This is a genomic window from Siminovitchia fortis, assembly GCF_007681465.1.
Classification (GTDB): Bacteria; Bacillota; Bacilli; order Bacillales; family Bacillaceae_C; genus Siminovitchia; species Siminovitchia fortis.
In genome coordinates this window covers 1-52,206 of the sequence record NZ_VEKZ01000019.1, presented here as the reverse complement: position 1 = coordinate 52,206, position 52,206 = coordinate 1, and the positions used below count along the sequence as shown (strand labels likewise).

Here is a 52,206-nt window from a genome sequence, read left to right as displayed (position 1 = left end):
TTTCTTTATCCGCGGGTATTTTTCTTTATCCGCGGGTATTTTTCTTTATCCGCGGGTATTTTTCTTTATCCGCGGGTATTTTTATCGGGAGTGCCGGTCCGGCACTCCCGATAAAAAATAAAAAGCACCCAGAATCAATCGATTCCAAGCGCCTTTTACGTCATTACTTTTCCAACAACCATACGTGCTGGCGATCCCTTGTTTTTTCTTCACCTTTATGAGTGATTGTAACAGTATAAGGTTTAAGCTCTGGCAATGCTTCACCTTGTTCAACCTGAACGCGCTGGCCGCCTTTCACTTTGCCGCCGCCGTGCCCCGCTTCAACATAAGTGCCTGCAACTGGAGCTGCTTCGCCTGATTTAACAAAATTGCTCATATGAAATATCTCTCCTTAAGTAAATTACAAATACACAAAAATCATTATAACAAAAAAACACCCTGTGTGGGACATTACAGCAAAAAAAACTAATGTTTTTCACAGGCAGCCCGCATACAACCCCGCTTTCCAAAAAATAAAAGACCTTCTTGCCCACCCATTGGATAGTAAAATTATGCTTTCACCCAATTACTCTCGACTTTGATTCCGGCATCTGCCAAAAGGTTAAGAACAGGGCATCTTCTTTCCACTTCTTCTTTCAGCGCATCGACTCTTTCTTTGCTTTCCTCCGTAGCGAAAATTACATCGAATGTGACTGATTGGAAATGCGGCGACACGCCTTCCACTCCCTGAAGGCCCCTTAAATCAAGCGTACCTTCATTTTTAAACTTCACATCCGTGTAGGAAAAATCCTGTTCCTTGGCTATCAATGCGATCATAACGGATGCACAGCTTGACAGACCAGCCAAAACCAATTCAACCGGATTCGGGCCTTTGTCTGTCCCGCCAAGTGATTTGGGTTCATCTACAATAATCGGTCCAAATTCCCTGATATTTATAGAAGTCTGCAATCCCTTTTCCCATTTTCCTTCTGTAGCTACTTTAATTAGTTGAGCTGTTGTCATTGCTAATCACTCCATTTTATTATTGGAATTCACTGTACCTGGTTCCATTTCGATCAATCAATTTCAATAACTCAAATTCCTGATCCGTAATAGGCGGGAATTCGGTATACTCTTCGTGTTTTTCTACTTCAAATCCCGTATTATCCGCAATCTCCTCTACCGAGCTATTTGGAAACACTGCATAAAGACGCAAGCGCCCATCATTCTCCCCCCTCTTAAAAACACCAAGCGGGGTGATAACAAATTCCGTATTCCCAGCAGCTGTAATGATATCAAGCTTTTCTACAAGACTGCGCCTGTCATGACTTGTTTTCCATAAAATCCCTCTTTTAACAGTAGGGAGCAATGCTGCACTTCCAGCACCGCCCGGCAAGCGAACCTTCGGTTTGTCATAAGCCCCGATTGCACTTAGGTTCAGCCGTCCATATTTGTCAATCTGGGCTCCGCTTAAAAATGCTACATCAAGAGCTCCACGGGCAGATAAGTCAAAGATTTCTGATAGTGGAAAATCAGAGATCGAACCTTCTCTCAAAGCTGGATCAGCGCTGGAATAGCCGGAAAATGAAGTTGGCTCCGCATCTACACCACCCGGTATGCTTAAATAGACGGCATTTTTTGCATGAAGCTTTTTTGCCAATTGAATAGCCACGGCAGGCATCGGGGAGGCAACACCGTGAAAGACCCGCTCGCCGTCCTGAATGAGGCGGGCCATTGCCACCGTAATATAATCAGCCGCTTGTGTGTTGGACATGTACCCCAGCCTCCCTTACTTCCTCTAAATATTCTTCCGGGTTTTTCAAATAATCCAATAGCGCCTTTTTATCGATAGAGTAGAACGGTGCACAGCTTCCCGGAGATGCACCTTGTTCAGCCAAAACCACACTTTCCACCAGAAAACCCGGTACTTGAGGCCTGACGGCCCAGCTCTCGGATGAGATCACTTTTTCAGCGGTCACAATGACTTTTTCTGCTGCTCTTGCCATGATCAGATCCTCAAACACCGCACCCTCAATATAGGCATTTCCCTTCTCATCGGCAATATTTACATGGATGACGGTGTAATCTGGACGAAGTGCGGGAACGACAGCTGTCCTTTTCCCTGTAAAAGGGCATTCCACATATTTTACTTGTCCAGTCAGTTCAGGCAGCTCACTGCCCTGGAATCCGTTGATTGGCTGAAAGGGAACTCCGTAAATGCTCGCCCGCAAGCCGGCAATGACACTGGCGCATGCATGTTCATGGGCAACAATCTCTTGTTTCTGTACCCCTTTTCGGTAATTTTGGGCCAAACCAAACATTTCAAAGCCGATATAGCCTCCGTATACAGAATCAAGAGAGTTGGCAGCTGCCAACAGATCGACGTCCAATGCACCAGCAGTTTTAATGACGGACAAATTCTTCTTCCCTTGGCGAATCAGCTCATGTACAAAAGCGATTGGCGAGCGGTGAAGCGCATTTCCTCCAAGTGCCAGCAAGGCTCCGTCTGAAACGTTGGAAGCGGCTTCCCGCAAATTAAATTGTTTTGACAACAGTCGTCTCCTCCTTTGTTACGCTATAACCACACCATCCGGATCAAGTGAACGCAAGGTTTCCAACTCTTCCGCAGAAGGCGGCTCAATATAGGACCAATCCTCGGAAACCGCGATTGGGAAGCTGCTGTTTGCTTGAACATCTTCCAATGTGTACCCTTCAAACAGATGAAGCAACGTCATTTTCCGTGTTTCTTCATCAAATCCGTATACTCCGATCTGAGTAATGACACGATAAGGCCCCGTATTAGCAGGGAGTCCTGCTTTCGCCCGTCCTTCCGGCCCATCGAAATATCCGGGACTTGTTAAAAAGTCGAGCCTCTCAACGAATTTCCTTTTATCCTGTCCCATGATGATGATTGTCCGTTCACAAAAAGAAGCGATATCCGCTCCTCCGCCGGATCCGGGAAGTCTCACCTTCGGTTTCTCCCAATCCCCGATGACAGTCGTATTCAGGTTCCCATATTGATCAATTTGGGCGCCGCCAAGGAAGCCATACTGGATCCATCCCGCCTGTGCCAAACTCATGACATAATCCATAGAGCCCACCGTTACGCCGTTTTCATAGGTCAACGATTCACTGACCTGAATAGGAAGCCGCCCTGTCGGCTTCCCGCCAACACCGCCGCCTTCATAGACAAGCAGCAAGCCTGGTGCATGTATGTTCAATGCAAGCACAGAAGCGAGCAGCGGCATTCCTGTTCCAACGTAAACAGCAGTATCTTGGGGCAACAGCCTTGAAGCAGTAATAATCATTTTTTCCGTATCGTTTGCCATGTTTTACCCTCTCCTTCTGGCCACTTTTGGATATGGCGCCAATTTATTTTCTATTTTTTCCAATTGCTTCAGGACACGGACGCCGCCGATTTTTTCAAGGTAGTGATAATGATCCTTACTTCCATACACATACTCCTGCAGGTACTCTTTCACACCATCTTCGCTGACAGAGGCATCCAGCCAAATTTGCCAATGATCCTCATCAAAGGAATACAGGGTGGGTACTTGATTTGGATGAGAACCGTACGGCACTTCTACAACTGCATCGACAACAAAATAAGGAATCTTTGTCAGGTCCGGACGGCTTGTGAATACCTCATCATGGACAATTTCTTCGGCGGTGACCAACACAAACTTTGCTGCATGGGCCAGCTCGACATCTTCGGCGATATTCCCGTCAATCTGGCAGTTGCCGTATTTGTCTGCCCGATGAACATGAATGATGGCTACATCCGGATAACAAGCAGGCAGCAGCTCAACTGGTTCATTTGTAAACGGATCGATGATTGTTTTGGATCCGCTGTAATGCAGCGTATCCGTTCCAAGGGAAGACCTTGTCGGGTAGAAAGAAAGACCCTTCATCGCCGCAGTAAAACGCCATTGGAATCCTGCATTGGTTGTTTCGGATAAAACTTTCAGACGGCCTGATTCAACCGCCCTTCTTGTGGGAAGCGACAGTCCGCGAACTTCATCTGCAAAACCATAGGAGACTTCCGCCTTTGTGATGTTCCCGGCGGCTGCAAGCAACTGCCAGTCGTGCTGGGAACCTTTTGTTCCAATGGTGAGATCTCCTGTTTTTTGGCGGATGATTTCATGAACAGCAGCAATCGGGTTCCGCACAGAACCCATTCCGCCAAAGACAATATAGTCGCCTTCTTTGACACCACGGGATACCGCTTCTTTTAACGTGGTTCGTTTATCTTTTTTAGCAAAGGATTTATTTTCTCCTCGAAATTCCCTGATTTTGTCCGGGTGTTCCCATCCGTAAAGCTTGGAAGATACCTCTTCTTTTATAATCGTTTGAGACATTTCATTTTCCTCCTCAACAGTTCCTCTTATCTTTTATCCACGGCCCTGGCCGCACGGTCTCCGGCAAATTGGATCAACTGGACAAGTATGACCAAAATGATAACCGTAGCGATCATGACATCATTTTGGAAACGGTAATATCCGAAGCGGATGGCCAAGTCTCCTATTCCTCCGCCTCCAACGATTCCAGCCATGGCCGAGTAGCTTAATAGACTGATAACAGTGACAGTGAGCCCTGCAATCATTCCGGATCTTGCCTCTGGCAAAAGAACATCTTTTATGATCAGCCATGGTGAAGCGCCGCATGATTCGGCCGCTTCGATTACACCTTTGTCGATCTCCCTTAAGGATGTTTCAACCAGCCTTGCATAAAAAGGGATGGCAGCTACAGTAAGCGAAACACTGGCTGCAGCCGGGCCCATCGTTGTGCCAAGAATCAGTTTTGTCAATGGTATAAGGACAACAAGCAATATAATGAAGGGAATGGAACGGATGATATTAATAATGGTTCCTGCCACATTTTGCATGAAGCGGTTTTGCCAAAACATCCCTTCGCTTGTGACAAAGAGTGCTATCCCTAAAGGGACTCCGATGACCACCGCAAAAGCGACGGCAATCCCCATCATCCAGGACGTTTCCACGAACGCTTTTCCAAACTCATTTATCATCTCAGGCAACACCGGCAAGCACCTCCAATTGGTTAGTCCGTTTCGTAATGTAGTCAATCGCCTGCTGGACATCTGTATGAGATCCGATCATTTCAATGATCAGCGTTCCAAGGGGACGGTCCTGGATATAGGAAATTTGTCCATGAAGGATATTGGCACTCACGTTGAATTGTTTCAATGTCCCGGAGATGACTGCTTCCTCGGCAGATTCCCCCTGGAAAGTGATTTGTACAATTGGGCCTTTCCTTCCCGCCAATAGTCTTTCAGGCAGCTCCAGCGAATGGACGGTTCGGACAAATTGTTTGGCCAATGGGGTTTTGGGAGCAGCAAAAATGTCATACACCTCGCCAAGCTCAACAACTTTTCCATTTTCCATGACAGCCACCCGGTGGCAAACGTCCTGCACGACTTCCATTTCATGGGTGATCAGCACAACGGTAATTCCAAGGTTCTCATTGATTTTTTTCAACAGCTGTAAAATTGACTTTGTTGTCGTCGGATCCAGAGCCGATGTCGCTTCATCGCATAGGAGGACCTTCGGGTCGTTGGCAAGTGCCCTGGCAATGCCGACCCGCTGTTTCTGTCCTCCGGAAAGCTGGGCTGGATAGTGCCTGCTCCGATCGGAAAGCCCGACCATTTCCAAAAGCTCCGGCACCCGTTTTTGAATTTCCTCTTTCGTTTTTCCGGCTGCTTTTAAAGAAAAGGCCACATTATCAAAAACCGTCTTGGAACTGACTAAATGAAAATGTTGAAAAATCATTCCTATTTTTTGGCGCTCTTTACGCACTTCTTTGTCCGAAAGAGAAGTTAAATCTTTTCCATCAATGAGGATCTTCCCTTCTGTCGGCCTTTCCAGCAAATTCAAGCATCGGAGCAACGTACTTTTACCTGCGCCGCTGTAGCCGATAATGCCGAAAATCTCTCCTTGGCAGATGGTGAAGTTCACATCATCCACCGCTGTCACATCTTCGTACCGCTTTGTGACATGCTGAATGTCGATCATTTATTTGCCCTCCTTCCCCAATTGATATGGAGGTTTCACATACCCTTTAGCATTCTTGTTCGTGTAGTCCAAAAATTCGTCGGACCTATAGGCCTTTTCTAAGGCTTTTGCGAATGGTTTATCTACATCTTCTTTTCTCAACGTTACATAAATTAAATAGCTCTCAGGTGTTTTTTCAATTTCTACGGCTTCATCCAATTTCAACCCCGAAGCCAGTGCATAGTTTCCGTTAATGAAGGCAAAGTCGGTATCTCCCAATGAACGCGGCGTTTGTGCCGGATCAACCGGTTTGATTTTTAAATTAAGCTTATTATCGATAATATCTTTCTCTGAGACCGTTGTTGGCTCGGCATCTTCATTTATTTTAATCAGCCCAAAATCCTCAAGCATGTTAAGCGATCTTGCCAGGTTGGTCGGATCATTCGGCGTAGCAATTGTCGTACCTTCTTTGATATCATCCAGGGATGTATGCTTTTCAGAATAAAGACCAATTGGTGCAGTTGGCACTGCATATGGGGCCACTAAGTCCATATCGTGGTCTTTATTGAACTGCTTCAGGTAATTTCTATTTTGGAATAGGTTGGCATCAATTTCGCCTTCGTTTAGAGCAATGTTTGGTTGAATGTAATCGTTGAACTCGACGATTTTCACTTTGTAGCCCTCTTTTTCAAGGATGGGAATGACCCCTTCTTTTAACTGGTCACTGTATGGTCCCGCTGTTGCACCAATTGTAATTTCTTTCTTTTCCCCACTTGCCGACGAAGTGCCTCCGCAGGCCCCCAAAACGAATAAGCTAAGAATTAAAGTGATATATAGCAATGTTTTCTTCATGTCTTCATTCTCCCTTTTTAACGATGTGTTTTTTCTTTCCAATATTTTCGGATGAAAGGTGCTCTCCCCGATTCTTCTTTAAAGGCTGCATAAGCATCCGGATTTTTCTTGTAATAATTCTGATGCTCCTCTTCCGCTGGGAAGAATGGAGCCGCGGGCAGAATCTTAGTGACAATCGGACGATTGAATTTCCCGCTTGCTTCCAACCTCCTTTTTGACTCTTCCGCAAGGTGTCTTTGTTTTTCCGTATGATAAAAAATGGCAGTTTGATAGGAAGGTCCCCTGCTTCTGAATTGGCCTCCGGCATCTGTAGGATCAATCTGCTGCCAATATAAATCTAATAACTTTTCATATGGAAATAATCGGGAATCAAACAAAATTTGTACTGCTTCCACGTGGCCGGTTGTTCCGGTGCAAACCTCTTCGTACGTCGGGTTCACAATCGTCCCGCCGGTATAGCCGGAAATGACTTGCTCAATTCCAGGCTGTGAGTCAAATGGTTCGATCATGCACCAGAAGCAGCCTCCCGCAAATGTCGCACATTCAAGTTTTGACATGTTCACTTCTCCTCCAATAAAAAAGGCCCCTTGATCAACGCATAAATGCCTGAACCAACTAGCAAAGTTGCGTTGAAATCAAGAGGCCTCCGGTTGTCCGGTCAGCTTCCGTATATAAGATTTTTTTAAGTGACGTATGGCATCCAGCGCTAAAGGACCGTGTTGACTTTTCTTATGTCTCATGCCGGAAACCGCTGTTTTTCAATCCGATTGATCTGAACGATCTTCCCTTCATGCACTGTAATCTGCAATTCACCGAAACGCAAATTGCTCAGTGCTTCCACAATCACTTTCAGCTTCTCATTGTCCACTTTTTCCTTGACACCCATTCCCCTCATCTCCTTTGAAAGTAGTTCCGATATACAAGAAAAAGACCCCTTAACAATAAGAGGTCTCCGCTTTTTAAGAATATAAATCAAGCTTTGCCTCTTATATATCAGATTTGTAAAAAAATCTGCTGGAATTGGCACCGTTTGAATATGAAAAAATATTCAATGGTTGCCGAGGCTTCACTGGGCCAGTCCCTCCACCTCTCTGCATAAGAGTTATGAAAATATGAATTTGTAAATGTAAAATCTATTCTATTCGGAATGGAATGAATTGTCAACCGTATTTTGGTGATTTCTCAAATCAGGACATTGGTCATGCATCCATCAGGGATGATCGTCAAAATTTCCTATCAGATTCTCCGTAATATCCCCCACAACCGGAAGCTTTATCCGTTCCCGCTGATAAGCTTTGATCATAAGCACAATCCACAAGATGAATGTTGTCAAAGAAATAAGCGACTTCAATAGCCAGCCGACAAACGGAACATAGCCGACTCCCAAACCAAGAATCCACAGCGAGACAAAAAGGACAATTGACTGCATTGCATGGAATTTTACAAAAGGACTTTTCTTTTCCAATACAAAGAAAATGATGCCTGTGACAAACGTTCCGAGGTAGCATAGCAGCCCTGCAATATTCTCATCCAGGCCAGTGGATGATTTTGGCGGCACTTCGTTTCCACTGGATTCGATTTCATGTTTATCGTCCAAATTCCTTCCTCCTTTCATAGCTTCATTTGCTTTGAGTATAACAAATCGGACGATCGAAAACTAAGAAAAGTCAGACTTAAATTTCTAATTGCTTCCCCCTTTGCGAAAAATGGCAGGTGGCTGACAAAAACCATTGAAATAAGAATCAAAAAGAAAGCTTTCATAAAAAGGGGCAATTGTCTCAATAATTTTCCATAAACAAAGACGGAGAACGATTGATTATGTTATAATCTATGAAATTATTTTTATTGCAAGGGGTTGCTGGAAAATGGAGTCATGGATCAATATAAAAGACGGTGTGGTCCCTTCCGTATGTTCTTTGGACTGTCCCGATCAGTGCGGGCTGCTTGTCCATAAAAAGGACGGAAAAATTGTAAAAATCGACGGAGATCCGGATCACCCTGTGACAAAAGGGAGCATTTGCAACAAGGTTCGGAATATGGCTGAACGCCTGTATGATTCAAGCCGTTTGAAGACACCGTTAAAACGAGTAGGCCCCAAAGGGGAAGGCAAATTCGAACCAATCAGCTGGGACGAAGCGATTGAAACGATTGCAGGCCGCTGGAAACAATTGATTTCCGCAGAAGGGGCAGAGTCCATTCTTCCATACAGCTTTTATGGGAACATGGGCAGGATCCAATCAGAAGGTATGGACAGGCGTTTCTTCAACCGCCTCGGCGCCAGCCAGCTTGAGCAGACGATCTGCTCTTCGGCAGGAAGCGTCGGTTACAACTACACAATGGGCGGCGGCTTTGGTACCGACCCTGAGGATATGACGGAAACAAAGCTTTTCATTTTCTGGGGAATCAATGCAGCCAGCACAAACATGCACCAGGTAATGATTGCCCAAAAAGCTCGGAAAACAGGAGCAAAGCTCGTTGTCATTGATGTTCATAAAAATCAGACCGGGCGCATGGCGGATTGGTTCATTCCAATCCTTCCGGGAACAGACAGCGCTCTTGCACTCGGAATTATGCATATTTTATTTGAAGAAAACTTGGTGGACCGTGAATTTTTAAAGGAATATACAGTCGGTTATGAGGAACTTGAAAATCATGTGAAATCTTATGACCCAAAAACAGTGTCGGAAATTACTGGAGTACCCGTTGATGATATTTATAAACTCGCACGCATGTATGGCGAAATTTCCCCTTCCATGATCCGGATTGGGAACGGGCTGCAGCATCATGACAACGGCGGAATGATTGTCCGGACCATCTCCTGCCTCCCTGCCCTTACAGGGCAATGGCCGCTAAAAGGCGGCGGTGCCGTCAAATCAAACAGCGGATATTTGGCCTTTAATACAAGGGCGCTGCAACGGCCCGAACTTCGAAAAAAACAGGCTCGGACCATCAATATGATTCAATTGGCTGAAGCCCTGCACGAATCGGAGCAGCCGATCCGTTCGCTCTTCGTATATTGCAGCAACCCTGCCGTCGTTGCTCCAAATGCCGGAAAAGTTCGCAAAGGCCTGGTACGGGAAGATCTTTTTACAGTTGTACACGACCTGTTTCTGACAGAAACCGCAAAATATGCGGATATTGTATTGCCGGCAACTTCATCCTATGAAAATACTGATTTTTATACATCTTATTGGCATCAATATCTCCACTTGCAGGAGCCGGTCATTCCTCCCTATGGGGAAAGCAAGTCAAATTCCGATGTTTTCAGGCTGCTTGCGGAGGCAATGGGTTTTGAGGATCCTGAACTTAAGGTTAGCGATGAAGAACTGATCGAGCAGGCTATAAGTGATGTGGCAAACCCACACTTCCCTGATACCGATCTTGACCAATTGAAGAAAGAGCGATTTGTTAAGGCAAAGAATAAAGACGGCTACTGGAAAAATTTAAACACACCAAGCGGAAAAATTGAATTATATTCGAAGCAAATGGAACTGGCCGGATACCCGGCCCTTCCAACACACATACCGCTTGTAGAAGATAATGATTGCCCATTTTTGTTTGTCCCTGGGCCGAACCATAACTTTTTGAACTCGACATTTTCAAATAACGAAAAGCATGCAAAGCTCGAAAAGGCTCCCCAATTGTTCATGAACCGATTGGATGCTGAAAAACTCGGAATCGAAAACGGCTCGTCCGTCCGCATATGGAACGGCCGGGGCGAATGTGAAATGGCCGCTTCTGTCGGAGAGCATGTCCTGCCGGGTGTTGTTGTCAGCCAAGGGCTCTGGTCCGATCAATTTGGAAACAAGCACCTCGTCAATTCACTTACCCCTGACAGGGTGGCAGATATGGGAGGCGGAGCAGTATTTTTCTCAGGAAGGGTAAATGTGGAGCTGGCAAAGAAAACTTCTTTGGAAGCCGGGAAGGAAACTGCTACAATCAAATAAAATGGTTAAGCGGAGACTTATGTAACCTCATGGGTCTCCGCTTTTTCACTGCCCTATTCTTCGTGGCTGAACTGCCAGCCAATGCCGAACTTGTCCGTCAGTTTACCGTAGCATTTGCTGAAGAACGTTTCCTGAAGCTCCAATTCTACAGTCCCGCCTTCACTCAGTTTATGAAAAGCGGACTTTACATCATCCATATTCTTACTGACAAAAGCAAGTGTGATATTGCTCCCATTTTCTACCTCATTCCCCGGGAAAGTATCCGAAAACATTACATTGCTCCCTTCAATGTTCAAGCGTGCATGAATAACTCTGTCTTTGGCTTCTTCGGGAACAGGGTGCTCCGGATTCGATGGAGCGTCTCCGAATGTCATAATATGCGGTGTTTCGGTTTGAAATGCCTCAGCATAAAATTCCACAGCATCCCTGCAATTTCCATTAAACATAAGATAAACATCAACAGCCACGTGAACCACTCCTTTTCATTTGTTATTCAAATTATAAACAATTCATCTCCATTGCACAAAAAAGAACCTGTCCAAAACGGACACAAAAAAGCGAAAGAAAACAATTTGTTTCCTTTCGCCTGGATTTCAGCACTTATTTATTTCCCTTTCTCATGAAGCCTTTCCTGTTCCTGTTTTCCGTACGTATATTGTTTCGGGTCTACAGGGGTCCAGTCTTTGTTAGGTGTATAGAACCTCAATAAGTCTCCGTACATCACCTTATCGGATAACTGAAGGTCACGGATGACGGACTCATTGACTTCCAGCATTTCTTTCGTTGGTTCTTCGATCTTTTCTTTCGTCGAGTTGTCGTAATATACACCATCGATTTTGCTGAACTTCTCAGTCATGAAGTCGCCGTTTCTAAACGGTACATACGCTTTATGATCTTTTGAAAAAAGGTCAGTACCCATTTGGATATAATCCTGTGCTTTGATGCCTTGCAAGTGCAGCAATGTCGGCATGACGTCGACTTGTCCTGCGTACTCATGGTTCACGCCTTGGCCTTTTACACCAGGCACTCTGATCATCAATGGTACACGCTGCAATTCAGCATGTTTTAACGGAGTGATTTCCTCTCCGACCAGTTCCTTCATTGCCCGGTTGTGGTTATCAGAAATTCCGTAGTGATCGCCATAAATCAAGATGACAGAATCATCATATAAACCTTCTGCCTTCAAATCGTTTATGAACTGTTCCAAAGCTTCATCCAGGTAGCGGGCTGTCTGGAAATATCTGTCCACTGATGCATCACCCGTTTCGGCAGGTGCAATGGTTGCATCCTCATCATCAATCAAATATGGATGGTGATGGGTCACCGAAATGAGATGGGCATAAAACGGCTGTTTCAAAGATTTCAGCATCGGGATGGACTCTTCAAAGAACGGTTTATCTTTCAAGCCGTAGCCGATGACATTTTCTTCGGACATATTATAATAGCTGGCGTCGAAGAATTCGTCTACGCCAAACTCTTTATAAATTTCATCACGGTTCCAGAATGATTTATAATCGCCATGCAGCACCGCGCTTGTATATCCATGCTGATGCAAAATCGCAGGCAATGCCTGGTACGTATTATTCCCTTTCATGACAAACGCGGATCCTTGCGGCAATCCATATAATGAATTGTCCATAATCAATTCCGCATCAGCTGTTTTACCCTGCTCGGTTTGATGGAAAAAGTTATCAAAATACGTATAGTCAGGATCGCGCACCAAAGAATTCAGAAAAGGAGTGACCTCTTCCCCGTGAAGCTTATAATCTATTAAGAACGTTTGGAAAGACTCCAAATGTATTTTAATGATATTTTTCCCTTTCGCTTTGCCGAAGTATTCGGGATTTGGCTGGGCATACTTGCTCTTCGTGTAATTTTCAACTTCCGTCACATCATCACTTGATGCCATTACCCGCTGTTTCGAAGATTTAAAGCTTTGGACAGCATCATAAATGGTAAAGTTGTAGGCTCCAAGATATTTGACAATATAATTTCGGTCAAAAGTCCGCTGCAATAACTGCGGACGGTCAATTTCGGCAATTCCAAGGTTCACAACAAACAATATAACGCCTGATGTCAAAACCATCAAAGGCTTGCGAAGTTTGATGCGATCTTGTGACCAATTTCCTTTTGCTTTTACAAAAAAGACGATCATGATGATAATATCCAACGCATAAAAAATATCGTGCCATGCTACCAGATTAGCAATGCTTCCTCCGAGACTTCCAAAATTGCTTGTCTGGGTCAAGGTCGGAATCGTTATAAAGTCACTGTTAAAGCGGTAGAAAACTACATTGGCATATAATAGGAAACTTAGCGCAGTATATATCGAAATCAACCATACGCCCATCCGTTTTCCTTTTGCAAACAAGGCCAAGCCAAGAAAAATCAGTGCGGAATTCAGCGGGTTAAAGAACAGCAGGAAATGCTGGATTCCATTTTTGACTCCAAGGTTAAATTCAGTTTGATAGATAATATACGTTTTAATCCAGAAGAAAAGTACCATCACTGTAAAAAAGCCCGTTTTTGTACTCAAGAATTTCTTCATCATTCTCACCTCAAATATTCTAGGGCTGTCAATTTACAAAAAATAACCCAAAACAGAGATATCGAACATTCTGCCTTGGAGTTGTTAACTGGTTCACTTTACTTTATATGAAACTCGTTAATGAAAATTGATACTTAATTATTAAACCACATGTTTGCCTAACAGTAAACCCAAAAGGTGAAATGGAAACGTTCCCATGTAAAATAAAATTGTGGAAATGTGAAGAAAGAACGCGGAAGCTGGGATGCGGCCGCCAATTAAACCCCCAATCATCAATGCTTGGACCATATAAAGCGATTGTCGAATTTTTTTCAAATTGAAACAAAGGCGCAAGCGCCTGATTATCGACGTACAGACTGGAGCGCTTCTGACGAGATAAAGGAAACACGCGCAGCGCAGCGGAGCGATGTTGACTTATCGTAGGAAGAAGCGTGAAGTCTGCTAGTCGATAGGCGCTGGAGCCGGACGTAGCACAAAAAGATAATGAGTTATCAACAACTTAAGCGCTTTATAATACGCTAAACAACAAGAAAAGCGAAAGGAGCTCCCTTACGCTTTTTCAATTTTAAAAATATCTATCAAGTCCACTTGGAAACCATCGAAAAGCTTGGAGGTGATGGGACCAGTATCTCTCTGGTTATCATGCTGCTCATACATTCCTTTTTCATTCAAAGTATAGACCGTTATTGTATCAAGCATAGGGTTCGCAATCCAATATTCTTTTACCCCATAATCCATGTAGAGTTTAAGCTTTGTGACTAGATCATGTGACTGGTTAGAGGGACTAAGAATTTCCACAATCAAATCTGGAACACCTACATATCTTGCATCTGTAAAACCACCTGGATCGCAAATAACCGTGATATCCGGAATCACAACTCTTGTGCCTTCCATTTTTTCAGTATTTAATTCAATATCATAAGGAGCATAAAATAACTCGCATGTTTTTCCATCGAGAAATTCCTCAAATGCTCTCCCTAGCTTGCGTGAAACCCTTTGATGTTTGGTCGAAGGCGATGGAGACATGTATATAAATCCATCGATATACTCCAATAACGAGTCATTGTTTTCGCGAATTTGCCAGTACTGTTCTAATGAGTGAATTCCTTTTAGATATAAATGCATGATCAAATTCCCCCCCCGAACTCTTTACTATAGTATACCATTTATCCAGACCCTTCCCTTAAATCCACCCTCCCTCTTTAACTACAAAAAAAGACATGATCGAAGCAAATGCTTTGACCATGCCTACAAATTGATGCTCAATTCTTTTTTATAGTAATCGTCCACGCTGCTTCGCCAAGCTGTTCGAAATTGGTGACTTCGTACCCGGATTCAGCAGCCCAGCGCGGAATGCTTTCTGTCGCCTGCGTGCAGTCAAAATTGATGATCAACTCGTCGCCTGCGGAAATTTTCTCGATGGCGTCTTTTGCTTCCACTAACGGAAATGGGCAAACCTGCCCCATTACATCCAATGTTGTAGTCATTTTAACGTCCTCCTATGCTGTTACAGTTGTATCGGAGACAACTGTATTCTTTTTGGTTTTTGGGCGGACAAAGACAAAGTACGATGCTGTCCACGTTCCTAAAATGATGAATAATAGAGAGACCCAGCCCTGCCATGTCATCATGGCTGTCATGACAAGTCCGTTTCCAATGGAGCATCCGCCCGCAAGGCTTGCGCCGAATCCCATCAAGTTGCCGCCGATAAAGCTGGATATCCCTGTTTTTACGTCAGGCATTCTGAAACGGAATTCCTTGCTTCCTTTGGCCGCAGTAAAAGAGCCCAAAAAGATCCCCAGAACAAGGAACACGCCCCAGTTAATATATTGCTTGTCACCACTCACAAGAAATTGAAGAATATTCGCGGACGGCGTTGTGATTCCCAAGCCGGACATTCTTCCGGTCGCTTCGCTGAGCGGCCATGCCAAAATGGCAATTCCCCCGATGAGAAGGGCTGTGAAAAATGGATGCCAGCGTTTTTCAAAAAGCAAATGGCTCAATCCTGTCCTTTTAGGCTTCATTGTCGGAATGGCAATTTTAGTTTTTTTCAACTCCCTTATAATGAGCCAAAGGACAATTGCAGTAAATATAGCGATATAAACCCAAACGGAAATTCCAGTCGACTCTGCAATAGAGTTCGTCTTTGTTTGAACAGACTTCATCGATTGATCGACGGGAACCAAGACCCCTGACTTCATCACAGCGCTCATGAACATATAACCGAACAAAGCGATCCAGCTGCCAAGCAGCCCCTCTCCCGCACGGTACCACGTTCCTGTCGCACAGCCTCCTGCAAGCACAATCCCGATTCCAAAAATGAAAGATCCGATAATGGTGGCTATCCAGGAAAATCCTCCTGCCGTAAACTCAATAGCCCCGAACTGGATCAATGTATAGACGCCGATGCTTTGGACAGCAATGGCGATCAACAACGCATAGAACATGCGGTAATCTTTCGCAATATACATATCACGGAATCCGCCGGTTAAACAAAAGCGGCCTCTCTGCATGACAAAACCGAGCAGCGCTCCGCATAAAAGACCCGTGACGATCATTTGAAACATTCCTTTATCCACTCCTTTTAAAGCACAGTAAACTCATTGGTTTTATAAACTTATTTTAAATGTTTCATATACCGTCGTCAAGGGGGGAATGTTCTGGTATAAAATAATTAAGTTAAGATTTTTCATAAATTTAAGTTTTATTTAATGAAAAGCGGAAAAAGGAATAATAACAACATGAAAGGAGGCGCTGAAATTGAGCAATATTTTCGTTAAAGCAAGGGAATTATTTAAACGGGACGCCGTAAAAAGGGAAATAACAAATGCCTCCAACCGATTCAAAAAAACAAAAAAGAAATAACATTTAAAAACGAGTGCAGCGGATATCCCGCTGCACTCGTTGTATTGCAAAGTCATTTTTTTCACACTGAAGAGCTATGCTTTCGCCCTTAAATTCTTTAAAACATTGTACCCAAAACAGAAAACACCCAAGACTGTAACGACTCCGCCCAGCGTTGCAATCGGGAAGAACACAGGACTGACCTCTAAAATGGCGAGTGCAATACTGATCATCATAATGGGCAGGCCGATATTATGAAGCCAAAAATGGGCCTTTGCGGCGGATGTCAATGGTAAATGGGGAAATAACAAATATAAAATACCGGCAATTGCAAGCGACACCCAGCCAAGCAAGTTCATGTGCACATGAACAGTCGACAAAACAAACTTATGCGTAACCGACATATACAGACCAAGGGAGATGCCAATCAGGAAATACACGACTGCTATTTTGATCAGTTTAATCCCCATAAAAACCCCCCTCTTTTCGTTAATAAATATATGAGGGGCGCATGTCATGTATACGTTGGGCAAAAAATAAATTTTCTTGCTAACTCCTGAAGATCCGAACCCTGTCCCTGATTTTTGCTTTAGATTTTTCAAGAAAAAAATAAAAATTGATGGGCCTTTTTTTCTTTGGCCGATAGACCTTCACAAAAATCCGCTGTCCTCTTGCGCATATTTTCAGGTCTGCAGTTCGCCCTACTACCTTGGCACATGCCGGCATCGGTTGGACAAATTGATGGAAATTCAAACAGGAAACGCTCAATTTCACATCCCAGCAGCCTTTATAGAGCCTTGAAACATCAGAGAACCTGCCCTTAAATATTAAGGAGTTTGGACTTTCCCATCTGATTGACAGCGGAGCATATACATCCTCCATCTCCTTTCGTCTGCGCAGCTGTAAAAAAAGAACAATCCTGTGCCGGAAAGCCGGCTCCATTTTTTTAAATGAGACCCTGCCTTCTACTCTAACGCCTGCTTTCCCATCTAATGCCATATTGGTAATATCCGCTAAGATGCCTTCAAGATGAACCCTTTGCCTGCTTTGTTTTCTTGCCTCCTCAAAAATGGCCTTCCACCTTTCCTCCAACTTTTTATCCCCGAACACTTCAATAATCTTTTTTGCTTCCTTGCTTAAAGCCCGCCGCTTCTCTTTATCCGAGAAAAGATCAGTCATCGCATCGGCCAAAGCTTTTATATCCCCTGGTTCAATGAGGAGCCCATTTTTTTCGTGTGTGATGATATCAGTCGGTCCATATTTGCAGGCATAGCAAATTACAGGCGTCCCAACACTCATGCTTTCAATAATGGACATGCCGAAAGCTTCGGATTTGGATGTAATCAATGAAAAGGCGGCCCTCCGGAAAGTATTTTCAACGTCATGGGTAAATCCTTTTATAAAAACATGATTTTCAATCCTTAACCGCTTGATAAGCCTTCTGTACCGCTCTTCTTCCCTTCCAAATCCCCAAATCTCCAGCTTGGCTTCCGGCACTTTTTTAACCACTCTTTTAAATGCTTTGATTGCATGAGGGATTTGCTTGATTCCTTCATACCTTACAAGCATGACAGCGGTGTACGGGTCATGTTCTTCCGCACTTTCGCCCGGTTTAAAAGCCGGATGGCCAACGGTATGAATTGTGGACCTGCGGCCAAAGCGGCTGGCGATATCTTTCGCCTGGCTCTCCGTTAAAGTAACGACTGCGTCAAGCTGGTTCATTCGATCAAATAATAATTCATTTCTTTTTACAAGCGTACTGCCGTATTCATACGGCGACTGCAGGTGATTGCTATGTAAAACAGCGATTTTAACTGCCTGTTCGTTCTTGATTCCCATAAGTATTTTGTCTGTAAAGCGGCTGTCGGACAACAAAATTGCTTCCCTGTTCTCAATAAGAGATTGAATAAAATGCCGGCGGTAGGCTTTCACTGTTTTAAACGATTTGGCCATATTGCCACTTCGGTCCAGCAGATTGTACTTGCCCGTCTGGAAGCACCTTTCAAAAAAGCACTTCCCTTCTTTCGTAAGCAATAGCTCTTTTATTGGTTTCCCATTCTTTTGATCATACTGCGTCACTTTTCTTGGCCGGCCTTCGAGGTCAAAGTGAATATGCTGATGGAGGAAGTCATCGTGATAGAAGGGGGGGATGGATTCATCCGTTTTCTCGGTTTCCTGTTGATTCATCAGAAATTCATATACATTAAAATGCTTGATTTTATCACTCCAAAGCCCTGTCCCTTGATAATGTTTTATCACATGATCGTAATCCGGATTAAAATCAAAGGTGATCAAACCAATATCATGATAAAGCCGACTTAACATGTCGGCCCGCTGTATCGCTGCCCGCGTCAACCCGCCCCTTGCTTTTTCAATAGAATGCAGCATGAAATAGACCGCGTAATCATTCAAAGCAGTTCACCCTTTTGGTTTCTTTCTTTTATAGGGTTGGCCAATTTCGAATGAAATTAACCGCGAAAGTACGAAGAGCTATCTATTTCTTCGCTATGCTATGGAAGTAGCGCAGGCTTATTATAAGGAAAAATATGTTAAACAGTTTTCGCTCGTCATGTCTGAAGTGATCGGGCACTTGGATTATTTGGAGGAGAGGGGGGAGGGTTGGGAAAGACAATAAAAACGGAGTTTGGCAATATGAATCAAAATAAACACTCAAAAAGCCATCCATTTTTAGGATGACTGTTGGTAAGTCTTTATTTGTTTAACAAGTACCGGGCTATTCAACCACCAGATCGCATAATTCGCTCAATTTGCGTATGTCGCTGCTTATTCAACTTTTATTAACTCAAGTTTCGGACATGGGTCTATAATTCATCTCTGAAAATATTTTTAAGATCAATGGACAAATCATCAAAAATATTGACTTTAACAGCTTCATCGTTCGCATACGCGCCACCATGTTTGTAAAATCCATTTTCTAATAAATAAACATCTATTATTTCGTGGGATGGGTCGACAATCCAATACTCCTTTACACCTGCTCTTTGATATCGGTTAAATTTAATCATTTTGTCCGTTTTTGCAGTAGATTTTGATAATATTTCAACAATTAAGTCTGGGGAGCCTGCAATATAATTTTTTGCATTTTATCTATATCACATATAATCACAATATTTGGTTTCAACCAATCATTCACTTTAGCGGCATCTTTTTCCTCACTAAAACAAACATCAATCTCAGCCAGAACTCTATAGGATTTATTTCGTAAATATATGTTAAACTCAGTTAAAAGGTCCGTGGCAATTGATTGATGTTTTACACTGGGGGGGATGGGGACATATTATAAATTTGACCATCAATCACCTCATACTGAACATCGTCATCTAATTTCAAGTATTCAGCATATGTTAAAGAATTGTTTTCTTCTGACAATGCTATTGCTTTCCTCCCCCTTGCCTGTTTTCGATTGGGACTCCAGCAAACAACCGGTCTATTTCCGGTCTTATTGTATTCATTATATAACATCTTATTGAAACCACAGATCAATAAACAAGTCTTTTTGAGATGCCCCCAGATCATCATTCCTTCACCACTTATCTTTCAATTCTTTTCTTTTTGCCATTTAATGAATTCAATTAAAGTTCTATATTCCCCAATTTGCTCCTTGTCAATTCCTGTTTCTTTCAGCTCACTGACAAATTCCTGCCACTCTTTTTCCGGACACTCCTCAGCTTCTCTCTCTGCTCCGATAAGCGTAGTTATATTCACTTCCAATATCTCCGCTATTCTATTGATCACCTGAATGGACGGGTTTTCGTTAATACTTCTTTCAAGTCCGCTTATATATGACTTTGAAACATTTGCCCTTTCTGCCAGTTCGGACAGCGACATTCCTCTTTTTCTTCGTATTTCGGCAATTTTTTTTCCTATCATAGATTAATACCTCAATGTTCTATAAATTTTGGGGAGACTTTGCTTAAATCACCATGACATGGTCATACTTTACCATGGTCGTTCCTTCTGCATAGTCACCTCCGGCAGCATTCGTAGCTCCCTGGATATTATTAATGATGTTTTTTACGAAATTCTGACCCATTTCATGTGCGTGCAAGTATCCTCCCCCAAATCTTGGGTTAATTTCCGATACCGCATAGCCGTTTTCCGTTTTAAAGCAGTCAATATCAATTGGCCCCAAAGGATTTAATGCACCAATTAATTTTTCGACGACCTGTTTGAACATTGGATCTTTTACAGCGATGGATTTATCCGTTTCACCTGCCCTCATTTTTACTTTTCTTTTTAGAAAAATATTTATAGTCTCCTTCGAAATTACATCTATATAACAATCAGCACCATACTCCTCGCAATCCATATAAGGCTGGATAATATAATCTTGGTATCCTGCCTTAAACGGTTCCAGCTCTTTTAAATTATTCACTTTATTGATTCCCATACTTGCACTGCCGTTTCTCGGCTTTATGATCAGAGGGAATTTCAGCTGGTTTTTATTCAGGTCCATCAGTGCCGCGTCCATATCAATATAGGTAGGAACTGACGGTATGTTATTGGCCTGAAGGAATGCATATGTTGAATATTTGTCAAAACAGATATCGACCACGTTTTTATCACTTACAATGACCATGATGCCATCCTTTTTAAACTCTTCCTTGACGCCGGTCAGCAGCGATAATTCAGGATCAATCAAAGACAAAACGCCTTTGATGCTGTATTTTTCACACAATTTTTTTATATATGGAATGTAGTCAGGATGGTCTATACGAGGCGCCACCTCGTACATATCTGCGTGGTAAAGGGCTGCTGCTGTCTCATCGCAGTCTGCCGCGATGACTTTTCCTCCAACTTTATGAAGTTCCTCTTTAAAATATTGGATCAGCTTAACCCTGCGTCCGACACTGCAAATTAATATGTTCATAAACATCTCCTTCTATAAAATTCTTAAAAAACATAAATCTCTTCGTTGAAAAACTGCCGGATCGTCTCTTTTTTCCGGGCTGCAGTAAATTCCATATGATCCATGGCTACAATGCCGGGGCGTTCTTTAATGAACGGCGGATTAAAAACGATTGTATAGGCGCCGACATTTTCAAAAATAATATAGTCGTCTTTCATGGGCAGCCTGCCTTTTATTTCAGAGGCCAGGTAATCCTTCTCCATACATGTATATCCAACGATATGAAAAGCTTGCTTTTCTCCGCTTGGATCATGTTTTTGTCTCACAATCTTCATCGGCAGATTGTTTTTGTGCATGGTCGGTTTTACATTATGAACACTTCCGTCAACCAATACAAAATAGTCATTCCTGATTCTTTTACTTTCAATGACTTTTGCTACAAATAAAAAAACATTGGCAACCATTGCTACTCCCGGTTCCAATATCAATAGCGGCTTTTTGTGAAAATCTCCGAATTCTGTATTCATGATTCCGCATATCGTTTCCGCATAGTCGTCAAATGCCGGAACGAACATATCATAAGGTTTCGGCAATTCTCCGTATATTCCGCCGCCGATGTCAATGTACTCCAGACTGTCCAAAATATTTTCTTTAGCCAGCGTACAAAGATTTTGGGTAATGATTTTATACGATTCCAAACTTCTATTTTTCGTTGAAAAGTGTCCGTGCAATCCTACAATCCGTATATTCTTCATTGACCTTAATTCCGTTAAAGCGTGTTCCAGGTTCCCATTGTTGACACATATCCCAAATCTGCTGTATTTATAGCCTTCCTGGAGAGCGCTGACACCATTGTGGGAGATATCAAAGTTCACTCTTAACCCTACAGGCACTTCAACTTCCGGGTTTTTTGAAGCAAATCTTTTGACAAATTCTATTTCATACAGTGAATCAATATTGAGAATGCTATTATTTGTTAATGCCAAATTGATATCATCCATCGTTTTTAAAGGGCCGTTAAATATGATTCTTGTAGGGTCTTCTCCTATTTTCAGGGCCAAATCATATTCCAGGCGTGACACGACTTCAGCGTATGCCCCCAGGTTTGATAATTCCTTGCATAAATAGGGAAGATAATTCGTTTTATAGGAGTAACCGATAATAAAATTTTCATACCTGCTTTTAAAAGCCGTATTAATTTTTCTGTAATTTTCCCTTAATTTGTTGACATCCAATATATAAAAAGAAGAGCCATATTCAACCTCCAGCCGCTGAATTTGATCGTGTTTCAAAAGTACATGTTCCAAGCCCGGGGCATCTGTGACTGTACATGCATTTAAACTTTCCACAAAATTACCTCCAATTATTTTAACCGTTACAACACCGGGGCACCCAAGCAGATTGCTTGTCAGGAAATTCGTCTATTCTGATGGGAGATGGACAATGTTTCAAAAGTAAAGGCGTATTCATATCTGCGCCTCCACTTATAATAAAAGTGTAAAAGCAGCAAGAAGAGCTTTCCGACAGTTCCATTGGCTTTGTACACCCTTAGATCATAACCGCTGATCGATCCGAATGATTTTTTATACTGATTGACATTTTTGCCTTTTTCATCAACTTCTTCAAATATCTTTCCACCAAAGTTATACCAGCTGCATCCCTTGCTTTTGGCACTTTGGATATTTCTCCAATCAAGATACTTATTTGCTCTGCCTATTGTCTGACCGTCAATTGGATCACCCTTTTTATGACTCAACACCGAATAAATACCATATGCCTGTCTGGTGTTCATTAAGTAGGCATGAGCACAGAGAACTTGATTATTTTGATTCGTTATATACGAAATTACTAATGCTCCTTTATCCCTTATCGCTTTCAACTTTCTGACATTGCATTTTTTTATATTGATTTCCCTTGCAAATTCATCATAAAGCTCGCTAAATTTAATGATTTGCTCATTTGTCGGGTTCTCAAGCTCGATAAAATTGAAATGATCTTGGTTCATTGCTTTCCTTATATTTCTTCTTGTACTTCGGCTAATATTTTTAAATATTTGTTCTTCCGTCTGCCTTAAATCAATGATGTAATTGGGCATCAATAGACAAACTGAATTCTTTGGCTTTACAAATTCAGCTACGTCATCTTCAGTTGTAAAAAGCCTCATATCCAACGAAACATGCGTTTCGGGCTCCATAAAATGGGAAGAACCTGCTTTTCCAACCCGCTCAGTAACGTTAAAAAGGCCTACTTTATAAGTAAAAGTTAACATTTTTCCTCCTGAATGGATTATTTCAAGGCAACGAGCTACCCGGGCACTTCATCCTTTTTGCACAACATTGATTTTTCAAAACTAACTCTATCGGTAAAATAATCTATTACTTTCAGGTCTATATCTTGATCAAATTTCCTGGCAAAATACTGTCCCGATGCCTCGATTGCTTTTATGTCATTTACTTCCAAATACAGGGGGGAATTGCGCGTTTGGAGCGTTTTTCCCCAATTTACAAACATAAAATTATTATTGACTACCTCCTCCTTATATTTGGAATTCATAATGAGGGTGTGAAAAAACCATTCATCCGGGCAAAGAGTATTTTCAAAGTATTTGTAGTACCAAGGATTAGTATCAATGAAGTCTATAATATACCAGGCAACTTCCAGCGGTATGGAAAACCATTGCGCTCCGTTAAATAGGGAATACTCCTCAGGCCAATCGTTTTTATTGGGAAATACATTAATTCCTTTACGGTAAAAGCTTTGAACAACGCTTCTATAAACTCTGACAGGATGAAAAGAGGTGTATCTTCTGCGTGTAATTTTGGGCCAATTTACTTCCATCAAACCAGCATTTCTTTTGTCCACTTTCCGCAAAGTGATATAAATATTCCTCTGATTTTTTACTAATACATCTTTAAACCCATTTCTGACCAACAGGTCCTGACCGCTCCTTAAACAAATAAAATCATAATTTTCTTTTGCGGCCAAAGCCTCTCTCAGCAATAGAATAGTCGTATCAACCTGGCTGATATCCCCCCACTCACAGACGATTGCTTTATCTAAAACTTTTACATTTTCATTTTTTATTAGTTTACTGTGAATTTGTTCGTAATTTCTTTTGTCTATATGGACATAAACATCAGCCTGACCGCCTGAAATCAGCTGCTTAATGAATTTGTTTACTTGTTCTGGATTTTTGTGTATTTGTAAGATGTAGGCCGTCTTTTGTTTGGAGTTCACTTCCATTTCCCCTTTTTGCTGTTAGAATCGATCCCGATGAAAGAATCCATCAAATATATCCAGATTCAATCTGTCTAATGATTTCATTGATTAAGTCCCTCAACACTAAATCCTCTGATTGATTAACTTTTTTATATGTGTCCAGCAAGAGCCGGTAAAGCTCATCCTGCGTCATCAGTTTCATATTATTACGCCCGAATAATTTTTCCTTTTGCTGCAGAATGACAAAATACTATTGATCACCTTAAACAGCTGTCCCATAGTCATACCCGAGCCGGACGGAAGGCAAATGCCCTTTTCGAATAATTCCTCTCCCACATGCTCATTTTCTCCATGGGAATAATAAGGAGCATTTTTAAACAGAGGCTGCGTATGAAGCGGCTTCCAAACATGCCTCGCCTCAATATTTAAATCAGATAAGAAATCCAATAATGCCTGTTTTGAAACCCCTCCCCCTTTTTCATCTATCAATAATGCTGTCAACCACCGATTCGAGCGCGTGTTTTCCAATTCTTCCATGAATGCAACCCCGGGCAAACCTGATAAATACTCTTTATATTGATTGAAAATAAGCCTCCTTAATCGGACTCTGTCATCCAACACTTCCAATTGGGCCCTGCCAATGCCAGCAAGTAAATTGCTCATCCGATAATTAAATCCGATTTCACTGTGCTTATAAAAAGGAGCAGTGTCTCTTGCCTGGGCAGCCAGAAAGCGGGCTTTTTCCATTGCTTGCTGATTATTTGAAACAAGCATTCCCCCTCCTGATGTTGTAATGATTTTATTCCCGTTAAATGAATAGATCCCAAAGTCTCCCATTGTACCGCTTGCTTTTCCTCTATAACTGGAACCGAGAGATTCCGCCGCATCTTCGATAATTGGAACATCGTACTTGTTGCATATATCCATTATTTCGTCCATTTTGGCACTTTGGCCATATAGATGGACAACAATCACTGCTTTCGGAAGAACCCCTGCAGACTCGGCTTCCTTCAATGCCCGTTCTAATGCCTGTGGGGACATATTCCAGGTGTCAGGTTCAGAATCAATAAATACCGGCTTGGCCCCTTGATATAAAATGGGATTTGCGGTTGCAACGAATGTCAGTGTTGAACAAAATACAATATCCCCAGGATGAACATTGAGCAGCCGTAAAGCCAAGTGAATTGCTGCTGTCCCCGAACTGACCGCGACAGCATCTTTTACCCCGACCAAAGAGGCAATTTCCCTCTCAAATTGCTCCACATTGGGCCCCAGCGGCGCAATCCAATTCGATTCAAAGGCATCGTTTATATATTTAAGTTCATTTCCGCTCATATGCGGCGGTGAAAGATAAATTTTCTCCTTTAGATCAATCACTTTTCTCACCTCTTATAACTGCTGCCTAAAATAAAAAATCTACCGGAAATTCACCTCTTCCCGATAGTTCTTACTGCCTCTATAAATTAATAGATGTATGTTTTTGTTTTCCGGGTTCTCCTTCAAAGTCAGGCATCGTGACATGAGCACCATTATTAATTCCTTCTGATGCCAAAACCTTTTTAATGGTCAGTAAAAGTATTTTTAAATCCAATAAAAAATTTTGATTTTCAACATACCAAATATCCAGCTTGAATTTTTCTTCCCATGTAATTGCATTCCTTCCATTTACCTGGGCCCAACCTGTCATGCCAGGTTTTACCAAGTGGCGCTTTGCCTGTTCTTCGGTATACAGCGGAAGATATTTCATCAATAATGGCCTGGGGCCAATTAAACTCATGTCCCCTTTCACGATATTGATCAGCTGTGGAAATTCATCCAGGCTTAATTTTCTGACTGTCGCTCCAAATGAAGTTAATCGGATATGTTCCGGCAATAAATCTCCATTCTCATCTCTTTCCTCCGTCATAGTCCGAAACTTATACAGCATAAAAGGTCTTCCATGCAGGCCAGGACGCATCTGCTTGAAAATAACCGGGCTTCCCAGCTTAATTCTGATTAATACAGCTGTAATTAATATCAACGGTGCAAAAAAAGTCAAACATCCAATTGAGATAAATAAGTCAAAGGCTCTCTTCATAATTCACCACCGTCTGAGCATTAGTAATGTAATGAATATGGTTTGAATCATATCCTTGCGGATTATTTGACTGCCATCTCCAGGTATCTTTACACATTTCATTGATTCCTTTTTCAGCAATCCAACCTAATTCTCTTTGTGCTTTGAGCGGATTCGCATAACTGATCCCGACATCTCCGGCACGCCTGCCTGAAATGCGGAAAGGAATTTTCCTTCCGGATGCCTGTTCAAACGCATCAACCATTTCCAACACACTATATCCCCTGCCCGTTCCAAGATTATATGTCTCAACACCTGTTGTAACCATGACTTTTTCAAGTGCCTTTACATGCCCGCAAGCCAGATCAGCGACATGGATGTAATCCCTTACGCCTGTTCCATCCTTTGTTGGATAATCTTTATTTTGATAGTAGGAAAGCGGGAAGCTCACTGATTCGCCAACGGCTTTCAGCCCTGCAAAATGGATTACAGCTTCAATTTCATTGGCGGTGAAAATTTCATGTAATGCAGCTCTGTCCAATATATCAGCCCTATAAAAGGACAAAGGCTTCCCCGTAATTTGGCGAACCCGGTTCAATGATTCCGGCTTACTGTTCGATAAATTATCCATTACAATAACTTCATATCCGGCATTCAGCAATTCCACGCAAGTATGGCTGCCAATATAGCCTGCTCCGCCTGTAACTAGTATTTTCATGGGTCACATCCTCACGTAAAAAGCGCCTCAAACCTTGTTCGAAGCGCGCTAATTAATTCTATTCTCTTTTACCGAGCGTAATAAAGAATCAGGGACTCTAATTTCATTTACCTCATTGTCTATTAAGAAGTTCCCACTTATGGTTATATTTTTTACTTTACCGGAATCACTATAAAATTCGATAGCAGCACCAGTTGAATGGCCATCCGGCACACCGGTCGTCTCCGATATTTCATTGTCTGAAATGACTACATGGGCAAGCAGGCCTTTGCCGATCTCACTTTGATATATTCCCTTGCTGCCACCGGTGATCACATTGTCTTTAACTGAAACTTTATTTATTGACATGCGTGGTTCAATTAAAAAATATACGCCCGAAGTACGAGTGATATGATTGCTTTCCATTTTTACATTCGAGCCCTCTCCCTGAAGTGACAATGCATATCCATTGTTATCTATAAATCTGTTGTGGGACACCGTAAGTCCTTTCACCTCTTCATTCTTCACACTTGAAGTTTTAACACCATCCCGAAAGTTTGAAAATACATTGTCTGTCACTGTTGTATCAACAATAGAATTGGAAGCAAATAGGGCAATTCCGGATCCCTTTTTCATTCCACTGATTTTATTATTGGTAATGGTGGTGTTTTTCGCTCCAGCTGCTACGTTGATGCCGTCAACGAAGGAGTGGATTGTATTTTGATATATGATCGTTCCAAAGGAAACCAAATGGCCATTTTCCCCTCCTTCCATGCGAACTCCATTCTCCCCTTCAATATAGTTGTTATGAATGGAGAGGTTTTTGTTTCTTCTCCAAACAAATATGTCGGAAATCAACAGTTTATTGTTGTAAATCTCCGCATCCGATGTATCCATAACGAGCAATGAGCATTCAGGCCCCTCGACGGTGTTGTGTGAAAACTCGATTCCATGATAAAAAAAGCCCGGATGGCTCTTTTTAGCCAGCCCTGAATCTGATCCTGCCAACAGAACGCAATATTCCTTTGAGTTGGTGATAATATTATTGTTTGTAATAACAGCGTCAAAAAATTGAATTTCTTCCCATGGTTCAAAATGTATACCCGGACGGCCTGTTTTTGATGTAATTGTATTATTGAATATAAATAGATGGTTCGCCTGCTCAACAACCAGTTGCGATCGCTGGTTTTCAAGAATCATGTTATTGGAAACGGTGACATAGCGGCTGGTTTTCCTTGAACCCGAAATAGAAATTCCGTCTCCAACCGCATTCATTAATCGATTGTTCTTGATCACCAGATTATTTTTATCAAAAGCAAATATGCAATGCATATGCTCTGTACCATTTGGATGGTTTTGATAGTTGCCATCACAAGTAATTGATTCAACTTTCGTATTGTTGTCCATCGTGATCAAACGGGTGTAACCGTCTTGTGCTTCATCCGCCAACTTTAAAATGACCTGATCACGGTTTTGCCCGACAAGTGCAATATTCGGCTTTAGGAAAATAGGCTGTAAAATGTATGTTCCCGAAGGAATAAAGATATCCCCCCCGCCATTGTCGGCCAGGTCATCAATTGCCTGATGAAAGGAATTTGTATCATCATGGATTCCATCACCGTAGGCTCCGTAATCTTTCACGTTTATCGTCAGTTTTTTTTCAGAGACGGACACCGAAACTGTCTCAGTTAAGCCCTCATAAATAACGGTAATTTCAGCGGTACCTGAACCAACCCCTGTAATGACGCCGCTGGAATCCACTGCAGCAATGTTCGGGTTTGAGGTGGAATACGTGCTGAATTTCGATATATTTTTTTTGAAACCATTGGAATATAGAGCTGATGCAAAGGTTTTTTCACTTTCTTCCACATTCAAGTTATAACTTGTTTTATTCAGGGCGATTGAATGAAGAGCAACCTTCCCTTTTCCTTCCTGTTCCCTGACAATATCGGTCATCAAAACAAAAATAGCAGCTGACACCAATATGATTATCACGCTGCACTTCATAATTAAAAATACGTTTTCACAATGTTTCACCATTCTTCCAATTCGAGATTCATACCTCCACTAAAAAGTTTTTGCATCCGGAAGCCTTCTTTTTTTTAAGACTGTCTTTCTTATGATTTCAATGGTTAATTCCCTGAAATACTGAAATTCATCGGACTTCCTGAATAGAAAGTAAAATAACAAGTTAGTTACTGCAGTTGAAATGAATATTTTGGCGGCTAAAATAAAAAATGTCGTTTCTGGAAGAAGTGCACAAATCCCATAACTTAGCGACGCAGCCAAAACGACAGATGATAAATATTTGGAATAAGCAATAAAATACGATTTGGAACTGGACTTAAATCCATACTTATAAAGGATGTACGGCTCAATCCAAAAACCTGTAGTCAATATACTAAGGATAGTACCAAGAAAAATACCGCCTATTCCCATAATTTTCAACAATATGATAGACGCAGCCAAATTTATTAAAGCTTCTGCTACAGGTTTGTAGCGATCATACCAATACAGTCCCATAGCATCTCTAAATGTCAGGGATGCCCTCCTCATCCCCTCGAGAAAAAAGTGTATGATAATCAGCAAAACAATTTCCATCGAAAAAACGAACTTTTTTCCCAGCCAAAGCTCTATCAAGGGATTCAGATTGCAAAGGATTCCGACAGAAGCAAAGCCATAGAGCCAAAAATTCATAAAATATATTTTGTTGAATACCTCCCTGGTCCTGGCTTTGCTTTCCAGTACGCTTAAATTGCCAACACTCGACTTGGCAGCTTCAAAAAATTGCATCAGTACAATATTTAATGCCGTTAAAATTAATCGGTAATTAGAGTACAGGCCAACTGCAAGAAGTCCTACAAAACTTGAAATTAAAATATTGTCCGTTGACAATACTACAACCGACCCCATTCTATGCATAGCCATGGCCTTCACATTTTTATAAATGCCTTTAATGACTTCCTTGTTCAACGGTGCAACATTTTTGCTCTTCAAAAAAGGGTATAGCTTATCTGCAGTCCTTGATGCCAGGATGTTTTCCACTATATTGAATATCAGTTGACAAATAACGAAAAATATAAAGTTTTTCCAAATAATAAGGACTGTACACTGGACAATATTAAGCAAAATAAAACCGCCATAGCGGTAGGTTGCATCAATATATTTTCTTTGGTCTGCAATGATCAACGATCTTTTGTAAGAATAAAAATAAGTGACCGCTGCATTTAACACAAACAGCACAAAGATAAAGTGAATATGTGGCATGTCAGGCATATCTTTAATCAAGTAATGGATGAATGGTGCAACGATGATCCCAAACAGAATAATCAGGGATCCAATGATTAAATATGCCCTTTGATACAGCTTCAGCAACGACTTGATCAATTCAATATTCTTTTCGGCTATCGGTTTGTACAGGCTGAAAACTAAAGCGGGTCCGATCCCCAATTCCACTAATGACAAGACCGTGATAATATTTGTAAAAAGGCCATCCAAACCTAGATATTCTGCAGACAGCGTTCTGACAAATATAATCCTGGCGATGATGCTTACAATAATTCCCAGTACTTGGCCGACCATTACATAGCTTAGGTTTTTTAGAGTCGATTGGGTCCTTGCCTGGTTATTCATCATGATCTTTGTTCCTTCATACATAAAAAATAAAACATGATGAAGTAAAACCAAAGTACTGTTCTCCGTAAATCATTGATTCCAAAACCATACATAATCAATGATAAAACAGCACACAGTATAAAAATATTCACATGGGTGACTTTGATCAGCCTGGATATTAATGACACATAGGCTATCCCACCCAATATGCCTCCCTGTGTCAAAACTTGCAAAAAAGTATTATGGGCTTCTGTCCCTTGAAAAAGTTGATTGCCGGAAAAGGAACCTGGGCCTAAACCGACAATTGGCGAGTAAAGCCAAACTTTTATAGAATTAATCCACAGTAAGATTCGATGTTCCCCATTCGAGCTTTCTTCAAAAAAGTCTTTCACAATTCCCATTATGTTATCAAAGCTGAAAAGCAAGCCAATAATGGCCAGACAAATAAAAAACGAGATAATGCTTGCCGATCTTTCTTGTTCTCTCAACTTTTTCCATAATAGCAAAGCAATAATTAATATCGTTGCGTTCACCCAAGACGAGACTAATGTGTTGGAGGATGTTGATAACCCCATACTAATTAACAAAACGATACTCAAGGCTGCACTCAACTTTACAATAAACCTGTTTTCTCTTTTTATCATATATAAAGCGACAAATGGAAGGGGAGTGATAAAATAAGCAAATTGGTGATAGTCAGAAGCAAATGGCGAAAAAATATCCGCCCCATCATACGTTAAATAATGGCCGAATATATTATCTATCCCCATTAAATACAAGAAATAGAGAAATCCGATCACTAAAATCCCACCCCAATAAACCATCCTGAGCAGGCTATATAATTCAGTAAAACTCTTCATTGCAAATTTTGTTTCGAAAGTCAAACACAGGAACAATATAACAATATAAGATGTATAATCAAATACTACTGGCTGCGGGGCTATCCCCAGCAAATTGTTAACTGAAAAACCGAGTGTGATGATATACAGATAAACAATCCAAAATATCGTGAAGGCATGATTTTGAATCGTTATGGCGCTAATCCTGCTCTTTAAGAACTGGGAAATGCATAATATTAAAAGGATTATTTCTCCGATCCCAAATCTGCCAAACCTTAAAGTTGTAAAACCAAAAAACAACACCATCATGAGTATAAAAATTTTCTCTGCAAAAATTGTTTCTCGCCGCTTCAGTCTGTATTCCATGCCAACACCTTTTTCGGTCCCCTTTCTGGCGTTTTCCTAAATCGTTCTTATTGAACTTCCCATACACCTTCCCTAGAATCAACCATCATTTTCATATAAACTTCCTGTTTTTCCTTAATAATTTTGTTTAAATTATACTTTTCCAAAATTACATTCCGCCCATATCTCCCAAACTTATTACGCAGCAGTTTGTCTTTGGCGAGAACAGTCATTTTTTCTGAAATTTCCCCGGGGTTCCCTTCGACGAGATACCCATTCATGTCATTGATGACAAGCTCTCTGTGGCCCCGGTTATCGACAGCCACGACAGGGAGCCCGCAGGCCATTGCTTCCATTATATTGACAGGCAGGCCTTCGCGCAGACTGGAGGCGGCGGCGATGTCGCTTATATGCAACAATGACTGGATGTCGTTCCGATAGCCAAGGAAATCAACCATATGATCAACTTCCAATTCCATAGCGTAATCGATACAATCATTCAGGAGCGGGCCAGTTCCTGCCAGCAGAAGCTTCGCGTTGGGAACCTCATCTTTCAATAAAGCCATCGCTTCAATCAGCACTTTTTGATTCTTATTTTTATTGATTTCAGCTGCATAAAAAATTAAAAAAGCATCATCGCGATAATGATACCTTTTTCTTAACTTTGCTTTATGATATTTATTTACAGGAGTGAAGAAATCCGTATTTACTCCCACACCATGTACATGTTCGATCAGATTTGCCTTGAATCGTTTTTTTACAGCCCTTTGAAAATCCTCTTCGTTGATGGTGATTAAACAATCGGTATAACGGGCCAGTATTTTTTCAACCGGGTAAAATAATATCCAGTTGATCAATGGAGCTCCTTTAAAAAAATGAAATCCGTGGGCTGTGTATATGATTTTCGTGCCTTGCTTTCTGGCCTCGCGCGCAGCCAATCTGGATATCACTCCGCCCATGGGGGTATGGCAGTGAATTATGCTGTACTGATTTTCATCAATATAAGCTTTCAACTCTTTATAGGCGTCTATGTTTTGCCGATCAAAAGGTGACCGCTTGATTGATATCGAATATTTCTCATCAACATACGGCAATGGATGATCCCCGGCTGCAGCTACATGAACCTCCCATCCCTGCAGTTTGAACCATTGTAAATATGGTAAATGGAAGGAGCTGAAATGAGTGTCTACTGTTGCACAGAATAGTATTTTCCTTTTCATAGCTTTTACCCAATAACCTGCCTGTCAACAATTGATGACAGGTAGTCTAATAACTCATTCCTTAATTCATCTCTTTGCAGGGCTAACTCTATTGTTGTTTGAATGAACCCCATTTTTTCCCCCACATCATACCGGATGCCTTCAAAATCATAGGCGTAGACAGCCTCAAATTGATTGAGCCCAGCAATAGCATCCGTCAGTTGGATTTCCCCCCCAGCACCCGGTGTTTGTTCAGCTAATATCTCAAAGACTCTCGGACTGAGAATATAACGCCCCATGATTGCCAGATTGGAAGGAGCCTCTTCTTTTTTGGGTTTTTCAATCAGGTTGTTGACACTATATAATTGGTCATGAATAGCGTTTCCATCAACAATTCCATACCTTGAAACTTCATCCTCATGCACTTTCTGGACACCTAATATTGATGCATTATACCGTTCAAACTGCTCTATCATTTGTTTTAGACAAGGCTTCCCTGCTCTTACTATGTCATCGCCTAACAAAACCGCAAATGGTTCATTCCCTATGAACTTCCGTGCACACCACACAGCATGGCCCAATCCCTTCGGCTCTTTCTGGCGAATATAATGAATATCTACCATTGTCGATGACTTTTGTACCTGATCTAACAAATCAAATTTTCCTTTTTCAATCAGATTCTGTTCAAGCTCAAAAGAGTGGTCAAAGTGGTCTTCAATCGCCCGCTTCCCTTTCCCTGTTACTATGATAATATCCTCGATTCCGGAATTTATTGCCTCTTCAACAATATATTGGATCGTCGGTTTATCCACGATCGGGAGCATTTCTTTAGGCATCGCCTTGGTTGCCGGCAAAAACCTTGTTCCCAACCCTGCTGCCGGTATGATCGCTTTTTTTACCTTCATATTACTCACTCCCCTTACCCGGAAGCCGAAACCAGTTGCCCCGGTATCAAATTCACTTTATTGTTTGCAAGATTAATAAGTACCTCTCGCAATCTTTCTCTGTCCCAAGTATTGTAAAAGCTGATGATTTCTTCAATTTCCTCAGAATACAAATCTGATGTTTCTCCTATATAAATATTGGGGTATACTTGCTGATCCTTCACTTCATCATCATGTAATAATTCTTCAAAAAGCTTTTCACCCGGCCTAATTCCGGTAAATTCAATACCGATGTCATCAACTGAATAACCGGACAGCTGAATCATTTTTTTAGCCAAATCTACTATCTTTACAGGTTCACCCATATCCAGGACAAAAATCTCTCCGCCTTTTGCCAATGCGCCGGCTTGGATTACAAGCCTTGAAGCTTCAGGTATCGTCATGAAATACCGGACCATCTCCGGATGGGTAACAGTGACCGGGCCTCCTTTTGCAATCTGTTGTTTGAAAATGGGAATCACACTTCCCCGGCTGCCAAGAACATTTCCAAATCTGACTGCCACAAATTTGGTATCGCTCTTTTTATCCATATGCTGAACAACCATTTCGGCAAGTCGCTTTGTTGCCCCCATGACACTTGTCGGATTGACGGCTTTGTCTGTTGAAATCATGACGAACGTCCCCACCCTGTTCCAACTGGCCGCTTCCGCCACATTTTTTGTCCCAATCACATTATTCTTCACGGCTTCTTCCGGATTGCGCTCCATTAGCGGGACGTGCTTATGAGCGGCGGCATGATAAACAACATCGGGGCGGTATGTACCCATTACGGTTAAAATTTTTTTGGCATCTTTCAAATCAGCTATTTCGGTTAAAATTTCAAAGTGTTTATGGCTGAACTTTTCTTTCAGCTCCAATTCGATCGAATGGATGCTGTTTTCACCATGCCCAAGCAAGATCAGCTTTCCGGGGTTGAATTGGCATATCTGCCGGCAAATCTCAGAACCGATTGAGCCTCCGGCCCCCGTCACCATTATTGTTTTATCCTCGACATTTTCCGAAATGCTCCCAATGTCCAAATCGATCGGTTCCCTGCCTAAAAGGTCCTCCACCTGAACATCGCGGAATTGCTTAACGGAAACTTTTCCCGTCACCAGGTCTTCCAGCATTGGCAAAATTTGTGTTTTAGCTTTTGTTGCAGCGCATTCCTGAAAAATTCTATTTAATCTTTTTTTTGATAGCGAGGGGATGGCGATAATAATGTTTTCGACACTCATTTCCGAAACAACCTTTTGGATTTGATTTATGCCGCCAAATACAGGCAATCCCAATATATCCAGGTTATGCTTTTTGGGATCATCATCAATAAAAGCGACAGGCAGCAAGTCTGCGTCATTTTCCTTTAATAACTGCCTCGCTACCATGTTTCCCGCCGACCCGGCGCCGATGATAACCGTTCGTCTCTTCATATTTGGCGGTTTACCTGCACTATTGTCTCTATAGACACGCCAAAAAAATCTTGATCCCCCGATAAGCAGCAATTGAATCAGCCAAATGACCATATTAAGCCTGAAAAAAACAGCATTAAACATTATTTGCTGAATGAGGCTGGCTGCTATTATCGATAGCGACACAACTTTAAAAATGACGATCGATTCCCCAATACTCGCATATTCCCAAGCTTTTTTATACGACCTGAAAATAAATGAAAAGAAATGATGACCGGCCAAAATCGCAATGGAACTGGCGATGATAAGAAAAGTGAATTTAACACTCCCATTTACCAATAAACTCCCCAGTAAAACGGCCGCAAGGACCAAGCAGGAATCTACAAATATAAAAAAAGATATCCTTTTTCGATAAGTCATAGGTCTCCCCCTCCTCTTCATGTTTAAAAATATAAAGATCTTAATTAAAAGTTTTAAAAATTTAAAACCCATAATTAAAAACTTTATAAAAGGGGCATCTAACCCGCCCTCACATCACACCACTGACGACTGGCGTCTAAGGCGTAAAGCCCACAGCATGATCGAGTGCCTCCATTGATAGGGGATAGGAGACATTTCCGCGTTATTATTAAAGAATGTTATGTTCCTAATAACGAACAATACTTTCAAAAAAAATTTGTTTTTAATTTTTTTCGTTTAAAACTACACCCAACAGCTTTGCCTGGGCATAATTAAGAATTTTCTTTGATTCCAACGCGCTTTCAATGCTTGTGGCATTCTGCTTGACTACCAGTACAACGCCGTCACAGATGTTAGCCAATATTTTTGAATCATTTGCTTCCAGAAGAGACGGCGAATCAATAATGACCATATTATAGGAAGCTTTTACAGAATCCAGGAGTTCCCCCGCCCTTTGGCCGGTTAAGTTTAAGGGAACTGTACCGCTTGTCAGGATATGCAAACCGTTCACCTTTGGAAAGCTCACCGCATCTTCAAAAGTGACGTTTCCGTCAAGGACATCTGTAAACCCAAAGATATTTGGAGTATTAAAGATCTTATGCATAGCAGGATTGCGGAAATTTGCATCAATAAGAAGGACTTCATTTCCTTGTTGGGCCATGGTTACAGCAATATTGGCAGCAGTGGCGGACTTGCCTTCCCTTTTTCTGGGAGATGTGACCAGAATAGCGTTGCTTTTTTTATCACCGACGATGAAGTGGATATTGGTTCCTATCATACGGTATTGCTCAGAAATGACAGCCTCTTCATTTTTACGTTTCGCGTGAAATAACGCTCTTTGTTTACCTGATACCAATGGTCTCACTCCTGAAATTTAATTCCCTTTTTGGCTTTTTCCAACTAATTATTTTTCCTTTTTGCTTTTTGGATACGCTGCCCAATAATTGGGCTCCCAATAATTGTTCGATTTCACGTTCTGTCTTAATAGTGCTGTCAAAATAGTCCATGATGAATATAAGGCCCATACCCGTTACTGCCCCTAGCAAAAATGCCGCTAATAGAATTTTTATTTTGTTATTTTGCATTGGCTTAGAATTAACCTTTGCTTCTGAAAGAACACTTACGCCATTGATATCCAGCACGCTTGGCACTTTTTTAATAAACACTTTTGCTGTTGTATTGGCAATATCAGCTGCACTTTCAGGATTTGTGTCAACCACACTTATCTTCACTACCTGCGTATCTTCGAGGCTTTCAACCCGAACCTGTTTTGCAAGGGTCTCGGTGGATTTGTCGAGACCGAGCTCCCTAATCACCGTTTCCAAAACGGTAATATCTTTAATGACGACCTGCAGTGTATTTCTATACTCGGCTTCTGCATCAATGATGACATTCGTTGATGCCTCATACTTCGGCGACATATTATTCAATTCTGTATAAGTCCAACCCGCCCCGGTAAAAACTACTGTGATAAGAATAACAAGCCAAAGCCGCTTTTTTATTAATTTAGACAAGCTTCTCAGATCGAATTCCTTTGCCACATTATTATCAAATTGATTCATATGGACCACCTTTAAATTATTTTGTTCCTAATTAAGAACATCATGGGTAAAAAAATAATAAACAAAAGTTATGTTACCTTTATTTTAAGTTCATTATAAAGAACAAGTCAAGTATAATTTTAGTTTTTCTTTCGATTGTTTTCTACAAGTTTTTTTGGAGCGCTGAAGCCGCTCCCACTGTTCTCTAAAACATACTCAATTGATACGTCTCAGACAACAATTCCAATAGTTTAATTCCGGCGATGCTGTTTCCTTTTTCATCCAGAGCCGGACCAAATATGCCAATGCCGAATTTTTGCGGGACTGCTCCCATAATTCCGCCGGAAACACCGCTTTTTGCCGGGATGCCGATTTTGATGGCGAATTCACCGGATGCGTTATACATGCCGCATGTGACCATGAATGTTTTACAGAGGCGCGCAATATGTTCGGGTATGAGTTGTTTGCCGCTGTCCGGGTCCCAGCCGTTCATAGCGAAGATCATTCCGACTCTAGCCAATTCGAGGCAGTTCATTTCTATCGCACACTGTTTTGTATACAGATCCATGAGCTCTTCGACGTCTTCATCGATGACTCTATGCTGCTTTAAAAAATAACAAAGTGCCCGGTTCAGTTGCGACGTATCAAATTCGGATTTTGCCACTTCTTCATCTATGCAAACATCAGGATTATTGGCAAGCTCCTTGACAAAGGAAAGTAACCGCTGGAATCGGTCTTCAACATTGCTTCCCTGGATCAAATGTGTCACAACCAGGGCTCCCGCATTAATCATCGGGTTGAGCGGTTTGGCAGGTGCCATCGTTTCCAATTTGGCGATGGAATTGAAAGGATCACCGGTCGGCTCCATTCCCACTTTCCCAAACACTTCATCGGTCCCTCTTTCCATTAACACGAGCGCAAGGCTGATCACTTTTGAAATGCTTTGGAGTGTAATTTTTCTATCGATATCACCTGCGGAAACACATTCCCCGTCAGGATAATGGATGGCAATTGATAAATCATTTGGATTTGCCTTTCCTAAAGCGGGGATATAATCCGCCACTTTTCCGAATGCAGCACATTTCTTGGCTTCTTCCACAAACATTTTCAGTTCTTTCTTTGAACGACAGGCCATGTTCATCACCATTTCGTAGTATATGCATGTTGGCTGGTAAATATCAGCAAAAAATCCGGTGTAAAGATGTACCTTGTCAATAAGAAAAGCGCAAGCGCCTTGCCCATCGACGTACAGACTGGAGTGCCTCCGGCGAGATAAAGGATAAGGAAAGGCGGAGAGTGCCTGCTTATCGGCGACAAGCATAAGACGAGCGCTGAAGAAGGCGTAGTTTGCCTTCAGCAGCGATTGGCTTATGACCTCGAGCCGATGGCACTCGCAGCTAGACAACACGACGAGGAACGAGCCGATGTTGACTTATCGTAGGAAAGCTACTACTTGAAATGGCCTCGTGTGATGCTTCCTCGAGTTGGCGTCGTGCAGCTTTGCTATGATGTTCGCCAAACATCCTCGAATAAGCTACGCCGCAGGAGCACATTAGGTGCGAAGTCTGCTAGTCGATAGGCGCTGGAGCTAGACAACAAAAGGCTTTGTTCAAAATTTTAAAGCTAAAAAATCTTATGCTTCTTACTCTGTAAAAAAAACTTTAGAAGGGTCTTTTTTTTCTTTTGTATTTGTAATACGATATGAGATAGGTCTTAATTTTCTAAAGACGGCTTCCATCCCATGGGGCGGAAGCTGTATTTTATTGTTCGAAAATTTGGTTTTTGGAGGAAGTTTATGCGTAAATATATCGGGGAATTAGGTCTTATCATTACAGCCTTCATTTGGGGAAGCGGCTTCGTTGTCACATCGATTTCATTGGATTATTATTCGGCCTACCAGAATATGGCGGTCAGATTTTTAATCGGCGGCGTCATATTGGGGCTGATTTTTTATAAAAAAATGAAGCATGTACAAAAAGGAACCGTTATTAAAGGGGCTATTCTTGGCAGTATTTTATACTTGGCTTTTGCCTTGCAAACAGTGGGTCTGCAGTTCACGACGCCTTCCAAAAATGCATTTTTGACAGCGGTCAATGTAGTCATCGTGCCGTTGATCGGCTGGGCCATTTATAAAAAGCGGATGGACAAATTTGAAGTGGCGGGAGCAGTCCTGGCAATGCTCGGCATCGGATTTCTCTCGCTCAAATTTTCAGCGGAGCTCAATATCGGAGATATTCTCTCTTTCTTATGTGCGATTGTTTTTGCATTCCATATCATTTATACGGCCAAATTTGTAAAGACCGAGAATCCGATTCATTTAACGGTAGTTCAACTTCTTGCTGCTGCTGTTATGGGATTCATAATCCTGTTATTCAGGGGAGAAGCGGCTGTGCCAATTGTGGACGGGGCGGTATTCTCCTTGGTTTATCTCGGAATTTTCGGGACAGCTGCCGCGTTTTTATTACAGACGGTCGCGCAAAAATTCATTTCGGAAACGAAGGCGGCAATTATTCTTTCAACAGAGTCTTTTTGGGGGATGGTTTTGTCGATTGCAGTGTTAGGAGAAGTGATCACACTGAAAATGGCTGTCGGAGCGGCATTGATCCTGCTCGCCATCTTGATTTCAGAAACGAAGCCTAAGCTTTTCAAAACTATGCCGTTACGTGAAAAAGTGTAACAGGTAAAGAAAGGCACATCGTTTTCCGGGCTTTGAGCAACAACATCATGTCGCCCATTACATACCTATTGCATAATCATTTAATCAGATCGGCCCGCCATGGTAACAATGTTTAGTTCAGTTTTTATAGTTAGTTCCAATCTATGTTTGTTCCATTTAGAAAAGCATCCTCCCTGTTAAGACTGGCATTCATCCCGGTTTCAATCCCAGGATGAATGCCAGGTACAATCCAATAGAATATTCAACGTACAGTCTTTTGTAACTCCAGAAAAGCGGCGAGATTGGCCAGCGTGGAACCCATACCGGCTTCATGGTCGTCCTGCCGGATGCCTTCAGGCACGTTCTCGCAGACGATTGTGACTTCGGTACCTTCCGGGACTTCGTCAAAATTCCAAGTCATGATCATGCTTCCAGCGAACGCGGGATCCTCGGATTCAAACACAATTCGTTGCACGATTCTCTTTCCCGGAATAAGCTCGAGGAATTCCCCCTGAACAACATCCGAGTTGTCTGAAGATTTACCTGCAGAATGATGGGAACCGATATAGGTTAGGGTCATGCGATAGAAGCCACCCTCCCTTGCGTCGAACGCATCGATTCTGCCCTCCATTCCTTTCGGAGGAAGCCAGGTAACGAGCGCCTTCGGGTCCATAAATGCCTGATAGGCTGTTTGCGGCACCGTTTTTATGATTCTCGATGCAGAGTCGATTCTGCTCGATTTGTTTTTCATCTTAAACATTCCTTTCATTATATAAAATATATTCTGAATTTTTTAAAAAAACTAGCGATCAGGATGTTTATGATTGGCCGCTTTGCTGGCAGCACGTGTATGGGCTTTGACTCGAATTGCTAAAAATAGATAATCTCTCCTACCTCGTTATGCAGCGACGTATATTTAGTTGGCGGGTACCCCATGAAACGTTTAAATTCCTTTATAAAGTGCGCCTGATCGTAGTAGTGATCGATGAAAGCTCCGCCTTGCAAGAAGCTGTGCTTATCTTGAAGCAACGCCCGGTAGCACGATTGAAAACGAACGATCGAGGCAAATGTTTTCGGACTAATACCCAGCCGCTCCGCGAACTTGGCACGAAGCCATCGATCGCTTCGTCCCGTCTGTTGCGAAAGCGACGCCATCGAAATCCTGCCGCTTGCGTTTATAATTGCGAACACTCCTTGTTCAAAAGTCGGATCTCTTTGGGTCCGGGTAAGTGCCCCACTCAAGTAGTCTTGAAACAAGACTGACTTATGCACCGGATCAGACGCCACATACATCTGCTCTTCTAGGATTCGGATTGCCGACGTATCGATAATATCTCCAAACGGCAAGATTACATTTCGTAATTCATGTTGCGGTACAGTGAGCAGACGATAAGCTGCGGCGGGATTAAGTTCGAAACAGATGCAGCCGAACGGCTTGCCTCGATCGAAATCGGCGATCACAGGGCAGTCTGATACACCTGCGACGATCAACCGGTGTTCTGGAACCGGAAACGAATGCCCGTCGATCCGGCCCGCAAGATGCCCTTCATAGTGCATCATCAACTTCACGGAGCCATTCGGCGCGATGGTCCGCATCTCATCTTCGGAAAGCATCCCATTGCTTTCGAATATCCAAATGTCTTTGATGAATGGTTTCAGATCAAGGCGAGGCGATAAGCGACTGATGGTAAGGTTGCTCATGTGAATCCCACCCCCAATTTCGTACGTGCATATTTTTTACTGGCATTTCCGATTAATGAGTCCTGAACAACGGATTTGAAACTAATGTATCACCAATTTTCTGGTTTGAACAGGCTTTGATCACTCATCGCTTCCGATTTCTACAATACGGATTATCCAGTTTCATATACCTTTAAGTTGCAGACAGCAGGATCAAACCTTGAACAAAAATGATATTTGAGGTGATCGCAATGGTATAGACATCACCCCACATTTTTTAAACCTGCATGCGAAGGACGTGAAAAGATCGATGGCGTTTTTACGGAACTCGGCTTCAAATTCAACTTGCAGTTCACAGACAGGAAAAAGCGGCTTACCTCGTATTCGGCAACAATATATTTACCATTTTACTTACAGAAGATTATTTTAAGTCGTTTACGGCAAGGAAGCCCTCATACCTATAGGGATGGTCGTTGTCTATAAAACGCAGGATAACAGCCATTTTAACCGAATAATTACTATTACCTGCCAACTAGGAACCTCATATGTGAGGAAAAACATACCGTACGATGGTGCAGAATAATTTTCCAAAGGAGGATAATCATGAGCAAAAATGAAACCGAAACTATCTCTCGTGTAGAGAACCTGTCCCTTATTGTTGAGCGTGTGTACAATATGCCGCAGCAATTAGTCTGGGATGCTTGGACGAAGCCTGAACATGTTTCTCTCTGGTGGGGCTATCGGGGCGTGCCGCTTTATGTTTGCAATGTCGATTTGCGTCAAGGTGGCTCCTACCGGTATGTCCAAAAGGAAGAAGATGGCACCGAATATCCGTTTATTGGGAATTATCTTGAGGTTGACACTCCTAATAGGCTTGTCTATACCCAAATTTTTGACGTCGAACCCTTTAATGAGCATGAGTCAGTGACGTACGATACGTTTGAAGAAATTGAAGAAGAGAAGACAAAACTGACGAGCAGAACGGAATTCAAGTCAGCCGAAGCGCTCCAAGGGGCTTTGGATACGGGAATGGAACAAGGCGCAATTGATTCGATGGAGCGGTTTGCCAAGCATCTTGAAAAAATATAAGAATACATGTTATAAGAAAGGTGGAAACAATGAACCACGAAGTCACTACATTTATCGAAAACCTTGACCAGCCGTGGAAGATTGAAGTCTGCAATCAACTTCGCCAATTGGTCCATAAAGCAATACCGAAAGTGGAAGAACGAATTCAATACAAAAAGCCGCATTTCCTGAAGAACGGTCATTACGCCGCTGTCATCTCACCCTCAAAGGACGCCATAGCTTTTATGATTATGAATGCGGCCGATCTTGAATTTCCGAAAGGTTTTGATGGTCCCGCCGAACGGAAATGGCTCAAAATTCGTGAAGGGGATTTACCTCCGTATGATGTGCTAGCCAAACTGCTTGTTGGGGCATCCGATTCCATCTGATACTCAAGAGTGAAACAACTTTTACATATATAATAATCTTTTTGAGCTTCAACTGTCATATGCATTAATCTTAAAGGGTTAATGCATTTTTTGTTGCAGCTTTACTAAACGGATCGGGCGGTGGCCGGTTTAAGCGGTACAGCCCAAGATCGGGCATCTATACCGCTAATTAGTGGCCGACGTTCCTGCTAAGAACCCCGGGATAAGACATCCGCACGGTCAATTGGCCTCCATTGCCACACATCACACTAGCTCCAACAGCCCGCGTTCCAAACACATTTCTACAGAGAGCGCCTTCACCTGCTTGGTAAACTGAATGTTAATGGTTTCCTGGTCTACACTCGTAATCGTGCCCGTCCCAAATACTCTGTGCTTCACTGTCATGCCAGACCGGAGTGCAGACCTGTCACGAATTGCATTTGGACTGATGACAGCACTATCCTTAGTATTCTCCCTTTTCCCAGCACCGTGCCGCTCCGTGCCTTTGGACTCAATTTTCTTTGACGGATGGACGATATTCCAAACGTCACTGACAAACTGGGATTCCACTTCTTTCGAACCTTCTTTCTTTTGATATGAAATCAGCTCCAAATGCTTTTTTGCCCGGGTCATTCCGACGTAAAATAAGCGGACGGCCTCTTCCATGTCCCCTTTTTTGTCATCAGCCGAAGGTATGACACCGTCGACCAGGTCGATCATGTACACTTTTTCAAACTCCAGGCCCTTTGCGCTGTGGAAGGTGGAAAAGGTGACCGCATTTTCATCCTTCTTGAATTGGGATGTTTTTAATTTCGCCTCCAAATGCTTTAGACGAGCCGCAAACTCTTCCATTGTTTTGAGGTCCTGGGCAATTTCTTCCAGCGTATTTAAAATGCCGAGCAGGTATTCTTTCCGGAATCCCAGGCGTTCACACATCTTTTCCAGGGCTTTTTCATATCCCAGCCGCCCCCTGATAACGTGGATCGCATGCAGCGGCGGCATTCCTTTCATCTGCTGGAAGGTCTCCTTATTTTCAATCAATTTTCCCACCTGATAATCTTTTAATTGGACAAAGTTTATCAGATTATCAAAAACCGACTCATTATTTCGGATCCGCTTTAGGGCCATCATCTGTTTCTTTGTAATATATCCATTAAGCTTCGTATGGATTTTCTCCAAAATATCCGGCCGCTTATCCGAAAACGTCATTCGCATAAAGTTCAATATATCACTGACGACCCAATGGGAGAAAAAACGGTTGTCCGCATCTATCATGAAAAAAGGGATGCCTGCCCTGTCAAATTCGTTTATTAATGATATTGAAGATGAATTGTTCCGATACAAAACTGCAATATCAGACAGATTTCCCTCTTCCCTGATTTCTTTCACCAAATATTTCGCCTGGCGCTTGTAATCTGAAAATTTTTTAAATATAATAGGCTTTGACGAAGAATTTTTTGTGAACATGTTTTTGGCATACCGGTTTTTATTCTGTTTAATAAAAATGTTCGCCGTCTCCACAATTTCCTTGGAGGAGCGGTAATTCTGCTCCATGAATAAAACATCCGCATTCGGATAAGTCTTCTTAAAATTCAACAGATAAGAAGGCTCCGCACCCCGCCAGCTGTAAATCGACTGGTCATCATCCGCCACCACACAAAGATTGCGATGTTCCCTTGCCAGCTTTTCAATTATTTTATGCTGTACCAACGACGTATCCTGGCTTTCATCCGTCAATATGTAATCGTACCTGCTTTGATATTTCTTCAGAAGCTCCTTCTCATTCTCAAAAATATCATTTGCCATTGTCAGCATGTCGTCAAAATCAAGCAGCAGCTTCTGATGCCCCGTCTGCTTGAATTTTTCGTACCTCTGTAAAATTTTCACCGCTTTTGGAACAGTGCATTTGACCGACGGCCAATCTTCCCGGGCAATCATTTTATTTTTAATAAAACTGATATACGTCATAAGCTCTTCCAGTTGATCGTCCGTCATGGTTTCACCGGCAACAGATTCAAACAGCTTCCGCAAAATCAATTTCTTATGCAGGCCATTCTCAGTATTTCCCTCAATAATCTGGTAATCGACCCTTTCTTTGTACAATTGCTCCCGAACCGTTTCATAGGCCAGGCTGTGTATCGTAGAAAAATCCACAGAAGGAAGTCCGGGAAAAAATTGCTTAAAGCGCTCTTTCATATCACTGGCAGAAGCCCGGCTGAAGGTGACAGCTTTTATACGGGCCGGGGAAACGTTCTTCTCCTGGATAAGGTAACCGATCCGCATGATGATGGTTGTTGTTTTTCCCGAACCGGGCGAAGCCAGCAGAAGCAGCGGTCCTTCCGTCTGAAGCACCGCCTTTTTTTGAACCTCATTTAAAATAACACCTGTTTCCGCCTGCATTCGGCAAAAAAATTCATGAGACATTCCGAAAAATCCTTTCAATTACTGTTAACCTCATTATAACCGGAAAAAAAGCACTCAGAAAAGCGCAAGGCGCGCAGCCTTAGGCGACAAGCACAAGACGAATTTTGATGAGGGAGCTTTTCAGCCACCACAGCAATTCGGCTTGATCCTTTCGCCGATGGCGCCTGGAGCTTGACATATCACATCATCATTCCAAATAGACGTTTTGTCCAAACTTATGCTTTTTTTAACAGTGAAAAAAGAGGAGTTCAACATCAACCCCTCCACTCTACAAAGTCACCAAAACCATCATGATGAATAAAATCGCAATATAATTGACTGACACCACAAAATTGATCCGCGCCCATTTATGATCATCTTTTACAAAGAATCCCCAAATTGCAAGCCCGAGCCATGCGAGGTTCATCACGGTCGCAACAGCGATGAATGTTGTACCAAGCGGTCCCAAAAAGAAAGGAAACGGCAATAGGCATGCGACATAAACAAATATTTGGCGCTTTGTCATTTCAAATCCGCGGATGACAGGAAGCATCGCCACTCCCGCCGCTTTGTATTCATCATGTCTTTTCATTGCGATTGCAAAAGTATGCGGCATTTGCCAAATGAACAAAATCATGAAAAGCACAATCGGAACAATGTGGCTGGCAGAACCGACCGCCGCCCAGCCGATCAGCGGTGTAACCGCGCCGGAAATGCTGCCCACTACCGTGTTAAATGTATATTTGCGTTTTGTCCACATCGTGTACATGATCACATACGTGAACCACCCGATAAATGCATAAAGGACGGCTTCCCATGTTGTGAAAGCCAAAAAGACAAATCCAATTATGCTCAATACTATCCCAAGCACTACAGTTGTTTTCGGTGAAATCCTGCCAGTTACGGTTGGACGGATTTGAGTCCTGTCCATGACAGTATCCAAATCAACTTCGTACCAGTTGTTCAGGACAAGCGCACCGGCCATCACGAGCGTGCTCCCGAATATTGTCAGGAAAAACAAATTCAGGTTCATCGCAAATGGGGTATTGGTAAAAACCAATGCAAGCCAGAACCCTGCAAAAACGGGCAGTACATTGGCAATCAGCACAATTCCCTTGAAAAGCGCCATCATATCGGCAAAAAATGCCGTGATCTGTCCGCCTTTTACTTGTCCTCCGTGAGTTTCGGTCTTACTCAGTATCATATTCATTAGTCCCCTTAAAAAGGCAGGGCGCAGCACCCCGCCGATATTCGAGCCATTCAGGCCGTTATTTTTAACGTAGTACTACCATCTGCATCCATTATAATACGAAATTTCTGTTTCGCATAAAAGAACGGATAACTTTCACCAAAATGTTGAATATCCCGTGTCATGCGACTTTTTTACAGAGCAAGAAAGCATAGGATGTTTTAGCTTTAAAATTTTGAACAAAGCCTTTTGTTGTCTAGCTCCAGCGCCTATCGACTAGCAGACTTCGCACCTCCTCCTACGATAAGTCAACATCGGCTCGTTCCTCGCCGTGTTTCCTTTATCTCGTCGGAGGCACTCCAGTCTGTACGTCGATGAGCAAGGCGCTTGCGCTTTTCTTTAAAAATCTAAACATTCCCCTTTACAAAATTCGATAAAAGCCGATAAAAAGGATGAACAGTTCTTTTACCTAAACTAAGTTGGAACGAGGGTCCCGCAAATGGAAAAAATTACATTTATTTATAACAGTTCAATTGTACTCATTTCCATTTTAATCTCAATCTTTGCGTGTGTCACGACGCTTGATCTGCTCAGGAGGGTCCATAAAGCAGAGACTAAAAAGAGCAAAAATCTCTGGCTCGCGGCAAGCGCCTCTATGATGGGCATTGGCATTTGGTCCATGCATTTCACTTCCATACTTTCTCTTGAGACTGGTGCTGAGGTCATATACAATGGGCCGATGACAATGTTTTCGCTTATTGCAGCGATCTTCATATCCTATGCCTCCTTCTATGTCTTCACGTTCAAAGAAGAGATCACTGTTTCAACCCTGGTACCTGCTGCCGTCCTGTTAGGGGCGGGCATTATCGTCATGCACCATATTGGAGTAAAGGCGACCCTTACAAATTTTCACATTGAATATAATTATTTTCTAGTGGCAATGTCGATTGTTTCTGCAGCGGGGTTATCTTTTATTGCAGTCTTTTTGTTCTCAAAGACAATTAAAGAAAGCTTCTCTCTTTATCACATACCTGTTGCTGCCATTTTGTCGTTCGGGGTTTGCATAACCCATTTCATCGGAATGAAGTCAATGACAATCTATGAAACTCATCATGATGCGGGCCTTTTGAGTTCCAAAACATGGGAGTTCTCCATCGGATCAAATTCCGTATTGTTCGGGATTGTTGTACTCAACTTCATCATAGTAGGCTTGATGCATACCCTTTCGCTGAAGGAACGCAGAAATCATGAAGCGAAAATGAATTACATGGCCTATTATGACCAATTGACCGGACTTCCAAACCGGATGAAATTTCAGTGTAATTTAAGGGACGCCATTTTGCGCAGCGAGAAAAACAATCATCAGCTTGCGGTTTTGTTCATCGATTTGGACAGGTTCAGGCTTGTCAATGATACGCTGGGTCACCAGCATGGAGACAGGTTCCTCATCAAAGTAGGTGAAAGATTAGTTGAAAATGTCCCTTCGGAGATACTTATTGCAAGGCACGGCGGGGACGAATTCATTCTTTTGCTGGAAAATACGGATGAATCAAAAGTTAAGAAAGCCGCCGAACAAATCTTAAGCCTTTTTATGAAGCCCTTCATAATTCAAGAAAAAGAATTTTTTACTACAACAAGCATTGGGATCAGTATGTACCCGGATGACGGCAAAGATGTAAGTAGCTTGATGAAAAATGCATACAAAGCGATGCATCTGGCTCAAAAAAACGGATATAACAACTATCAATTTTTCGTACGTGAAGATGACACGGTGCATGACAGAAAGATAAAAATAGAACAGGGATTGAAAAAGGCCCTCCATAATAATGAATTTGAGCTATATTATCAACCGCAGGTACATTTGAAAAGCAGGCGGATTGTCGGGGTGGAAGCATTGCTTCGCTGGAAGCATCCGGAATTGGGGAATATTTCACCTTATGAGTTTATTCCGGTGGCTGAAAATACAGGCATGATCATACCAATCGGAAAATGGGTCATACAGGAGGCATGCAGGCAGATCAAATTATGGCAAAGTGCGGGCATCCGGATCAAAATCGCCGTAAATGTCTCGGCATTGCAATTTGAGGATCATCAATTCATCGAACTTGTCAACGAATCATTAAGCCAAAATTTGCTGCCTCCTAAATACCTGGAGCTTGAAATAACTGAAAGCGTCATGCAGAAGATCAATCAATCCTTTGCCATTATCGGCAAACTGAAAAACATCGGCATTAAAGTATCGATTGATGATTTCGGTACCGGCTATTCATCTTTGAGCGTTCTGAGCAATCTGCCGATTGACGTTATCAAGATCGACAAATCTTTCGTAAGTAAAATGATGACAAACGAAAATACTGCATCTCTAGTAAAAACAATTATAGAAATGGGCAGCAACCTGAACTTCGGCTTGATTGCCGAGGGTATCGAAACGGAAGAACAAGCGGAATTCCTTATGCAAAACGGCTGCCATCTTGGGCAAGGCTATCTTTACAGCCCTCCAATAACAAAAGAGGAAATTGGAAAGTTGCTTAATAAAGAAAACGTCGTTTAATCTTCCAAGAACAGCAAAGAAGCAGCCGGTCCAGCGGATGGCTGCTTCTTTGCGAAAGAGGTCATGATCATTTCACGGATTGTTCTGCCACAATCAGGAATTTGTCCTTCAATGCCTGCTGCAGCGAACTGTATGTATCGATTTTGGAAAAATCCAAACCCAATTGAATGGCGGTTTGGGCGATTTCGGGGCGGATACCGGTGATAGTGGATTTTACGCCAAGCAGATCCAAGGTTTGCGACAACTGATAGATTTGATGGGCAACCATCGTATCAATAATCGACACCCCGGATAAATCGATATACAGACGAGATATATTGATTTCCATACATTTTACCGGAACGCATTCATAAATCTTCTTCGCCCGCCATGTGTCAATGTCGCCGACCAGCGGAAGTACACCGAATTCTTCATTTATTTTAATAACCGGTGCACTTAGCTCGTCGATCAAACTGGACTGTGCTGACAGTTTATTGTTCATTAATAAGTTGTAAGCTTGCGAAAATTCTATGCTCAATTCATCGAATGCCCTATTTATCTTCATTTCCCACTTTAAAAGATTCTCCTGGGTCACCTTTTCTGAATTTAACTCCAGAAAACTTTCTACGAAACGCCAATAAACTTTCCGTGCGTTGCTTAATGCTTCCAAAACTTCAGGGATCGGGGTATTGCTGCTGACCCTGCTTTTGGCTACAAGCCGCACCCACTTTTCCTTATTCTTTTCAAATTCCCTTTTATCTTCCAACAGACTGCTCGTGACAGTCAGATTCGTTAATTGGTTTTGTTCCTTCAAATAGGCTTCCGTTTCTTTGTCTGCGTCAACAGAGTAAATGGAACCATGCTCTTTTCTTCTTTGAGTAAGCCACTCGTTTGAAATACTTTCTATCCGATCAACAAGATAGCCATAGAGCTCCATATCCAAATCGCTCATTATTTCACCCCATGTTATAATTCCTTTTATTGGAATTATAACATAAAGGCTTTGCGAAAACCCCTCATTTTAAAGTACACGAATATCCATAAAATTTATGCTTTCCTTTGGATAAAGGATTCCATTCCGAGTAATTATTCCCGCATTTTACAAGGGCGCCCGGCTATTTAAACCATCCTTTTTCCTTGAACCGGGAGATGGCTTCAATCCTGTTGCCGACGTTCAGTTTTTCGAGGATGGAAGATATATAGTTTCGGATAGTGCCCGGTGTCAAATAAAGTTCCTTTGCAATCTCCTTTGTCGTTTTCCCCTCGGCAACAAGGCGGAGAACTTCACTTTCACGTTCTGTCAGCGGGTTTTCCATATAATCATCGTCCCCGTAGGCGATATCCACAAGCTCAGGGGCGTACATACGACGCCCGTCCATAATTAGGCGGACCGCTGAAACGAGTTCTTCAATCGGGCTGTCCTTCAGTAGATAGCCCCGGACTCCGGCTTTTCGGGCGCGTTCAAAATAGCCTGCCCTTGCAAAAGTGGTCAGGATGATAATTTTACAGGAAAAGCCTTTTAATTCCTGCGCTGCTTCAAGTCCCGTTTTTACCGGCATTTCAATATCCATGATGCAAATATCGGGTTCAAGGTCTTTAACAAGCCTGACCGCCTCTTCCCCGTTCCTCGCTTGCCCGACAACTTCCATGTCTTCTTCCATATTCAGTAAGGAGCCAAGGGCGCCGAGCATCATCCCTTGATCTTCCGCGATGACAATACGAATCATATCAATCAACCTCCTTCATGATATGTGTCAAAACTACAGGTACGCGGATTGTCAGCTTTGTCCCTTCTTCACCTTCGACGTGGAGGCTGCCATTTACAAATTCCAGCCTCTCTCTCATTCCCCTCAACCCGCTGCCGGGTTCCAACTTTCCTTCCCTGACAATTCCGATTCCGTTATCTTCGACAGAGAGGACATATTCGTTTGGCAATTGTTCGAATGTGATCCGGCACGCTGTTCCCCGGCTGTGTTTGACCACATTCGTTACCGCTTCCTTCAGGCACATGCTCAAAACACTTTCAATAATTGCCGGTATTTGTCCAAAAGAAGGATTGCCCTCAATGATTAATTCCATTTCTGCCGCTTGGAGCATCTGTTTCGCCCTGACCAGCTCATTTTCCAGCTTCGCCGCCCGAATATCGGCAACGAGCTCCCGAACCTCACGCAATGCTGTGCTGGCGGTCTGCCTGATATCTTGGAGTTCTTTTTCGGCAGTCTTGGGATCCCGGAAAATCAGCTTTCCCGCCAAATCGCTTTTCAAGCCGATCAATGATAGTTTTTGCCCAAGGATATCGTGCAAATCCCTTGAAATCCGCTCCCGCTCTTCTAGAACAACCAATTCCGAAATCCGTTCATTCGCATGCTCGAGCTGCCCCTCCAAATTGATCTGCTTATTCCTGTAATACAAATTGAAGGGCAGAAGTACCGTTCCAAGAACAGATGCGAGAATAAAATGGATTTGCGGAAGGAACAAATCGATTTCTATAAAAAATCCCGCTACGATCGCACCCACAGTAAACGCAATATGCAGTCCGTAAATGATATAGAATCCGGCAGGATTTCGGATGTTCCCTATAAAAAATGCTGTAAAAATAGCCAGATATACATAGCCGAACAATAAGGTCATGACAATATTAATGACAATTTCAAAACTGACCCACATATACACAAGACCATTTTTTGCCTTATATGAGAACATATACGACAAAAAATATAGCAACATCAATGTTATCCCGATTAAGATTTCCAAAGGCGACGACGACCTGAAAATGAAAAAGAAAGGCAATAGGCAAAAAATGATCCATACATAAATACTCAGCCATTTATTTCTTGGAAAAATGCTGAACCAGCTATCCACGCCAGATGTTCACCCCTGTCTGTTGGACATATTATATCATTAGAAAAGCGCAAGCGCCTTGCCCATCGACGTACAGACTGGAGTGCCTCCGACGAGATAA

The 52,206-nt window shown here is 42.3% G+C and carries 50 protein-coding genes and 1 riboswitch; of the genes, 5 read left to right on the top strand and 45 right to left on the bottom strand.

Translation table 11 applies throughout. The features are described from left to right. Positions 1-163: 163 nt before the first annotated feature. The 12 genes from FS666_RS08655 to FS666_RS08600 form a co-directional block, all read right to left on the bottom strand. Entirely contained in the window at positions 164-376 is a 213-nt protein-coding gene (locus tag FS666_RS08655) for a YjzC family protein (RefSeq protein WP_144462063.1), read from the bottom strand. Positions 377-549: 173 nt separating this feature from the next. After that, positions 550-1,002 carry an OsmC family protein gene (locus FS666_RS08650; RefSeq protein ID WP_144462061.1) on the bottom strand — a complete coding sequence of 151 codons (453 nt, stop codon included), beginning with the start codon at positions 1,000-1,002 and terminating at the stop codon, positions 550-552. Positions 1,003-1,021: 19 nt separating this feature from the next. Further along, on the bottom strand, positions 1,022-1,753 hold the full coding sequence (locus tag FS666_RS08645; protein WP_144462059.1) for a CoA-transferase subunit beta: 732 nt from the start codon (positions 1,751-1,753) through the stop codon (positions 1,022-1,024). Then, positions 1,731-2,531, bottom strand: a complete 801-nt coding sequence (locus FS666_RS08640; RefSeq protein WP_186306463.1) for a CoA transferase subunit A — start codon at positions 2,529-2,531, stop codon at positions 1,731-1,733. Before FS666_RS08640 ends, FS666_RS08645 begins: the two co-directional genes overlap by 23 nt. Before the next feature lie 18 nt (positions 2,532-2,549). After that, on the bottom strand, positions 2,550-3,308 hold the full coding sequence (locus FS666_RS08635; RefSeq protein ID WP_144462055.1) for a CoA-transferase subunit beta: 759 nt from the start codon (positions 3,306-3,308) through the stop codon (positions 2,550-2,552). Between the two features lie 3 nt (positions 3,309-3,311). Then, complete coding sequence (locus FS666_RS08630; RefSeq protein WP_144462053.1) at positions 3,312-4,337, bottom strand: CoA transferase subunit A; 1,026 nt, start codon at positions 4,335-4,337, stop codon at positions 3,312-3,314. A 26-nt stretch (positions 4,338-4,363) separates the two neighbouring features. After that, positions 4,364-5,005 carry a methionine ABC transporter permease gene (locus tag FS666_RS08625; RefSeq protein ID WP_144462076.1) on the bottom strand — a complete coding sequence of 214 codons (642 nt, stop codon included), beginning with the start codon at positions 5,003-5,005 and terminating at the stop codon, positions 4,364-4,366. Between the two features lies 1 nt (position 5,006). Further along, the gene (locus FS666_RS08620) at positions 5,007-6,008 is read right to left on the bottom strand and encodes a methionine ABC transporter ATP-binding protein (RefSeq protein WP_144462051.1); all 1,002 of its coding nucleotides are present in this window, start codon (positions 6,006-6,008) and stop codon (positions 5,007-5,009) included. Beyond that, positions 6,009-6,839 carry a MetQ/NlpA family ABC transporter substrate-binding protein gene (locus tag FS666_RS08615; RefSeq protein WP_144462049.1) on the bottom strand — a complete coding sequence of 277 codons (831 nt, stop codon included), beginning with the start codon at positions 6,837-6,839 and terminating at the stop codon, positions 6,009-6,011. A 17-nt stretch (positions 6,840-6,856) separates the two neighbouring features. After that, positions 6,857-7,396, bottom strand: a complete 540-nt coding sequence (msrA, locus tag FS666_RS08610) for a peptide-methionine (S)-S-oxide reductase MsrA (protein WP_144462047.1) — start codon at positions 7,394-7,396, stop codon at positions 6,857-6,859. Between the two features lie 179 nt (positions 7,397-7,575). Continuing rightward, positions 7,576-7,725: a YezD family protein gene (locus tag FS666_RS08605; RefSeq protein ID WP_144462045.1), complete on the bottom strand. Its 150-nt coding sequence runs from the start codon at positions 7,723-7,725 to the stop codon at positions 7,576-7,578. A gap of 97 nt (positions 7,726-7,822) precedes the next feature. Next, positions 7,823-7,941: riboswitch (SAM riboswitch) on the bottom strand. Positions 7,942-8,049: 108 nt separating this feature from the next. Beyond that, positions 8,050-8,436, bottom strand: coding sequence for a DUF4870 domain-containing protein (locus FS666_RS08600; protein ID WP_244943880.1), 387 nt, complete (start codon positions 8,434-8,436; stop codon positions 8,050-8,052). A 268-nt stretch (positions 8,437-8,704) separates the two neighbouring features. Here FS666_RS08600 and FS666_RS08595 point away from each other — a divergent pair, with 268 nt between their 5' ends. Beyond that, on the top strand, positions 8,705-10,786 hold the full coding sequence (locus FS666_RS08595) for a molybdopterin oxidoreductase family protein (protein ID WP_144462041.1): 2,082 nt from the start codon (positions 8,705-8,707) through the stop codon (positions 10,784-10,786). A gap of 53 nt (positions 10,787-10,839) precedes the next feature. Here the strand turns inward: FS666_RS08595 and FS666_RS08590 are convergent, their stop codons facing one another. The 26 genes from FS666_RS08590 to glsA all read right to left on the bottom strand — a co-directional run bounded on the left by FS666_RS08590 (position 10,840) and on the right by glsA (position 38,485). After that, positions 10,840-11,253: a VOC family protein gene (locus tag FS666_RS08590; RefSeq protein WP_144462039.1), complete on the bottom strand. Its 414-nt coding sequence runs from the start codon at positions 11,251-11,253 to the stop codon at positions 10,840-10,842. A 137-nt stretch (positions 11,254-11,390) separates the two neighbouring features. Then, on the bottom strand, positions 11,391-13,334 hold the full coding sequence (ltaS, locus tag FS666_RS08585) for a lipoteichoic acid synthase (protein WP_144462074.1): 1,944 nt from the start codon (positions 13,332-13,334) through the stop codon (positions 11,391-11,393). A gap of 549 nt (positions 13,335-13,883) precedes the next feature. After that, positions 13,884-14,459, bottom strand: a complete 576-nt coding sequence (locus tag FS666_RS08580; protein ID WP_144462037.1) for a Uma2 family endonuclease — start codon at positions 14,457-14,459, stop codon at positions 13,884-13,886. Between the two features lie 137 nt (positions 14,460-14,596). Further along, positions 14,597-14,821 (bottom strand): sulfurtransferase TusA family protein, encoded by a 225-nt coding sequence (locus tag FS666_RS08575; RefSeq protein ID WP_144462035.1) that lies wholly within the window; start codon positions 14,819-14,821, stop codon positions 14,597-14,599. A 12-nt stretch (positions 14,822-14,833) separates the two neighbouring features. Beyond that, positions 14,834-15,892 (bottom strand): YeeE/YedE thiosulfate transporter family protein, encoded by a 1,059-nt coding sequence (locus FS666_RS08570; protein WP_144462072.1) that lies wholly within the window; start codon positions 15,890-15,892, stop codon positions 14,834-14,836. Positions 15,893-16,273: 381 nt separating this feature from the next. Continuing rightward, the gene (locus tag FS666_RS08565) at positions 16,274-16,648 is read right to left on the bottom strand and encodes a cytochrome-c oxidase (protein WP_144462033.1); all 375 of its coding nucleotides are present in this window, start codon (positions 16,646-16,648) and stop codon (positions 16,274-16,276) included. Between the two features lie 79 nt (positions 16,649-16,727). After that, the gene (locus FS666_RS08560; protein WP_144462031.1) at positions 16,728-18,590 is read right to left on the bottom strand and encodes a glycosyltransferase; all 1,863 of its coding nucleotides are present in this window, start codon (positions 18,588-18,590) and stop codon (positions 16,728-16,730) included. Between the two features lie 410 nt (positions 18,591-19,000). Beyond that, positions 19,001-19,237 (bottom strand): Uma2 family endonuclease, encoded by a 237-nt coding sequence (locus tag FS666_RS20260; protein ID WP_235870303.1) that lies wholly within the window; start codon positions 19,235-19,237, stop codon positions 19,001-19,003. A gap of 499 nt (positions 19,238-19,736) precedes the next feature. Next, positions 19,737-20,069 carry a helix-turn-helix domain-containing protein gene (locus FS666_RS08545; RefSeq protein WP_144462029.1) on the bottom strand — a complete coding sequence of 111 codons (333 nt, stop codon included), beginning with the start codon at positions 20,067-20,069 and terminating at the stop codon, positions 19,737-19,739. A 43-nt stretch (positions 20,070-20,112) separates the two neighbouring features. After that, positions 20,113-21,069: an ATP-grasp domain-containing protein gene (locus FS666_RS08540; RefSeq protein WP_144462027.1), complete on the bottom strand. Its 957-nt coding sequence runs from the start codon at positions 21,067-21,069 to the stop codon at positions 20,113-20,115. Between the two features lie 23 nt (positions 21,070-21,092). Next, on the bottom strand, positions 21,093-22,397 hold the full coding sequence (locus FS666_RS08535; RefSeq protein ID WP_144462025.1) for a type III PLP-dependent enzyme domain-containing protein: 1,305 nt from the start codon (positions 22,395-22,397) through the stop codon (positions 21,093-21,095). A gap of 59 nt (positions 22,398-22,456) precedes the next feature. Continuing rightward, on the bottom strand, positions 22,457-23,317 hold the full coding sequence (locus FS666_RS08530; protein ID WP_144462023.1) for a GNAT family N-acetyltransferase: 861 nt from the start codon (positions 23,315-23,317) through the stop codon (positions 22,457-22,459). 35 nt (positions 23,318-23,352) lie between these two features. Beyond that, the gene (locus FS666_RS08525) at positions 23,353-24,285 is read right to left on the bottom strand and encodes a beta-1,6-N-acetylglucosaminyltransferase (RefSeq protein ID WP_186306465.1); all 933 of its coding nucleotides are present in this window, start codon (positions 24,283-24,285) and stop codon (positions 23,353-23,355) included. 49 nt (positions 24,286-24,334) lie between these two features. Then, on the bottom strand, positions 24,335-24,469 hold the full coding sequence (locus FS666_RS20465; RefSeq protein WP_260842163.1) for a YwzD family small protein: 135 nt from the start codon (positions 24,467-24,469) through the stop codon (positions 24,335-24,337). Beyond that, a complete protein-coding gene (locus FS666_RS08520) occupies positions 24,466-25,644 on the bottom strand; it encodes an aminotransferase class I/II-fold pyridoxal phosphate-dependent enzyme (RefSeq protein ID WP_280524789.1) in 1,179 nt (392 codons plus the stop codon). Before FS666_RS08520 ends, FS666_RS20465 begins: the two co-directional genes overlap by 4 nt. A 79-nt stretch (positions 25,645-25,723) precedes the next feature. Then, complete coding sequence (locus FS666_RS08515; protein WP_144462019.1) at positions 25,724-26,344, bottom strand: sugar transferase; 621 nt, start codon at positions 26,342-26,344, stop codon at positions 25,724-25,726. Continuing rightward, positions 26,328-27,041: an NAD-dependent epimerase/dehydratase family protein gene (locus tag FS666_RS08510; RefSeq protein WP_144462018.1), complete on the bottom strand. Its 714-nt coding sequence runs from the start codon at positions 27,039-27,041 to the stop codon at positions 26,328-26,330. Before FS666_RS08510 ends, FS666_RS08515 begins: the two co-directional genes overlap by 17 nt. 48 nt (positions 27,042-27,089) lie before the next feature. Continuing rightward, positions 27,090-29,015 (bottom strand): right-handed parallel beta-helix repeat-containing protein, encoded by a 1,926-nt coding sequence (locus tag FS666_RS08505; protein ID WP_186306466.1) that lies wholly within the window; start codon positions 29,013-29,015, stop codon positions 27,090-27,092. A gap of 72 nt (positions 29,016-29,087) precedes the next feature. Beyond that, positions 29,088-30,656, bottom strand: coding sequence for a lipopolysaccharide biosynthesis protein (locus FS666_RS08500; protein WP_144462014.1), 1,569 nt, complete (start codon positions 30,654-30,656; stop codon positions 29,088-29,090). Beyond that, the gene (locus FS666_RS08495; RefSeq protein ID WP_186306467.1) at positions 30,653-31,435 is read right to left on the bottom strand and encodes an O-antigen ligase family protein; all 783 of its coding nucleotides are present in this window, start codon (positions 31,433-31,435) and stop codon (positions 30,653-30,655) included. Before FS666_RS08495 ends, FS666_RS08500 begins: the two co-directional genes overlap by 4 nt. A gap of 452 nt (positions 31,436-31,887) precedes the next feature. Continuing rightward, complete coding sequence (locus FS666_RS08490; protein ID WP_144462010.1) at positions 31,888-33,039, bottom strand: glycosyltransferase family 4 protein; 1,152 nt, start codon at positions 33,037-33,039, stop codon at positions 31,888-31,890. 5 nt (positions 33,040-33,044) lie between these two features. After that, complete coding sequence (gene galU / locus FS666_RS08485) at positions 33,045-33,923, bottom strand: UTP--glucose-1-phosphate uridylyltransferase GalU (protein ID WP_144462008.1); 879 nt, start codon at positions 33,921-33,923, stop codon at positions 33,045-33,047. A gap of 14 nt (positions 33,924-33,937) precedes the next feature. Continuing rightward, positions 33,938-35,770 carry a nucleoside-diphosphate sugar epimerase/dehydratase gene (locus FS666_RS08480; RefSeq protein WP_144462006.1) on the bottom strand — a complete coding sequence of 611 codons (1,833 nt, stop codon included), beginning with the start codon at positions 35,768-35,770 and terminating at the stop codon, positions 33,938-33,940. 262 nt (positions 35,771-36,032) lie between these two features. Continuing rightward, positions 36,033-36,674, bottom strand: a complete 642-nt coding sequence (locus FS666_RS08475; protein ID WP_244943879.1) for a CpsD/CapB family tyrosine-protein kinase — start codon at positions 36,672-36,674, stop codon at positions 36,033-36,035. Continuing rightward, on the bottom strand, positions 36,652-37,371 hold the full coding sequence (locus FS666_RS08470) for a YveK family protein (protein ID WP_144462002.1): 720 nt from the start codon (positions 37,369-37,371) through the stop codon (positions 36,652-36,654). The genes FS666_RS08475 and FS666_RS08470 overlap by 23 nt, the downstream gene beginning before the upstream one ends. Positions 37,372-37,555: 184 nt before the next feature. Then, the gene (gene glsA / locus FS666_RS08465; RefSeq protein ID WP_144462000.1) at positions 37,556-38,485 is read right to left on the bottom strand and encodes a glutaminase A; all 930 of its coding nucleotides are present in this window, start codon (positions 38,483-38,485) and stop codon (positions 37,556-37,558) included. 660 nt (positions 38,486-39,145) lie between these two features. On the opposite strand from glsA, the gene FS666_RS08460 reads away from it, so the two are divergent. Next, positions 39,146-40,027 (top strand): DMT family transporter, encoded by an 882-nt coding sequence (locus tag FS666_RS08460; protein ID WP_144463564.1) that lies wholly within the window; start codon positions 39,146-39,148, stop codon positions 40,025-40,027. A 241-nt stretch (positions 40,028-40,268) separates the two neighbouring features. On the opposite strand, the gene FS666_RS08455 is transcribed toward FS666_RS08460, so the two are convergent. Continuing rightward, entirely contained in the window at positions 40,269-40,757 is a 489-nt protein-coding gene (locus FS666_RS08455) for an SRPBCC family protein (protein ID WP_144463565.1), read from the bottom strand. A 119-nt stretch (positions 40,758-40,876) separates the two neighbouring features. Then, complete coding sequence (locus FS666_RS08450; RefSeq protein WP_144463566.1) at positions 40,877-41,707, bottom strand: helix-turn-helix domain-containing protein; 831 nt, start codon at positions 41,705-41,707, stop codon at positions 40,877-40,879. A gap of 582 nt (positions 41,708-42,289) precedes the next feature. On the opposite strand from FS666_RS08450, the gene FS666_RS08445 reads away from it, so the two are divergent. Together FS666_RS08445 and FS666_RS08440 are read left to right on the top strand one after the other, a co-directional pair. Then, positions 42,290-42,775, top strand: a complete 486-nt coding sequence (locus FS666_RS08445; RefSeq protein ID WP_144463567.1) for an SRPBCC domain-containing protein — start codon at positions 42,290-42,292, stop codon at positions 42,773-42,775. 29 nt (positions 42,776-42,804) lie between these two features. Beyond that, the gene (locus FS666_RS08440; RefSeq protein WP_144463568.1) at positions 42,805-43,143 is read left to right on the top strand and encodes a DUF1801 domain-containing protein; all 339 of its coding nucleotides are present in this window, start codon (positions 42,805-42,807) and stop codon (positions 43,141-43,143) included. 243 nt (positions 43,144-43,386) lie between these two features. On the opposite strand, the gene FS666_RS08435 is transcribed toward FS666_RS08440, so the two are convergent. Both FS666_RS08435 and cyoE read right to left on the bottom strand, forming a co-directional pair. Continuing rightward, a complete protein-coding gene (locus FS666_RS08435) occupies positions 43,387-45,546 on the bottom strand; it encodes an ATP-dependent helicase (protein WP_144463569.1) in 2,160 nt (719 codons plus the stop codon). Between the two features lie 268 nt (positions 45,547-45,814). Further along, positions 45,815-46,729: a heme o synthase gene (gene cyoE, locus FS666_RS08430; protein ID WP_144463570.1), complete on the bottom strand. Its 915-nt coding sequence runs from the start codon at positions 46,727-46,729 to the stop codon at positions 45,815-45,817. Between the two features lie 484 nt (positions 46,730-47,213). Between cyoE and FS666_RS08425 the strand changes: the two genes are divergently transcribed. Continuing rightward, entirely contained in the window at positions 47,214-49,265 is a 2,052-nt protein-coding gene (locus tag FS666_RS08425; RefSeq protein WP_144463571.1) for an EAL domain-containing protein, read from the top strand. Between the two features lie 67 nt (positions 49,266-49,332). Here the strand turns inward: FS666_RS08425 and FS666_RS08420 are convergent, their stop codons facing one another. The 3 genes from FS666_RS08420 to FS666_RS08410 all read right to left on the bottom strand — a co-directional run bounded on the left by FS666_RS08420 (position 49,333) and on the right by FS666_RS08410 (position 52,106). Then, a complete protein-coding gene (locus tag FS666_RS08420) occupies positions 49,333-50,196 on the bottom strand; it encodes an STAS domain-containing protein (RefSeq protein ID WP_144463572.1) in 864 nt (287 codons plus the stop codon). A gap of 163 nt (positions 50,197-50,359) precedes the next feature. Next, the gene (locus FS666_RS08415; protein ID WP_144463573.1) at positions 50,360-50,971 is read right to left on the bottom strand and encodes a response regulator transcription factor; all 612 of its coding nucleotides are present in this window, start codon (positions 50,969-50,971) and stop codon (positions 50,360-50,362) included. Between the two features lies 1 nt (position 50,972). Further along, the gene (locus FS666_RS08410) at positions 50,973-52,106 is read right to left on the bottom strand and encodes a sensor histidine kinase (protein WP_144463574.1); all 1,134 of its coding nucleotides are present in this window, start codon (positions 52,104-52,106) and stop codon (positions 50,973-50,975) included. Positions 52,107-52,206 lie beyond the last annotated feature (100 nt).

Coding starts and splice junctions, on each gene's coding strand:
- FS666_RS08655 (WP_144462063.1), bottom strand. CDS start 376: ATGAGCAATTTTGTTAAATCAGGCGAAGCAGCTCCAGTTGCAGGCACT.
- FS666_RS08650 (WP_144462061.1), bottom strand. CDS start 1,002: ATGACAACAGCTCAACTAATTAAAGTAGCTACAGAAGGAAAATGGGAA.
- FS666_RS08645 (WP_144462059.1), bottom strand. CDS start 1,753: ATGTCCAACACACAAGCGGCTGATTATATTACGGTGGCAATGGCCCGC.
- FS666_RS08635 (WP_144462055.1), bottom strand. CDS start 3,308: ATGGCAAACGATACGGAAAAAATGATTATTACTGCTTCAAGGCTGTTG.
- FS666_RS08630 (WP_144462053.1), bottom strand. CDS start 4,337: ATGTCTCAAACGATTATAAAAGAAGAGGTATCTTCCAAGCTTTACGGA.
- FS666_RS08625 (WP_144462076.1), bottom strand. CDS start 5,005: ATGATAAATGAGTTTGGAAAAGCGTTCGTGGAAACGTCCTGGATGATG.
- FS666_RS08620 (WP_144462051.1), bottom strand. CDS start 6,008: ATGATCGACATTCAGCATGTCACAAAGCGGTACGAAGATGTGACAGCG.
- FS666_RS08615 (WP_144462049.1), bottom strand. CDS start 6,839: ATGAAGAAAACATTGCTATATATCACTTTAATTCTTAGCTTATTCGTT.
- msrA (WP_144462047.1), bottom strand. CDS start 7,396: ATGTCAAAACTTGAATGTGCGACATTTGCGGGAGGCTGCTTCTGGTGC.
- FS666_RS08605 (WP_144462045.1), bottom strand. CDS start 7,725: ATGGGTGTCAAGGAAAAAGTGGACAATGAGAAGCTGAAAGTGATTGTG.
- FS666_RS08595 (WP_144462041.1), top strand. CDS start 8,705: ATGGAGTCATGGATCAATATAAAAGACGGTGTGGTCCCTTCCGTATGT.
- ltaS (WP_144462074.1), bottom strand. CDS start 13,334: ATGAAGAAATTCTTGAGTACAAAAACGGGCTTTTTTACAGTGATGGTA.
- FS666_RS08580 (WP_144462037.1), bottom strand. CDS start 14,459: ATGCATTTATATCTAAAAGGAATTCACTCATTAGAACAGTACTGGCAA.
- FS666_RS08575 (WP_144462035.1), bottom strand. CDS start 14,821: ATGACTACAACATTGGATGTAATGGGGCAGGTTTGCCCATTTCCGTTA.
- FS666_RS08570 (WP_144462072.1), bottom strand. CDS start 15,892: ATGATCGTCACGGGTCTTTTATGCGGAGCGCTGCTCGGTTTTGTCATG.
- FS666_RS08565 (WP_144462033.1), bottom strand. CDS start 16,648: ATGGGGATTAAACTGATCAAAATAGCAGTCGTGTATTTCCTGATTGGC.
- FS666_RS08545 (WP_144462029.1), bottom strand. CDS start 20,069: ATGATAGGAAAAAAAATTGCCGAAATACGAAGAAAAAGAGGAATGTCG.
- FS666_RS08540 (WP_144462027.1), bottom strand. CDS start 21,069: ATGAACATATTAATTTGCAGTGTCGGACGCAGGGTTAAGCTGATCCAA.
- FS666_RS08530 (WP_144462023.1), bottom strand. CDS start 23,317: ATGTTAACTTTTACTTATAAAGTAGGCCTTTTTAACGTTACTGAGCGG.
- FS666_RS20465 (WP_260842163.1), bottom strand. CDS start 24,469: ATGAAACTGATGACGCAGGATGAGCTTTACCGGCTCTTGCTGGACACA.
- FS666_RS08515 (WP_144462019.1), bottom strand. CDS start 26,344: ATGAAGAGAGCCTTTGACTTATTTATCTCAATTGGATGTTTGACTTTT.
- FS666_RS08510 (WP_144462018.1), bottom strand. CDS start 27,041: ATGAAAATACTAGTTACAGGCGGAGCAGGCTATATTGGCAGCCATACT.
- FS666_RS08500 (WP_144462014.1), bottom strand. CDS start 30,656: ATGATGAATAACCAGGCAAGGACCCAATCGACTCTAAAAAACCTAAGC.
- FS666_RS08490 (WP_144462010.1), bottom strand. CDS start 33,039: ATGAAAAGGAAAATACTATTCTGTGCAACAGTAGACACTCATTTCAGC.
- galU (WP_144462008.1), bottom strand. CDS start 33,923: ATGAAGGTAAAAAAAGCGATCATACCGGCAGCAGGGTTGGGAACAAGG.
- FS666_RS08480 (WP_144462006.1), bottom strand. CDS start 35,770: ATGACTTATCGAAAAAGGATATCTTTTTTTATATTTGTAGATTCCTGC.
- FS666_RS08470 (WP_144462002.1), bottom strand. CDS start 37,371: ATGAATCAATTTGATAATAATGTGGCAAAGGAATTCGATCTGAGAAGC.
- glsA (WP_144462000.1), bottom strand. CDS start 38,485: ATGGCCTGTCGTTCAAAGAAAGAACTGAAAATGTTTGTGGAAGAAGCC.
- FS666_RS08460 (WP_144463564.1), top strand. CDS start 39,146: ATGCGTAAATATATCGGGGAATTAGGTCTTATCATTACAGCCTTCATT.
- FS666_RS08455 (WP_144463565.1), bottom strand. CDS start 40,757: ATGAAAAACAAATCGAGCAGAATCGACTCTGCATCGAGAATCATAAAA.
- FS666_RS08450 (WP_144463566.1), bottom strand. CDS start 41,707: ATGAGCAACCTTACCATCAGTCGCTTATCGCCTCGCCTTGATCTGAAA.
- FS666_RS08445 (WP_144463567.1), top strand. CDS start 42,290: ATGAGCAAAAATGAAACCGAAACTATCTCTCGTGTAGAGAACCTGTCC.
- FS666_RS08440 (WP_144463568.1), top strand. CDS start 42,805: ATGAACCACGAAGTCACTACATTTATCGAAAACCTTGACCAGCCGTGG.
- FS666_RS08435 (WP_144463569.1), bottom strand. CDS start 45,546: ATGTCTCATGAATTTTTTTGCCGAATGCAGGCGGAAACAGGTGTTATT.
- cyoE (WP_144463570.1), bottom strand. CDS start 46,729: ATGATACTGAGTAAGACCGAAACTCACGGAGGACAAGTAAAAGGCGGA.
- FS666_RS08425 (WP_144463571.1), top strand. CDS start 47,214: ATGGAAAAAATTACATTTATTTATAACAGTTCAATTGTACTCATTTCC.
- FS666_RS08420 (WP_144463572.1), bottom strand. CDS start 50,196: ATGAGCGATTTGGATATGGAGCTCTATGGCTATCTTGTTGATCGGATA.
- FS666_RS08415 (WP_144463573.1), bottom strand. CDS start 50,971: ATGATTCGTATTGTCATCGCGGAAGATCAAGGGATGATGCTCGGCGCC.